Origin of the sequence: Streptomyces sp. NPDC048106 (assembly GCF_040706415.1) — a bacterium.
Taxonomy (GTDB): domain Bacteria; phylum Actinomycetota; class Actinomycetes; order Streptomycetales; family Streptomycetaceae; genus Streptomyces.
This window is the reverse complement of sequence record NZ_JBEZND010000056.1, coordinates 1-51006: the sequence shown is the minus strand read 5'-3', so window position 1 is coordinate 51006 and position 51006 is coordinate 1. Positions and strand designations below refer to the sequence as shown.

Annotated in this window: 52 protein-coding genes and 1 riboswitch; of the genes, 24 read left to right on the top strand and 28 right to left on the bottom strand. The window is 72.4% G+C overall.

Going from position 1 to position 51006, the window contains the following annotated elements:
• Positions 1–190 precede the first annotated feature (190 nt).
• Entirely contained in the window at positions 191–442 is a 252-nt protein-coding gene (locus AB0927_RS36975) for a hypothetical protein (protein ID WP_366672223.1), read from the top strand.
• A gap of 13 nt (positions 443–455) precedes the next feature.
• Positions 456–1640, top strand: a complete 1185-nt coding sequence (locus AB0927_RS36970; protein WP_366672222.1) for an SPFH domain-containing protein — start codon at positions 456–458, stop codon at positions 1638–1640.
• A gap of 100 nt (positions 1641–1740) precedes the next feature.
• Here AB0927_RS36970 and AB0927_RS36965 read toward each other — a convergent pair whose 3' ends face one another.
• Complete coding sequence (locus AB0927_RS36965) at positions 1741–2439, bottom strand: copper homeostasis protein CutC (protein WP_366672221.1); 699 nt, start codon at positions 2437–2439, stop codon at positions 1741–1743.
• Between the two features lie 182 nt (positions 2440–2621).
• Here AB0927_RS36965 and AB0927_RS36960 point away from each other — a divergent pair, with 182 nt between their 5' ends.
• Complete coding sequence (locus AB0927_RS36960) at positions 2622–3266, top strand: hypothetical protein (RefSeq protein ID WP_366672220.1); 645 nt, start codon at positions 2622–2624, stop codon at positions 3264–3266.
• A 26-nt stretch (positions 3267–3292) separates the two neighbouring features.
• On the top strand, positions 3293–4360 hold the full coding sequence (locus AB0927_RS36955; protein ID WP_366672219.1) for a GNAT family N-acetyltransferase: 1068 nt from the start codon (positions 3293–3295) through the stop codon (positions 4358–4360).
• A 73-nt stretch (positions 4361–4433) separates the two neighbouring features.
• Here AB0927_RS36955 and AB0927_RS36950 read toward each other — a convergent pair whose 3' ends face one another.
• Positions 4434–4712, bottom strand: a complete 279-nt coding sequence (locus tag AB0927_RS36950) for a DUF4031 domain-containing protein (protein WP_366672218.1) — start codon at positions 4710–4712, stop codon at positions 4434–4436.
• Positions 4713–4719: 7 nt separating this feature from the next.
• Complete coding sequence (locus AB0927_RS36945) at positions 4720–5103, bottom strand: hypothetical protein (RefSeq protein WP_366672217.1); 384 nt, start codon at positions 5101–5103, stop codon at positions 4720–4722.
• Positions 5104–5159: 56 nt separating this feature from the next.
• Between AB0927_RS36945 and AB0927_RS36940 the strand changes: the two genes are divergently transcribed.
• The 3 genes from AB0927_RS36940 to AB0927_RS36930 all read left to right on the top strand — a co-directional run bounded on the left by AB0927_RS36940 (position 5160) and on the right by AB0927_RS36930 (position 8651).
• On the top strand, positions 5160–6065 hold the full coding sequence (locus tag AB0927_RS36940) for a MurR/RpiR family transcriptional regulator (RefSeq protein ID WP_366672216.1): 906 nt from the start codon (positions 5160–5162) through the stop codon (positions 6063–6065).
• 77 nt (positions 6066–6142) lie between these two features.
• The gene (gene murQ, locus AB0927_RS36935) at positions 6143–7066 is read left to right on the top strand and encodes an N-acetylmuramic acid 6-phosphate etherase (RefSeq protein ID WP_366672215.1); all 924 of its coding nucleotides are present in this window, start codon (positions 6143–6145) and stop codon (positions 7064–7066) included.
• A gap of 16 nt (positions 7067–7082) precedes the next feature.
• Positions 7083–8651 carry a PTS transporter subunit EIIC gene (locus tag AB0927_RS36930; protein WP_366672214.1) on the top strand — a complete coding sequence of 523 codons (1569 nt, stop codon included), beginning with the start codon at positions 7083–7085 and terminating at the stop codon, positions 8649–8651.
• Here the strand turns inward: AB0927_RS36930 and AB0927_RS36925 are convergent.
• Positions 8556–9203 carry a class I SAM-dependent methyltransferase gene (locus AB0927_RS36925; protein WP_366672213.1) on the bottom strand — a complete coding sequence of 216 codons (648 nt, stop codon included), beginning with the start codon at positions 9201–9203 and terminating at the stop codon, positions 8556–8558. The genes AB0927_RS36930 and AB0927_RS36925 overlap by 96 nt on opposite strands.
• A 117-nt stretch (positions 9204–9320) precedes the next feature.
• On the opposite strand from AB0927_RS36925, the gene AB0927_RS36920 reads away from it, so the two are divergent.
• A complete protein-coding gene (locus AB0927_RS36920) occupies positions 9321–9902 on the top strand; it encodes a hypothetical protein (protein ID WP_366672212.1) in 582 nt (193 codons plus the stop codon).
• A gap of 51 nt (positions 9903–9953) precedes the next feature.
• Here AB0927_RS36920 and AB0927_RS36915 read toward each other — a convergent pair whose 3' ends face one another.
• The 5 genes from AB0927_RS36915 to thrC all read right to left on the bottom strand — a co-directional run bounded on the left by AB0927_RS36915 (position 9954) and on the right by thrC (position 15434).
• The gene (locus AB0927_RS36915; protein ID WP_366672211.1) at positions 9954–11078 is read right to left on the bottom strand and encodes an NADH:flavin oxidoreductase; all 1125 of its coding nucleotides are present in this window, start codon (positions 11076–11078) and stop codon (positions 9954–9956) included.
• Between the two features lie 227 nt (positions 11079–11305).
• A complete protein-coding gene (groL, locus tag AB0927_RS36910) occupies positions 11306–12931 on the bottom strand; it encodes a chaperonin GroEL (RefSeq protein WP_366672210.1) in 1626 nt (541 codons plus the stop codon).
• A 297-nt stretch (positions 12932–13228) separates the two neighbouring features.
• Positions 13229–13432 carry a cold-shock protein gene (locus AB0927_RS36905; RefSeq protein ID WP_037653356.1) on the bottom strand — a complete coding sequence of 68 codons (204 nt, stop codon included), beginning with the start codon at positions 13430–13432 and terminating at the stop codon, positions 13229–13231.
• Between the two features lie 443 nt (positions 13433–13875).
• A complete protein-coding gene (locus AB0927_RS36900; protein ID WP_366672209.1) occupies positions 13876–14154 on the bottom strand; it encodes a MoaD/ThiS family protein in 279 nt (92 codons plus the stop codon).
• Complete coding sequence (thrC, locus tag AB0927_RS36895) at positions 14151–15434, bottom strand: threonine synthase (RefSeq protein WP_366672208.1); 1284 nt, start codon at positions 15432–15434, stop codon at positions 14151–14153. The genes AB0927_RS36900 and thrC overlap by 4 nt, the downstream gene beginning before the upstream one ends.
• An 18-nt stretch (positions 15435–15452) precedes the next feature.
• A riboswitch (SAM riboswitch) is annotated at positions 15453–15622 on the bottom strand.
• 149 nt (positions 15623–15771) lie between these two features.
• On the opposite strand from thrC, the gene AB0927_RS36890 reads away from it, so the two are divergent.
• Together AB0927_RS36890 and AB0927_RS36885 are read left to right on the top strand one after the other, a co-directional pair.
• Complete coding sequence (locus tag AB0927_RS36890; RefSeq protein WP_366672207.1) at positions 15772–16716, top strand: glucosyl-3-phosphoglycerate synthase; 945 nt, start codon at positions 15772–15774, stop codon at positions 16714–16716.
• Positions 16717–16799: 83 nt separating this feature from the next.
• On the top strand, positions 16800–18227 hold the full coding sequence (locus AB0927_RS36885) for a trehalose-6-phosphate synthase (protein WP_366672206.1): 1428 nt from the start codon (positions 16800–16802) through the stop codon (positions 18225–18227).
• Here AB0927_RS36885 and otsB read toward each other — a convergent pair.
• Positions 18215–19048, bottom strand: coding sequence for a trehalose-phosphatase (gene otsB, locus AB0927_RS36880; protein ID WP_366672205.1), 834 nt, complete (start codon positions 19046–19048; stop codon positions 18215–18217). The two genes, AB0927_RS36885 and otsB, sit on opposite strands and share 13 nt — an antisense overlap.
• A gap of 46 nt (positions 19049–19094) precedes the next feature.
• Complete coding sequence (locus AB0927_RS36875; protein ID WP_366672204.1) at positions 19095–19319, bottom strand: DUF3263 domain-containing protein; 225 nt, start codon at positions 19317–19319, stop codon at positions 19095–19097.
• Positions 19320–19443: 124 nt separating this feature from the next.
• Between AB0927_RS36875 and AB0927_RS36870 the strand changes: the two genes are divergently transcribed.
• The 3 genes from AB0927_RS36870 to AB0927_RS36860 all read left to right on the top strand — a co-directional run bounded on the left by AB0927_RS36870 (position 19444) and on the right by AB0927_RS36860 (position 22866).
• Entirely contained in the window at positions 19444–20388 is a 945-nt protein-coding gene (locus AB0927_RS36870; RefSeq protein WP_366672203.1) for an ROK family protein, read from the top strand.
• The gene (gene nagA / locus AB0927_RS36865; RefSeq protein ID WP_366672202.1) at positions 20388–21566 is read left to right on the top strand and encodes an N-acetylglucosamine-6-phosphate deacetylase; all 1179 of its coding nucleotides are present in this window, start codon (positions 20388–20390) and stop codon (positions 21564–21566) included. Before AB0927_RS36870 ends, nagA begins: the two co-directional genes overlap by 1 nt.
• A gap of 379 nt (positions 21567–21945) precedes the next feature.
• Entirely contained in the window at positions 21946–22866 is a 921-nt protein-coding gene (locus tag AB0927_RS36860; protein WP_366672201.1) for a 1-phosphofructokinase family hexose kinase, read from the top strand.
• Between the two features lie 7 nt (positions 22867–22873).
• On the opposite strand, the gene AB0927_RS36855 is transcribed toward AB0927_RS36860, so the two are convergent.
• Positions 22874–23776: a CBM35 domain-containing protein gene (locus AB0927_RS36855; RefSeq protein WP_366672200.1), complete on the bottom strand. Its 903-nt coding sequence runs from the start codon at positions 23774–23776 to the stop codon at positions 22874–22876.
• Positions 23777–23893: 117 nt separating this feature from the next.
• The gene (gene cdgB, locus AB0927_RS36850; RefSeq protein ID WP_366672199.1) at positions 23894–25537 is read right to left on the bottom strand and encodes a diguanylate cyclase CdgB; all 1644 of its coding nucleotides are present in this window, start codon (positions 25535–25537) and stop codon (positions 23894–23896) included.
• A gap of 303 nt (positions 25538–25840) precedes the next feature.
• On the opposite strand from cdgB, the gene AB0927_RS36845 reads away from it, so the two are divergent.
• Both AB0927_RS36845 and AB0927_RS36840 read left to right on the top strand, forming a co-directional pair.
• On the top strand, positions 25841–26413 hold the full coding sequence (locus AB0927_RS36845; protein ID WP_366672198.1) for a flavin reductase family protein: 573 nt from the start codon (positions 25841–25843) through the stop codon (positions 26411–26413).
• 69 nt (positions 26414–26482) lie between these two features.
• Positions 26483–26950, top strand: coding sequence for a GNAT family N-acetyltransferase (locus AB0927_RS36840; RefSeq protein ID WP_366672197.1), 468 nt, complete (start codon positions 26483–26485; stop codon positions 26948–26950).
• Between the two features lie 27 nt (positions 26951–26977).
• On the opposite strand, the gene AB0927_RS36835 is transcribed toward AB0927_RS36840, so the two are convergent.
• Positions 26978–27832 (bottom strand): sigma-70 family RNA polymerase sigma factor, encoded by an 855-nt coding sequence (locus AB0927_RS36835; protein WP_366672196.1) that lies wholly within the window; start codon positions 27830–27832, stop codon positions 26978–26980.
• 69 nt (positions 27833–27901) lie between these two features.
• On the bottom strand, positions 27902–28330 hold the full coding sequence (arfB, locus tag AB0927_RS36830; protein ID WP_366672195.1) for an alternative ribosome rescue aminoacyl-tRNA hydrolase ArfB: 429 nt from the start codon (positions 28328–28330) through the stop codon (positions 27902–27904).
• A gap of 174 nt (positions 28331–28504) precedes the next feature.
• On the opposite strand from arfB, the gene AB0927_RS36825 reads away from it, so the two are divergent.
• Complete coding sequence (locus AB0927_RS36825) at positions 28505–29080, top strand: TerD family protein (RefSeq protein ID WP_366672194.1); 576 nt, start codon at positions 28505–28507, stop codon at positions 29078–29080.
• A 95-nt stretch (positions 29081–29175) separates the two neighbouring features.
• The gene (locus tag AB0927_RS36820; protein ID WP_366672193.1) at positions 29176–30126 is read left to right on the top strand and encodes a bifunctional GNAT family N-acetyltransferase/NUDIX hydrolase; all 951 of its coding nucleotides are present in this window, start codon (positions 29176–29178) and stop codon (positions 30124–30126) included.
• A 25-nt stretch (positions 30127–30151) separates the two neighbouring features.
• On the opposite strand, the gene AB0927_RS36815 is transcribed toward AB0927_RS36820, so the two are convergent.
• The gene (locus AB0927_RS36815) at positions 30152–31543 is read right to left on the bottom strand and encodes a M1 family metallopeptidase (RefSeq protein WP_366672192.1); all 1392 of its coding nucleotides are present in this window, start codon (positions 31541–31543) and stop codon (positions 30152–30154) included.
• Positions 31544–31603: 60 nt separating this feature from the next.
• Between AB0927_RS36815 and AB0927_RS36810 the strand changes: the two genes are divergently transcribed.
• Positions 31604–32409, top strand: a protein-coding gene (locus AB0927_RS36810) for an IS5 family transposase (protein WP_366672224.1) whose coding sequence is annotated in 2 segments (ribosomal slippage) — positions 31604–31940 and positions 31940–32409 — 807 coding nt in all. Because the reading frame shifts where the segments join, the coding sequence is not laid out codon by codon here.
• Here AB0927_RS36810 and AB0927_RS36805 read toward each other — a convergent pair.
• A complete protein-coding gene (locus AB0927_RS36805) occupies positions 32379–33176 on the bottom strand; it encodes a dienelactone hydrolase family protein (RefSeq protein ID WP_366672191.1) in 798 nt (265 codons plus the stop codon). The two genes, AB0927_RS36810 and AB0927_RS36805, sit on opposite strands and share 31 nt — an antisense overlap.
• Positions 33177–34068: 892 nt before the next feature.
• On the opposite strand from AB0927_RS36805, the gene AB0927_RS36800 reads away from it, so the two are divergent.
• Positions 34069–34569, top strand: a complete 501-nt coding sequence (locus AB0927_RS36800) for a hypothetical protein (RefSeq protein ID WP_366672190.1) — start codon at positions 34069–34071, stop codon at positions 34567–34569.
• Between the two features lie 227 nt (positions 34570–34796).
• Here the strand turns inward: AB0927_RS36800 and AB0927_RS36795 are convergent, their stop codons facing one another.
• Positions 34797–35483, bottom strand: a complete 687-nt coding sequence (locus tag AB0927_RS36795) for a pentapeptide repeat-containing protein (RefSeq protein ID WP_366672189.1) — start codon at positions 35481–35483, stop codon at positions 34797–34799.
• A 114-nt stretch (positions 35484–35597) separates the two neighbouring features.
• Between AB0927_RS36795 and AB0927_RS36790 the strand changes: the two genes are divergently transcribed.
• The gene (locus AB0927_RS36790) at positions 35598–37091 is read left to right on the top strand and encodes an MFS transporter (protein WP_366672188.1); all 1494 of its coding nucleotides are present in this window, start codon (positions 35598–35600) and stop codon (positions 37089–37091) included.
• 101 nt (positions 37092–37192) lie between these two features.
• Here AB0927_RS36790 and AB0927_RS36785 read toward each other — a convergent pair whose 3' ends face one another.
• The 3 genes from AB0927_RS36785 to AB0927_RS36775 form a co-directional block, all read right to left on the bottom strand.
• Positions 37193–37843 carry a hypothetical protein gene (locus tag AB0927_RS36785; protein ID WP_366672187.1) on the bottom strand — a complete coding sequence of 217 codons (651 nt, stop codon included), beginning with the start codon at positions 37841–37843 and terminating at the stop codon, positions 37193–37195.
• A 180-nt stretch (positions 37844–38023) separates the two neighbouring features.
• Positions 38024–39430 carry an FAD-binding oxidoreductase gene (locus AB0927_RS36780; protein WP_366672186.1) on the bottom strand — a complete coding sequence of 469 codons (1407 nt, stop codon included), beginning with the start codon at positions 39428–39430 and terminating at the stop codon, positions 38024–38026.
• A gap of 10 nt (positions 39431–39440) precedes the next feature.
• Positions 39441–40106, bottom strand: a complete 666-nt coding sequence (locus AB0927_RS36775; RefSeq protein ID WP_366672185.1) for a rhomboid-like protein — start codon at positions 40104–40106, stop codon at positions 39441–39443.
• An 87-nt stretch (positions 40107–40193) separates the two neighbouring features.
• Between AB0927_RS36775 and AB0927_RS36770 the strand changes: the two genes are divergently transcribed.
• Entirely contained in the window at positions 40194–41300 is a 1107-nt protein-coding gene (locus AB0927_RS36770) for a right-handed parallel beta-helix repeat-containing protein (RefSeq protein WP_366672184.1), read from the top strand.
• A 58-nt stretch (positions 41301–41358) separates the two neighbouring features.
• A complete protein-coding gene (locus AB0927_RS36765; RefSeq protein WP_366672183.1) occupies positions 41359–42423 on the top strand; it encodes a methyltransferase in 1065 nt (354 codons plus the stop codon).
• A 128-nt stretch (positions 42424–42551) separates the two neighbouring features.
• Here the strand turns inward: AB0927_RS36765 and AB0927_RS36760 are convergent, their stop codons facing one another.
• The 7 genes from AB0927_RS36760 to AB0927_RS36730 form a co-directional block, all read right to left on the bottom strand.
• Positions 42552–42875, bottom strand: a complete 324-nt coding sequence (locus AB0927_RS36760) for a TcmI family type II polyketide cyclase (protein ID WP_366672182.1) — start codon at positions 42873–42875, stop codon at positions 42552–42554.
• A 42-nt stretch (positions 42876–42917) separates the two neighbouring features.
• Positions 42918–43397: an SRPBCC family protein gene (locus AB0927_RS36755; RefSeq protein WP_366672181.1), complete on the bottom strand. Its 480-nt coding sequence runs from the start codon at positions 43395–43397 to the stop codon at positions 42918–42920.
• 1 nt (position 43398) lies between these two features.
• Positions 43399–43653, bottom strand: coding sequence for an acyl carrier protein (locus tag AB0927_RS36750; protein WP_111583914.1), 255 nt, complete (start codon positions 43651–43653; stop codon positions 43399–43401).
• Between the two features lie 21 nt (positions 43654–43674).
• The gene (locus AB0927_RS36745; RefSeq protein WP_366672180.1) at positions 43675–44919 is read right to left on the bottom strand and encodes a ketosynthase chain-length factor; all 1245 of its coding nucleotides are present in this window, start codon (positions 44917–44919) and stop codon (positions 43675–43677) included.
• Between the two features lie 7 nt (positions 44920–44926).
• The gene (locus tag AB0927_RS36740) at positions 44927–46186 is read right to left on the bottom strand and encodes a beta-ketoacyl-[acyl-carrier-protein] synthase family protein (protein ID WP_366672179.1); all 1260 of its coding nucleotides are present in this window, start codon (positions 46184–46186) and stop codon (positions 44927–44929) included.
• Positions 46183–46641: a cupin domain-containing protein gene (locus tag AB0927_RS36735; protein WP_366672178.1), complete on the bottom strand. Its 459-nt coding sequence runs from the start codon at positions 46639–46641 to the stop codon at positions 46183–46185. The genes AB0927_RS36740 and AB0927_RS36735 overlap by 4 nt, the downstream gene beginning before the upstream one ends.
• Before the next feature lie 75 nt (positions 46642–46716).
• Positions 46717–47805, bottom strand: coding sequence for a SchA/CurD-like domain-containing protein (locus tag AB0927_RS36730; RefSeq protein ID WP_366672177.1), 1089 nt, complete (start codon positions 47803–47805; stop codon positions 46717–46719).
• A 211-nt stretch (positions 47806–48016) separates the two neighbouring features.
• Here AB0927_RS36730 and AB0927_RS36725 point away from each other — a divergent pair, with 211 nt between their 5' ends.
• Positions 48017–49657 (top strand): FAD-dependent monooxygenase, encoded by a 1641-nt coding sequence (locus tag AB0927_RS36725; protein WP_366672176.1) that lies wholly within the window; start codon positions 48017–48019, stop codon positions 49655–49657.
• Between the two features lie 289 nt (positions 49658–49946).
• On the top strand, positions 49947–51006 hold a 1060-nt coding region (locus AB0927_RS36720), incomplete at its 3' end, for a chromosome condensation regulator RCC1 (protein ID WP_366672175.1).

The window sequence follows — 51006 nt, the reverse complement described above, 5'->3', positions numbered from 1 at the left end:
GGCTGCACACCTACAATCACCACCGCGGACACACCGCGCTGAAAGGCCAACCACCCGCCAGCCGCGTCCCCAACCTCACGGGTCAATACACCTAGGGCCTCGCCGGGATGTGACCTCCCGCCCGTTGGTCCCCGGCCCGACTGGGGTTATCGTCGGAATCCTGGGGCCAGGGCGAGGAGGACGGCCGGTGATGCCGCAGGACGAGGCCGTGATCGGCCGCACGGGGAAGGTGCTCATCGGAACGCGTGGATCCGCGGGACCCGGCGAGGTACTGGTCCGGGTCAGGGGCGGCTCCGAGACGTTTCTCGCCTGGTCGGAGGATCCCCTGCCGCCGGGAGCCACGGTCCTCGTGATCGAATCACGGGGATGCCGCGAGGTCGGCGTCATCGAGTGGGCAGATCCATTGGACGCGCTCGGCGGCGACGCCGTCGACGCCTGCTGAGGAGTACGAGAAAATGTTCGGATACCGCGTACCCGCGCCGGACGAGGCGATGTTGATCTCGGGCGGACGACGGGGACTGGGGGGCGCGCCGTTCCGAGTGGTGACGGGTCACGGCAAGTTCGTGGTCCCGTTCTTCCGCAAGACCCGCTTCCTCTCGCTGGCGATGTGCGAGTCGGAGGTCACCGAGACCTGTGTGACCAAGCAGGGCATCGCCCTGCACGTGCGGGCTGTCATCGCCTTCAAGGTCGGCAATGACAGCGAGAGCATCATCAACGCCGGTCAGCGCTTCCTCTCCGACCAGGACCAGATGTCGGTGCTCACCGGCCGGATCTTCGCCGGTCACCTGCGCGCCATCATCGGCTCGATGACCGTCGAGGAGATCGTCACCGAGCGGCAGAAGCTGGCCGCGGAGGTGCTGGACACCTCCAAGACGGAGATGGCCAAGATCGGCCTGATCGTGGACTCGTTGCAGATCCAGTCGATCGACGACGGCGACACCGGCTACATCGACGCGATGTCCGCCCCGCACAAGGCGGCCATCCAGCGCCAGGCGCAGATCGCCCAGGCGCAGGCCACGCAGGCCGCGGTGGAGGCGGAGCAGGAGGCGGCGCGCCAGCAGGCGGAGTACGCCCGGCAGACCGCCGTCGTCAAGGCCCAGTACTCGGCCGAGGTGGACCGGGCGCAGGCGCAGGCGGCGCAGGCCGGTCCGCTGGCGCACGCGCACGCGCAGCAGGAAGTGCTCGACGCGCAGACGGAGCTGGCCCAGCGCCAGGCCCTGCTGCGGCAGAAGCAGCTGGTGGCCGAGGTCGTCAAGCCGGCCGAGGCGGAGGCCGAGCGGGTGCGGATCCTCGCGGCGGCCGAGGCCCAGCGGATGAAGATCCAGGCGGAGGCGGCGGCGTCGTACGACCGGGTCGCGCTGGACCGGATGCTGATCGACCAGCTTCCGCAGATCGTGAAGGAGGCGGCCGGCGGTCTGGCCGGGGCCAACGTCAACGTCCTGAACGGCGCGGACGGCCTCGGCGAGATCGCGGCCGGCCTGGTCTCCCAGGGCCTGACCATCCTCGACTCGGTCCGCCAGAACCTCAGCGGCCAGGAGTCCGACGGGCACCGCTCCGAGGAGGCCCGGGACACCGGCCTGCTCCAGCTCAGCGCCCGCCGCGAGAAGAAGTCGGACGACGGCCCGGTGGACGTCGACTGACGATCACCCGGCGCGTTCCCGTGACCGCCCCGCTCCCGTACCGGTTCCCCGGCGGGGGGCGGGGCGGTCGGGCTCGTAGCCGTTACCCGGTACCCGTGACCTAGTCTTCCGCGCCGTCCAGCACCCTGCGCCACTCCTTGACCGCGGCTTCCGACACCGGCCCGTGCCAGCCCCGCGGGCGTGCCGCGCCGCCGATGTGGAAGGCGTCGAGACCGGCGGCGAGCAGGGGCGGGACATGGTCGAGGCGGAGGCCGCCGCCTACGAGGACGGTCTGCTCGTAGCCCGGTTCGCCGCGGCGGCCGTATTCGGCCAGCAGGGTCGGCAGGCCCTCGTCCACGCCGGTGGCGGCGCCCGCGGTGAGGTAGGTGTCGAGGCCGGGCAGGTCGGCGAGCTGCTTGCGCAGGGCGTCGCGGTCTGCGGCGCGGTCGATCGCGCGGTGGAAGGTCCACCGGCAGCCCTCCAGCGCCCCGGCCACCCGCTCCACGGCGGCCAGGTCCACGCCCCCGTCCGCGTCGAGGAACCCGAGGACGAACTGGTCGGCGCCGGCCGCCCGCATCTCCTCGGCCACCCCGAGCAGCCGCTCCAGGTCACCGGCCGCGAACCCGTCCGCCAGGCGGAGCATCACGCGCAGGTCGATGTCGACGGCGGCACGGATGCCGGCGACGGTGGCGGCGGACGGGGTGAGCCCGTCGGCGGCCATCTCGGTGACCAGCTCCAGGCGATCCGCGCCTCCGGCCTGGGCGGCGACCGCGTCCTCGATGTCGAGGGCGATCACCTCCAGGACTGCACGCTTGCTCATGGCACCCCATTCGTCACGGCCAAGGATCCAGTAAAGGTCTAGTCCAATTTAAGGGTACGCCGCCGAAGGCGCGCCAGTACGCCACCGGGCGCTCGCCCCGCACCGCCACCGGGCACTCACCTCACACCGCCACCGCGCGGACGCCACTGCGCCACGGGCGGGCGCCACGCGAGAATGGGCCCATGGCCGACCTCGACGCCCTCCGTCTCCGCTTCGCCCGCGCCCTGGACGCCGCCCGCGCCCCCGAGGGTGGCCCGGACCCCGCCCCCTACGCCGACAACCTCCTCGCCCGCTGGCAGGAGCCCCAGCGCCGCTACCACACGCTCGCTCACCTCACCGCCGTGCTCGACCACGTCGACGCGCTGGAGAGGTACGCCGCCGACCCCGACGTCGTCCGGCTGGCCGCCTGGTTCCACGACGCCGTGTACCACCCGGAGCGTTCCGAGAACGAGGAGCGCTCGGCGCGGCTGGCCGAGCGCGCGCTGCCGGAGGCCGGGGTGCCGGAGGCGAAGGCCGGGGAGGTGGCCCGGCTGGTCCGGCTGACCGTCACGCACGACCCGGCCGACGACGACCACGACGGCCAGGTGCTGTGCGACGCCGACCTCGCGATCCTGGCCGCGCCCCCGTCCGCGTACGCCGCCTACACCGCCGAGGTCCGCGAGGAGTACCACTTCGTCCCCAACGACGCCTTCCGGCAAGGGCGTTCCGATGTCCTGCGCCAACTCCTCGCACTGCCACGGCTGTTCCACACCCCCTACGGCCGGGAGCACTGGGAGTCCACCGCCCGCTACAACCTCGCCGCCGAACTGGAAATGCTGTCGCCGTGACGACGCCCCCCGCCTAGGGTGCGCCCATGCGAGCGATGAGCGGGGAACACGTGACCGAGGCCGTGGCCGGGTGCCTGGAGTTGCTGCGGGAGGCGGTGGACCGGGACTGGAGGAGCGTCCGCGCCGGGCGGGTCGAGTGGGACTGCCACACCACCGCCGTGCACGTGGCCGACGACCTCGTGGCCTATGCCGCCAATCTGGCCGGGCGGGCGCGGGACGCCTACGTCCCCTTCGACCTGACGCTGCACGAGGACACCGACAACGCGGGGCTGCTGCACGTCGTCGAGACCACCGGCGCGCTGCTCGCCGCCGCCGTGGCCACCGCCCCGCCCGGCGTCCGCGCCTTCCACCCCCACCCGTTCCGCAGCGCCGACCGCGAGGGCTTCGCCGCGATGGGCGTCGCCGAAGTCCTGCTGCACACCCACGACATGGCCGAGGGGCTCGGTCTCGCCTACGAGCCGCCCGCCGAACTCGCCGAGTCCGTCCTGACCTCGATCTTCCCGCACGTCCAGCCCGGCCCCGAGCCCTGGCCGACCCTGCTGTGGGCGACCGGCCGCGGCGAGCTGCCCGGCCGGGACCCGGTCACCGAGTGGCGCTGGTACAACAACCTCGTCCTGCCCACCGAACGCCTCACCCTCACCGGCATCCGCCCGGCCGCGGCCCGCGATCTCGCCCTCGGCGGCGACGGCGGCTTCGACTGGCTCGGGGGCGCCCCGGAGGACGGCACGCGGGACTCCGCCAGGATGCTGGTGAAAGCGTACGAAGCGGGCGTCCACCGGCCCGAGTTCACCTCGTTCGCCCTCGTGCGCACCGAGGACGGCCGCGCGGTCGGCGCCCTGGGCTTCCACGGCGCCCCGGACGAGGAGGGGCGCGTGGAGATCGGCTACAACCTCGGCGAGGCCGCCCGCGGCCAGGGGTACGCCACGGAGGCGCTGCGCGCGCTGTGCGGGTGGGCGCTGGCCCGCGACGACGTACGGACCGTGTACGCGCGGGCGCGGCAGGCCAACAGCCCCTCCCACGCCGTCCTGGTCCGCGCCGGCTTCACGCCGGCGGGCGCGATAGACGACCGGCTCGTGGCGTACGAGCTCCAGTGAAGCGGTAGCCCGAGGAACTGGCGCGAGAGCCCGAGGAACTGACGCCGAGGCCCCGGTAAATGACGCGGAAACCCTAGGAAATCCCCCGCCGCACCAGCCCCTTGGGCCGCCGCAGTCCCGACTCCCGCAGCCGCCGCACCAGTTCACGGCTGCGGACCTCCACCGCACCGGCCGCCACCGCGTCGGCGTACCGGTGCGCGGGGAGGTCGTAGTGATCGCGCTCGAAGGCCCGCCGGGGCACGCCGAGACCGTCGGCGAACAACCGCAGTTCGTCGTACGACACATCGCTCACCAGGTGCGACCACAGGCGGCCGTGCCCCGGCCAGGTGGGCGGGTCGATGTACACCGTCACGGGCGCCTCACGAGGACGGCGCCCCGCCGATGGCGGAGCCCAGCAGACCCACCGCGGCGACCTTCACGCCCGCCTGGTGGCACACCCAGTGCGGGTCGGGGCCCAGCTCCGGCTCCACGTCCAGCGCGTGCGGGTCGCCCGAGGCGCAGACCGGGCACAGCGGCCAGCGGCCGTACCGCTCCAGGAGCGCGTCCTGCACGTCCTGCGCCACCAGACCGGCCACGAAGTGCGCGCCGTCCGGCCACTGCTCGACCCACCAGCGCCGCTGCGCCACGGAGTCCTCGACCAGCGAGACCACGTCCGCCTCCGCGACCCGGCCCGCCACCAGATCGGCGAGAACCAGGGCACGGGCGGCGTGCAGGGCCTGTTCAAGGGGGGTAATGGGCTCCATGCAACCCATTGTGCGCACTCTTGACCCGGACGCCGAACCGAAAATATCTTTCAGAGGTGACCCAGGACGTGAAGGAAAGTTTCGGCAGTCCCGTGGGCTCGCTCGCCGCCAAGGTGCGCACCCTCGCCCCGTCGATGACCCGGTCCATGCAGCGCGTCGCCGAGGCCGTCGCGAACGACCCGGCCGGCTGCGCCGCCCTCACGGTCACCGGCCTCGCCGAACTGACCGGCACCAGCGAGGCCACCGTCGTACGCACCGCGCGGCTGCTCGGCTACCCCGGCTACCGGGACCTGCGGCTCGCCCTCGCGGGGCTGGCCGCCCAGCAGCAGTCCGGGCGGGCGCCCGCCATCACCACCGACATCGCCGTGGACGACCCGATCGCCGACGTCGTCACCAAACTGGCCTACGAGGAGCAGCAGACCCTCGCCGACACCGCCGCCGGACTCGACACCGGCCAGCTCGGCGCGGCCGTCACCGCGCTCGCCGGCGCCCGCCGCACCGACGTGTACGGCATAGGGGCGTCCGGGCTCGTCGCCCAGGACCTCACCCAGAAGCTGCTGCGCATAGGGCTCATAGCGCACGCGCCCAGCGATCCGCATCTCGCCGTGACCAACGCCGTCCAGCTCCGCTCGGGCGACGTGGCGATCGCGATCACCCACTCCGGCTCGACGGGGGACGTCATCGAGCCGCTGCGGGCCGCGTTCGAGCGCGGGGCGACCACCGTGGCCATCACCGGCCGCCCCGACTCACCGGTCACCCAGTACGCCGACCACGTACTGACCACGTCCACCTCACGGGAGACCGAGCTGCGGCCGGCCGCGATGTCCTCGCGGACCAGCCAACTGCTCGTGGTGGACTGTCTGTTCGTGGGAGTGGCCCAGCGCACGTACGAGACGGCGGCGCCCGCGCTGGCCGCGTCGTACGAGGCACTGGCGCACCGGCATCGCACCAGCGCGAGGTGAGCACCTGCGTCGACGGCGGGTGAGCACCGGCGCCGGGGGAACACCAACCGGCATTCGAGACCGAGAGAGCCGCTCCCATGACCTCCCATGACCTGCGCAGCCAGTTGGCCTCGCTGACCACCGAGGCCTTCCGACCCGAACTCGCCGACATCGACCGTCTGCCCACCCTCGACATCGCCCGGCTGATGAACGGCGAGGACGCCGGCGTGCCGGCCGCCGTCGCCGGACAGCTCCCCCGCATCTCCGCCGCCATCGACGCGGTGGCCGCGCGGATGACCCGGGGCGGGCGCCTGATCTACGCCGGCGCGGGGACCGCGGGGCGTCTCGGCGTCCTGGACGCCTCCGAGTGCCCGCCCACCTTCAACACCGATCCCGACCAGGTCGTCGGCCTGATCGCGGGCGGTCCGGGGGCGATGGTCAGCTCCGTGGAGGGCGCCGAGGACTCGGGCGAGCTGGCCCGCGCCGACCTCGACGCGCTCGAACTCACCCCTGCTGACAGCGTTGTCGGCGTCTCCGCCTCGGGCCGCACCCCGTACGCGATCGGCGCGGTCGAGCACGCCCGTGCGCGGGGCGCCCTGACCATCGGCCTGGCCTGCAACGAGCACAGCGCGCTGGCGGCCGCCGCCGAGCACGGCATCGAGATCGTCGTCGGGCCCGAGCTGATCACCGGCTCGACCCGGCTCAAGGCGGGCACCGCCCAGAAACTCGTCCTCAACATGCTGTCGACCATCACGATGATCCGGCTCGGCAAGACCTACGGGAACCTGATGGTCGACGTGCGCGCCTCCAACGCCAAGCTGCGGGCGCGCTCCCGCCGGATCGTCGCGCTGGCCACGGGCGCGGGCGACGCGGAGATCGAGCGGGCGCTGACCGAGTCCGGCGGCGAGGTGAAGACCGCGATCCTCGTCCTACTCGCCGGGGTCGACGGCCCGACGGCCGCCCGCCTTCTGGAGGACTCCGGCGGCCATCTGCGTGCCGCGCTGGCCCGCGCGACCGGCTGACGCGCACGCTCGGGGGGTGCACACGGACCCCGCCTCCACCGCGACCGCCGTCCTGACCCACGTCGGCGGCCCCGCCAACGTCACCGCCGTGACCCACTGCATGACCCGGCTGCGGCTCACCCTCGCGGACCCAGACGCGGCGGACGGGACGGGACTGCGGACGGTGCCGGGGGTGCTGGGGGTGGTGGAGGACGGGGCCGCGTGGCAGATCGTGCTGGGGCCGGGAGTGGTGGAGGCGGTGACGGCACAGGTGCGGGCGCGGACCGTACGGCGGCCCCCGGCGCCCGGCGCGGACACGGGCCTCCCGACCGCCGCCCCGCAACGCGACGACGCGGACACGAGCCTCCCAGCCGCCACCCCGCAGCGCGACGGCACGGACACGGGCCCCCCAGCCGCCACCCCGCAGCGCGGTGGCGCGGCCCGGCTCCCGGCCGCCCCGCGCCGCCGCGAGGCCACCCCGCTCAAGACCGCCCTGCGCCGGATCGCGAACGTCTTCGTCCCGCTCATCCCCGCCCTGATCGGCTGCGGCATCCTGGCGGGTCTCAACGGCCTGCTCAGGAACGCCGGCTGGCTGCCCGGTCTCACCCCCGCGCTCACCACGGTTGCCTCGGCCTTCATGGCGCTGCTTGCGGTGTTCGTCGGCTACCACACGGCGCGGGAGTTCGGCGGCACCCCGGTGCTGGGCGCGGCGGTGGCGGCGGTGGTCGTGTACCCGGGCGTGGCGGAGGTGACGGCGTTCGGGGCCCATCTCGCCCCCGGCCAGGGCGGGGTCCTCGGCGCGCTGGCGGCGGCCTTCCTCGCCACCCGGGTGGAACGGTTCTGCCGTGGCCGCGTCCCCGACCCCCTGGACGTCCTCCTCACCCCGACGGTGACGGTCCTCGTCCCCGGCCTGATCACGCTGTACGGCCTGATGTACACGGCGGGCACGGTGGCCTCGGCGATCGGCACGGCGGTGAACTGGCTCCTGACGGCAACGGGCGCGCTGGCCGGCCTCCTCCTGGGCGGCCTCTTCCTCCCCCTGGTCATGCTGGGCCTCCACCAGGCCCTGATCCCCATCCACGCCACCCTCATCCAGCAGCAGGGCTACACCGTCCTGCTGCCGCTGCTGTCCATGGCGGGCGCGGGCCAGGTGGGCGCGGCCCTGGCGGTGTACGTCCGGCTGCGCCACGACCTGTCCCTGCGTACGACGATCCGCTCGGCCCTGCCCGCCGGCCTCCTGGGCGTCGGGGAACCGCTGATCTACGGCGTCTCCCTCCCCCTCGGCCGCCCCTTCCTGACCGCCTGCGCGGGCGGCGCGGCGGGCGGCGCCTTCATCGGCTGCTTCGCGATGCTCGGCACGAAGGTCGGCGCGACGGCGATCGGCCCCTCGGGCTGGGCCCTCTTCCCCCTGCTGGCGGGCAACCGGGGCCCGGCGGCGACCGCCGCGGTCTACGCGGGCGGCCTGCTCACCGGCTACCTGGTCGGCTTCCTGGCGACGTACGTCACCCTCTCAGGGCGCGCGCCACACCAGGGTGTACCGCCAGAAGAACCCCCGCCGCAGCCGGGCGCCGGGCAACAGCCGGCGAGCCTGCCCGGCGATCTCTGAGAAGTCCATCTCCGGTTGCCGGGTGGGCGCGGTCATGGTCACGGGCCGCCGCACGGCGGCCCGCCCCCGGTTCTTCACCCACCCGAACAGCGGGTTGAGCGGCAAGGAGGCGGCCCCTCGGACGTCCTCGTCCCGCGCGCATCCCACGACGACCAGCGTCCCTCCGGGCGCCAGCTCCGCCCGGAACCGGGTGAGGGCCTCGGTGAAGGGGAGGTGGTGCAGGACGGCGACGCAGGTGATGACGTCGTAGGGGCCGGGCGGCAGCGCGTCGGGGGCGGCGCCGAGCGTGTGCCGGACGTTCTCGAAGGCCCCGCCCAGCTCCCGTGCCCGCTCCAGGATCTCCGCATCGGTGTCGACCGCCTCCACCCGCTCCGCCCGCGCGGCCAGCAGCCGGGCCAGCTCCCCGGCTCCGCACCCGACGTCCAGCGCCCGCCCGAAGCGCTTGGGCAACTGCCGCAGCAGCCAGGGGTGGTAATGGGCGTTGTGATCCCAGGGGTAGGCCGCGTTGAGCCGCTGAAGACCGCCTAAGAACCGCCCCGTCAGATTCGTCATGGCCCCACCCCATCACGGCCTCCCCTTGGGGAGCCACGGTGAAGCCCCGCCGTCCCGCCGTCGGGATCCTGGACACTGGGGGGACAAGGAACCCGCCTACCGACCGGAACCACCACCATGAATCACGCCCAGCTGACCGCCCTGGGCCGAGCGCTTCGGCTGCTCGGCGAGCACGGGGAGGCGTTGGCCGCCGACACACCGGACGGGCGGCTCCACGAGATCAGGACGGATCTGCGCAGGGCGCTGGACCTGCTGGAGGAGAGCGTCGGGACGAACGCGCCGGCCACGCGCTGCGCCGAGCATCCGCACGGCCCGGTGGACGAGAGCGCGCCGGACCTGTGTCTGCTGTGCGAGACGCGGCGCCGGGCCGCCCGCCGGTCGGAGTACCAGGGCAGGCCGGGCCCGGCGGAGCCGGTGGCCACCGCGCCGTCGCGGTACGGCGTCCGGGGCGACCGCCCACAGCCCCAGCAGCGCTGGCTGCCGGAGCTGTGGAACGGGCAGGAGTGGCAGCTTTGCGGCACCCCCCGGCGAGACCGCCAGGAGGCCGAGGCCTACCTCGCCGCCCAGCGGCGCGGCGCGCGGCCCGCGATGGCGTACCGGCTCGTGCACGAGTTCACCGACTACGAGGTGCTCCGCGTGTGGGGCACCCCGGTGCGCGTCGACATCGAGCCGCTGAACGGCAACATCGGCGGCGTCTGAGGCACGGCATCGGAGTCACGGGCCTCAGCGGCACGGCCTCGGAAGCACGCCTCAGCTCAGCGTCTTCAGCGACGCCGCGTCGTACGGCGCCAGCTCCGCCACCCGGCCGGCGAGCACCTTCGCCGCCCACTGCGGGTCCTGGAGCAGCGCGCGCCCGACCGCGACCATGTCGAACTCGTCGGCCTCCAGGCGGTCGAGCAGGTCGTCGATGCCCTGCACCGGGGAGCCCTCGCCGGCGAAGGCGCCGGTGAAGTCGCCGTCGAGGCCGACCGAGCCGACGGTGATGGTCTGCTTGCCGGTGAGCTTCTTCGTCCAGCCCGCGAGGTTGAGGTCGGAGTCGTCGAACTCGGGGAGCCAGTAGCGGCGGGTGGAGGCGTGGAAGACGTCGACGCCGGCCGCGGCGAGCGGGGTCAGGATCGCCTCCAGCTCCTGCGGGGTCTCGGCGAGCCGGGCGTCGTACGCCTCCTGCTTCCACTGCGAGTAGCGGAAGAGGATCGGGAAGTCGGGCGAGACCGCCTCGCGGACCGCCGCCACGATCTCCGCCGCGAACCGGGTGCGCGCGACCGGGTCGCCGCCGTAGGCGTCCGTGCGGCGGTTGGTGCCCTCCCACAGGAACTGGTCGAGGAGGTAGCCGTGGGCGCCGTGGATCTCCACGCCGTCGAAGCCGATGCGCTCGGCGGACGCCGCGGCCTCGGCGAAGGCGCCGATGACGGCGTCGATGTCGGCCTGCGTCATGGGCGTCGCGTCCGCGGTGCCGTTCAGGCGCAGACCGGAGGGACCGTGGGAGGGGGCGTCCGGGTAAGGGGCGTCGCCCTGGTTGCGCACGGTGCCGATGTGCCACAGCTGCGGGACGATGGTGCCGCCCGCCGCGTGCACGTCCTCGGCCACCTTCGCCCAGCCCGCGAGCTGCTCCTCGCCGTGGAAGCGGGGCACGCGGTCGCTCTGGCCGGCCGACTCGTGGCCGACGTAGGTGCCCTCGGTGACGATCAGGCCGACGCCCGCGGCGGCACGACGGGAGTAGTACGAGCGCACGTTCTCGCCGGGGACGCCGCCCGGGGAGAACATCCGGGTCATCGGCGCCATCACGATCCGGTTGGGGACGGTGAGGCCGTTGAGGGCGATGGGGCGGGAGAGTATCCGGGCCGCGCGGGAGGCGGCGGGCGTGTCGACGGTCACGGGTGGGGTCTCCTCGGAGGGGCTGTTGCTGACCATGCGGTATGTGAACGTGCATTGTTATAGACGCTTAAGTAAGCCGTCGTGCAAAGGCCAGCATTCCCGCACCCGGAATCGGCCGTCTGTGACACGGGCCACGCCGGCGGTACATGGGAAAGTCCGAGGGCGGCACCCCCTGCCTGTGACAGGGGGTGCCGCCCTCGGTACGGAAACCGATCGACCAGAGTCGATCAGAAGTCCATGTCACCGCCCGGCATGCCGCCGCCCGGAGCGGCCGCGGCGGCCTTCTCCGGCTTGTCGGCGATGACGGCCTCGGTGGTGAGGAACAGCGCGGCGATGGAGGCGGCGTTCTGCAGCGCGGAACGGGTCACCTTCGCCGGGTCGATGATGCCCTCGGCGACCAGGTCGACGTACTCGCCGGTCGCGGCGTTCAGGCCGTGGCCCGGGGTCAGGTTGCGCACCTTCTCCACGACGACACCGCCCTCGAGGCCGGCGTTGACGGCGATCTGCTTCAGCGGGGCCTCCAGGGCGATGCGCACGGCGTTGGCGCCGGTCGCCTCGTCACCCTCGAGCTCCAGCTTCTCGAAGACCTGGGAGGCCTGCAGCAGGGCCACGCCACCACCGGCGACGATGCCCTCCTCGACGGCCGCCTTGGCGTTGCGCACGGCGTCCTCGATGCGGTGCTTGCGCTCCTTGAGCTCCACCTCGGTGGCGGCACCGGCCTTGATGACCGCGACGCCGCCCGCGAGCTTGGCCAGGCGCTCCTGGAGCTTCTCGCGGTCGTAGTCCGAGTCGCTGTTCTCGATCTCGGCGCGGATCTGGTTGACACGGCCGTTGACCTGCTCGGAGGAGCCGGCACCGTCGACGATGGTGGTCTCGTCCTTGGTGATGACGACCTTGCGGGCGCGGCCCAGGAGGTCCAGGGTCGCGTTCTCCAGCTTGAGGCCGACCTCCTCGGAGATGACCTCGCCGCCCGTGAGGATGGCGATGTCGCCGAGCATGGCCTTGCGGCGGTCGCCGAAGCCCGGGGCCTTGACGGCGACGGACTTGAAGGTGCCGCGGATCTTGTTGACGACCAGGGTCGACAGGGCCTCGCCCTCGACGTCCTCGGCGATGATCAGCAGCGGCTTGCCCGACTGCATGACCTTCTCCAGGAGCGGGAGCAGGTCCTTGACGGAGCCGATCTTGGAGTTCGCGATGAGGATGTACGGGTCCTCAAGCGACGCCTCCATGCGCTCCATGTCGGTCGCGAAGTAGGCGGAGATGTAGCCCTTGTCGAAGCGCATGCCCTCGGTGAGCTCGAGCTCCAGGCCGAAGGTGTTGCTCTCCTCGACGGTGATGACGCCTTCCTTGCCGACCTTGTCCATGGCCTCGGCGATCAGCTCGCCGATCTGGGTGTCGGCGGCGGAGATGGACGCGGTGGAGGCGATCTGCTCCTTGGTCTCGACGTCCTTCGCCTGCTCCAGCAGGGCGGCGGAGACGGCCTCGACGGCCTTCTCGATACCGCGCTTCAGGGCCATCGGGTTGGCGCCGGCGGCGACGTTGCGCAGGCCTTCCTTGACCAGGGCCTGGGCGAGCACGGTCGCGGTGGTCGTACCGTCACCGGCGACGTCGTCCGTCTTCTTGGCGACTTCCTTGACCAGCTCGGCGCCGATCTTCTCGTACGGGTCCTCGAGCTCGATCTCCTTGGCGATGGAGACACCATCGTTGGTGATCGTGGGGGCGCCCCACTTCTTCTCGAGGACGACGTTGCGACCCTTGGGGCCGAGCGTCACCTTGACGGCGTCCGCGAGCTGGTTCATGCCGCGCTCGAGGCCGCGCCGCGCCTCCTCGTCGAACGCGATGATCTTGGCCATGTGAAGTGGTCCCTCCAGGACTGGGGGTGATTCCTTCGGACCGCGCCCGCGCCCGCGACGGACGGTTCGCCGGCCTGTGGTTCCTTGCCCCACACGGCCCGCGGACCTCACCGACCCGGTCCTTCGTTGTCACTCTCACCTTCAGAGTGCTAACGCAATGATTAGCACTCGGCATGGTCGAGTGCAAGCGCCTGCGGCGGGTACATCGGCCCCGTCAGCCGCGGGCGAACGCGCCGGGCGGGCACGCCGAAGGGCCCGCACCCCGTGTGAGGTGCGGGCCCTTCGGCAGAGAAACGTTCAGACGGCGACGCGAACCATGTCGGCCTGCGGACCCTTCTGGCCCTGCGAGATCTCGAACTCGACTCGCTGGCCCTCCTCCAGGGTGCGGTAGCCGTCCATCTGAATGGCGCTGTAATGGACGAAGACGTCCGCACCACCGTCGACCGCGATGAAGCCGTACCCCTTCTCCGCGTTGAACCACTTGACGGTGCCCTGAGCCATGCCTAACTCCCCTATTACTGGCCCTTGCACAGATCCGCACTTCGCGGACCCGGGTCAGACCTCACCCCCAATTCGGCGGGGGCGTGCGCCGGAACGCGTCGACCGCGGCTGAATGTATCTGTCCAACTGCCGTCTGCAACAGGTCAATTGGACGAGAATTCTGGACGCGAACGATCCGGAATGTGGGGAGAATTCATCTGAATTCAGGGCAAGTCGGGCCCCGTAAAAGACGCAAAAGCCGCGGAAAGCCCGTGCATTTTGGCTACTTCTTATCGGGCCCGCGGAAGGGAATCGAGGGGTCCCCCTCGATGGCTCGGGGGCGCGTTCCCCAACTCTACCGCGCTCAATCACACAGAATTGCCCCCTCCGCTTCTCTCACGGAGAGGGCAATCCTAGACACCTTCGGTGACCGTCATTACCCAAGGTAATGATCGATCATCCGGTCAGCAGCCGCCGGCCACCGCCGGGATGATGGAGACGCCCGCGCCGTCCGGAGTGACGGTCTCCAGGCCCTGCTCGAAACGGACGTCGTCGTCGTTGACGTAGACGTTCACGAACCGGCGCAGCTTGCCCTGGTCGTCCAGGACGCGGGCGGCGATGCCGGTGTGGTTCTTCTCCAGGTTCTCGATGACCTCGCCGAGGGTGGTGCCCTCGGCGGCGACCTCGGCCTGTCCGCCGGTGTAGGTACGCAGGATGGTGGGGATGCGAACGGTCACGCTCATGCGAGGCCAGCCTCTCGGAAGGAGTCCAGGGTCGGACGGATGGTGGCGGTCAGGCCGGTGCCGGCCACCGCGTCGAGGGTCTTCAGGCCGTCGCCGGTGTTGAGGACGACGGTGGTCTTCGCCGGGTCGAGCAGGCCGTTCTCGATGAGCTTCTTCGTCACGCCGACGGTCACGCCGCCCGCCGTCTCGGCGAAGATGCCCTCGGTGCGGGCCAGCAGCTTGATCGCGGCCACGACCTGCTCGTCCGTCACGTCCTCCACGGCGCCGCCGGTGCGCCGGGCGATGTCCAGGACGTAGGGGCCGTCGGCCGGGTTGCCGATGGCGAGGGACTTGGCGATGGTGTCCGGCTTCTGGGGCCGCACCACGTCGTGGCCCGCCTTGAAGGCCGTCGACACCGGCGAGCAGCCCTCGGCCTGGGCGCCGAAGATCTTGTACGGCCGGTCCTCGACCAGGCCCAGCTTGATCAGCTCCTGGAGCCCCTTGTCGATCTTGGTGAGCTGGGAGCCGGAGGCGATCGGCACCACGATCTGGTCGGGCAGCCGCCAGCCGAGCTGCTCGCAGATCTCGTACGCCAGGGTCTTGGAGCCCTCGGCGTAGTACGGCCGCAGGTTCACGTTGACGAAGCCCCAGCCCTCGCCGGCCGGGTCGCCGATCAGCTCGGAGCAGAAACGGTTCACGTCGTCGTAGTTGCCCTCGATGCCGACGAGTTCACCGCCGTAGACCGCGGCCATGACGATCTTGCCCTGCTCCAGGTCGTGCGGGATGAAGACGCAGGAGCGCAGGCCCGCGCGGGCGGCGGCGGCGCCGACGGCGCCGGCCAGGTTGCCGGTGGAGGAGCAGGACAGGGTGGTGAAGCCGAAGGCGCGCGCCGCCTCCAGGGCCTGGGCGACCACCCGGTCCTTGAAGGAGTGCGTCGGGTTGCCGGAGTCGTCCTTGACGTACAGACCGCCGGTGACGCCGAGTTCGCGGGCCAGGTTGTCGGCCTGGACGAGCTTGGTCCAGCCGGGGTTGATGTTCGGCTTCTTGGCCACGTCGGCCGGGACCGGCAGCAGCGGGGCGTAGCGCCAGATGTTGGCGGGGCCGCCCTCGATCAGCTTGCGCAGCTCTTCGGTGTCGTAGGCGGAGAAGTCATAGGCGATCTCCAGCGGGCCGAAACACTCCTCGCAGGCGAAGACCGGGCCGAGCGGCACGCGGTGGCCGCACTCGCGACAGCTCAGCGCCGCGGCGGGACCGAGATCGACGGTGGGAGTTTCGGAGGTTGCAACTGTCTGCACAGCCATGGGAGGCGAGGCCCTTTCTCCTCATCTTCCTCACGACGCACCTCGCCGTGAGACGGAATTGGCACCTTCCCTAGCCGGGAGCCTCGCTGCTCGAAGCGTCGAAAAGTCGAAACGTTCGAAGACGAGAACCGGCTGGAGGGTTGCCGGGGCTTCATCGGGCCGTGTCCCTCTGCCCCTCTGGATGAGCGGTATTCGATTGTGTCCGCCAGATGCGGCGGTGTCCGCGCGCGACCCCCGACATGCGATGGTCATCGGCGTTGCTCAAGACTGTAACCGAAGGCCTGGAGAGTTGAGATAGTCGTCCGTACCGCGAGACGAACGTGAGGAGCCGGGGACCGTGCTGGAAGAAGTCGAGCGCTGGATGGGCAACCGCTCCTGGTCCGTGCGCGACCGTCCCTTGCACCAGGTCCTGGCGGCCAAACAGCGCACCGGCCAGACCATCAGCGTGGTCCTGCCCGCGCTCGACGAGGAGGAGACCGTCGGCGAGATCGTCGCGGCGATCCGGCGCGATCTGGTGGAGCGGGTGCCGCTCGTCGACGAGGTGCTGGTGATCGACTCGGGCTCCACCGACCGCACCTCCGAGGTCGCCGCCGCGGCGGGCGCGCGGGTGGTGCACCGGGACGCGATCCTGCCCCGGATACCCGCGGTGCGGGGCAAGGGCGAGGTGCTGTGGCGCTCGCTGCTCGTCGCCACCGGGGACATCATCTGCTTCGTCGACGCGGACCTCAGGGAGTTCTCCTCCGACTTCGTCCTCGGCATCGTCGGCCCGCTGCTCACCGAGCCGGACGTGCAGCTCGTCAAGGCGATGTACGACCGCCCGCTCGCCGGGACGGCGGGACAGGGCGGCCGGGTCACCGAGCTGATGGCGCGTCCGCTGCTCAACATGCACTGGCCGCAACTGGCGGGCTTTGTGCAGCCGCTGGGCGGCGAGTACGCGGCCCGGCGCTCGCTCCTCGAACAGCTGCCGTTCCCGGTCGGGTACGGCGTGGAGCTGGGCATGCTGGTGGACGCCCTGCACCTGGTGGGCTTGGACGCGCTGGCCCAGGTGGACGTCGGCGTGCGCAGGCACCGGCACCAGGACGGGCAGGCGCTCGGCCGGATGGCGGCGGCCATCTACCGCACGGCCCAGCTACGACTGGCCCGCGGCCACCTGGTGCGCCCCGCGCTCACCCAGTTCGAGCGGGGCGTGTCCGGCTTCGAGCCGCGCACCTACACGGTGGACACCGAGGAGCGGCCGCCGATGACGGAGATCGCGGAGTACGCCCGGCGCCGGGTGGCGTGAAAGCTCGGGTGCGGCCCGTGGCGACCGGCTTCCGCAGTGGTCGGTGGGTTTGAGTGTTTCCGGGCCGGGCTAGGTTCTGGACCATGGCTTCCACGCACGACGCTGAGGTGCTGGTCGCGTCCAATCGCGGCCCGGTTTCGTACGAGGCGGGCGAGGACGGTTCGCTGCGCGCCAAGCGGGGCGGCGGCGGACTGGTCTCGGGCCTGTCGGCGATCGGTCCGGAGACGAACGCGGTATGGGTGTGCGCCGCGCTGGGCGACGGCGACCGGGAGGCGGCGCGGCGCGCCGGCGGCGGCCCGCTGCCGGCCGCGGACACCGGCGGGCAGCACGTGCGGATGCTCGGCATCGACGCGGACGTCTTCGCCGACGCGTACAACGGGATCGCCAACTCGGTGCTCTGGTTCGTGCACCACATGCTGTACCAGACACCGCTGGAGCCCGTCTTCGGCACGGAGTTCCGGCGGCAGTGGGCGGCGTACGAGGCCTACAACCAGGCGTTCGCCGAGGCGCTGGCCGAGGAGGCGGGCGAGGGGGCGGCGGTGCTGATCCAGGACTACCACCTGGCGCTCGCCCCGCGGCTGCTCCGCCGGCTCCGGCCCGACCTGCGCATCGGCCATTTCTCGCACACCCCGTGGGCGCCGGCGGAGTACTTCCGGCTGCTGCCGGACGACATCGCGGCGGAGCTGCTCACCGGGATCCTGGGCGCGGACCGGGCGGCGTTCCTCACGTCGCGCTGGGCGGACGCGTTCACCGAGTGCTGCCACGCGGTGCTGGGGCCCGGCATCCCCTCCGGCACCCGGATCGGGGTGCACGGGCTGGGCGCGGACGCCGACTTCCTGCGCGAGCGGTCCCACCGCGCCGACGTGGACGAGCGGATGGCGGCTCTGCGGGCGGAGATCGGCGAGGGCCGCCGGACCATCGTCCGGGTGGACCGCACCGAGCTGTCCAAGAACATCGTGCGCGGGCTGCTGGCGTACCGGGAGCTGCTGGACACGCACCCCGAGTGGCGGGAGCGGGTGGTCCACGTGGCGTTCGCGTATCCGTCGCGGCAGGACCTCGCGGTGTACCGGGACTACACGGCGCAGGTGCGGCGGGTGGCCGAGGAGATCAACGCGGCGTACGGGACCGCGGGCTGGACGCCGGTGGTGCTGCACGTGAAGGACGACTTCGCCCGGTCCCTGGCCGCGTACCGGCTCGCCGACGTGGCCCTGGTCAACCCGATCCGGGACGGCATGAACCTCGTCGCCAAGGAGGTGCCGGTGGTCTCCGACGAGGGGTGCGCGCTGGTGCTGTCGCGGGAGGCGGGGGCGCACGAGGAGATGGGCGAGGACGCCCTCACGGTGAACCCGTACGACATCACGGGCACGGCCGAGGCGCTGCACACCGCGCTGAGCATGCCGGCGGCGGAGCGCGCGGAGCGCTCGAAGAGGCTGGCCGCCGCGGGCACGGCGCTGCCGCCGGCCCGGTGGTTCCTGGACCAGCTTGACGCCCTGACCGCTCAGCCGAGCTGAGCCGCCAGCGCGGTGAGCAGCCGTACGACGCCCTCGGGGCCGTCGACCACCAGGTCCGCCCGCTCGGCCAGTTCGGTGACCTCCGTGCTGCCGCTGCACACGAGGAGGCCGGGGACGCCCTCGGAGCGGAGCTTGTCGACGGCGGCGTAGGCGGGGAGGTCGCCGAGGTCGTCGCCGGCGTAGAGGACGGACCCGGCGCCGGTCTCGCGGAGGTACTCGCTGAGGGCGACGCCCTTGTCCATGCCGGGCGGCCGCAGTTCGAGGACCATGCGGCCGGGTTCGACGATCAGCCCGTGGCGGGCGGCGAGGTCGGTGAGGGGGGCGCGCAGGGCCTCGTACGCCGCCGCCGGGTCCTGCGCGCGGCGCGTGTGCACGGCGACGGCGCGGCCCTTCTCCTCGACCCAGGTGCCCCGCCAGGCGCCGACCCGGTCCAGCAGGCCCGGCAGTTCGGCGCGGACGGCGGCGACGCCGGGGTGGGGGGCGGGGGCGGTGACGGTGCCGGTGGCGGCGTCCCAGCGTTCGGCGCCGTAGTGGCCGAGGACGGTGAGGTGGGCGAGGCCGGGGACACCGGCGAAGCCGCCGTAGCGGACCGCGACGCCGGCGGGCCGGCCGGTGATCACGGCCACGTGGGCGACCCTGGGCGCGAGGGCGGTGAGCGCGGGGACGGCGCCGGGGTGGGCGCGGGCCTGCTCGGGGTCGGCGACGATGGGGGCGAGGGTGCCGTCGAAGTCCAGGCCGACCACCGCGGCGGCGGGGTTGGCGACCAGCGCGGCGAGCCCGTCCCGGCCGGCCTGGGTGGCTGGGGTCGGCAGAGGATCCATGTACCGACACTATCCAGCGGGGGCCCGCGTCACGCCTGGCTCCGGCTCAGCGGTCCGATCTGCGGGTCTCCCGGACGCGGCGCAGGCGGTTGACCGTGACCGGGTCGTGGGAGAGGGCGCGCTCGTCGTCGAGGAGGGCGTTGAGGAGCTGGTAGTAGCGGACCGGGGAGAGGTGGAGGTCCTCCCGGATGGCGCGCTCTTTGGCGCCGGGGCCGGGGAAGGACCGGCGTTCCAGCGCGAGGATGGCCTTCTCTCGGTCGCCCAGTTCCATGGGGAAACCGTAGCGCCCGGTCCGTGCCGTGCGCGCCGGGCCGGTACGCCCCGGATGGCCGCCTGAGGTCTACACCACGCGAATGGACTAGACCTCTCGTGGGTCAGCGGGCCACACTGTCCCCGTGAGACATGTCATCGCCCTGGACGTGGGCGGTACGGGGATGAAGGCCGCCCTCGTCGGGGACGACGGCGCCCTGCTGCACCGTGCCCGCCGCGCCACCGGCCGCGAGCGCGGCCCCGACGCGGTGGTCGCGGGCATCCTCGACTTCGCCGCCGAGCTGTACGCGTACGGCGCCCGGCACCACGGCACCCCGGCCGCCGCCGGCATCGCGGTGCCCGGCATCGTCGACGAGGAGCACGGCATCGCCGTCTACGCCGCCAACCTCGGCTGGAAGGACGTGCCCCTGCGCGACCTGCTCGCCGAGCGGCTCGGCGTGCCCGTCGCGCTCGGCCACGACGTGCGCACCGGCGGCCTCGCCGAGGGCCGGATCGGCGCGGGCCGGGGCACCGACCGCTTCCTGTTCGTGCCGCTCGGCACCGGCATCGCGGGCGCGATCGGGATCGACGGGCGGGTGGAGTCCGGGGCGCACGGCTTCGCGGGCGAGATCGGCCATGTCGTCGTACGCCCCCAGGGCGCGCCCTGTCCGTGCGGGCAGCGCGGCTGTCTGGAGCGGTACGCCTCCGCGGCCGCCGTCAGCGAGGCCTGGGCGGCGGCCGGGGGGAACCCGGACGCGGACGCGGCCGACTGCGCGCGGGCCGTCGCGGCGGGCGACCCCGGGGCCCGCCGGGTCTGGCAGGAGGCGGTGGACGCGCTCGCCGACGGGCTGGTCACCGCGCTCACCCTGCTGGACCCGCGCACGCTGATCATCGGTGGCGGTCTCGCCGAGGCGGGGGAAGTGTTGTTCCGGCCCCTGCGGGAGGCCGTCCGGCGCCGGGTCACCTTCCAGAAACTGCCGTCCATCGTCCCCGCCGCCCTCGGCGACACCGCCGGCTGCCTGGGCGCGGGCCTGCTCGCGCGGGATCTGCTGGCCGGCGCCATCCCTACGACTCCGGAGGTAAGCACCTGATGGCCACAGAGCGGGACAGTCGGGCGCCGGGTGGAGGCAGCACCCCGCAGGTTCTCACCAGCGCGAACGTGGTGCTTCCCACCGGCACGATGCCGGGCGGCCAGGTAGCCGTGGACGGCGGGCGCATCACCGCCACCGCGCCGGCCGGCGCCCGGGTGGTGGACGTCAGCGGCCACTGGCTGGTCCCCGGCTTCGTCGACCTCCACAACCACGGCGGCGGCGGGGCCTCCTTCTCCGGCACCGCCGAACAGATCCTCACCGCCGTCCGCACCCACCGCGCGCACGGCACCACCACCCTCGTCGCCTCCACCGTCACCGACGAGATGGACCTGCTCGTCCGGCAGGCCGGAGTGCTCAGCGAGCTGGCCGAGCAGGGCGAGATCGCGGGGATCCACTTCGAGGGGCCGTTCATCTCGCCGTGCCGCAAGGGCGCCCACTCCGCGGCGCTGCTGCGCGACCCGGAGCCGGCCGAGGTGCGCAAGCTGATCGACGCGGCGCGCGGGCAGGCACGGATGCTCACGCTCGCCGCCGAGCTGCCCGGCGGCATCGACTCGGTACGGCTGCTCGCCGAGCACGGGGTGATCGCGGCGATCGGCCACACGGACGCGACGTACGAGCAGACGGTGGACGCCATCGAGGCGGGCGCCACCGTCGCCACGCACCTGTTCAACGCGATGCCCGGCCTCGGCCACCGCGCCCCGGGCCCGGTCGCCGCGCTGCTGGAGGACGAGCGGGTCACGGTCGAGCTGATCAACGACGGCACGCATCTGCATCCGGCCGCGCTGGAGCTGGCCTTCCACCACGCGGGCCCGGACCGGGTGGCGTTCATCACGGACGCGATGGACGCGGCCGGCAGCGGCGACGGCCGGTACCTGCTGGGCCCGCTGGAGGTGGAGGTCAGCGAGGGCGTGGCCCGGCTGGTGGAGGGCGGTTCGATCGCGGGCTCCACGCTGACGCTGGACCGGGCCTTCAAGCGGGCGGTGACCGTGGACCGGCTGCCGGTCGAGGACGTGGTCAAGGCCCTGTCCGCCAACCCGGCCCGGCTGCTGGGCCTCTCGGACCGGATCGGCTCCCTGGAGCCCGGCAAGGACGCGGACCTGGTACTGCTGGACGCGGACTTCGAGGTGCGGGGCGTGATGCGGCGGGGCGAGTGGGTGGTGGAGCCCCGACTGGGCTGATATGCCCGGCTGTTTCCCTAGGGCCTCTCTTTCGGATCTTGTCGGCGGTCGCGGGGTCTGGCACGCACTCCCCCACTGCCTGAAGGGCGTGGGGGGACCCCCAGCGGCGTTGTCGTCACTCGCCGACTCCCCCACGCTCGGCTTCGCTCGCGCGGGGGCACCCCCATCGCGTCGACTCGTTCCTCCGCCTTGCATCTGCACGCACCAGACCCCGCTCGGGTCGGTCACAAGGCGCCGTCGGCGCCGGAGCGACCTGATCCGAAAGAAAGGCCCGAGACGGCGGCCGCCCGCGACTGGGCCGGCCGCCGTCCGTTTGGCATGATCGGGGCCCGGCGACGCGGCGGCGGGCGGCGCCGGAACTTCGAGGGAGGCGGCCCGGTTGATCCTCACGGTCACGCTGAACACCGCTCTCGACATCACCTACCGGGTGCGGTCACTGCGCCCGCACGCCTCGCACCGGGTCTCGGAGGTCATCGAGCGTCCGGGCGGAAAGGGCGTGAACGTGGGCCGGGTGCTCGCCGCGCTCGGGCATGAGGTGACGGTCACCGGGTTCGCGGGCGGCGGCACGGGCCGGGCGGTCCGGGACCGGCTGGCCGGGACCGAGGGGCTGACGGACGCGCTGGTGCCGGTGGCGGGGGCGACCCGGCGCACGATCGCGGTGGTCGACGAACGCTCCGGCGACACCACGCAGTTGAACGAGCCGGGCCCGCAGATCGCGCCCGCCGAGTGGGGCGCCTTCCTGGACGCCTACGCCGGACTCCTGCCCGGCGCCGAGGCGGTGGCCCTGTGCGGCAGCCTGCCGCCGGGGGTGCCGGTGGGGGCGTACGCCGGGCTCATACGCGCCGCGCGGTCCGCCGGCGTGCCGGTCCTGCTGGACACCAGCGGCGAGCCGCTGCGGCGCGGGGTGGCGGCCCGCCCCGACGTCATCAAGCCCAACGCCGACGAGCTGGCCGAACTCACCGGCTCCCATGATCCGTTGCGCGCCACCGAGGCCGCCCGCCGCCGGGGTGCCCACGCGGTCGTGACCTCCCTGGGCCCGGACGGCCTGCTCGCCGCCACCCCCGAGGGCCGCTGGCGCGCCACCGCCCCGGCCCGCCTGCCGGGCAACCCGACCGGCGCGGGCGACTCGGCGGTCGCCGCCCTCCTGTCCGGGCTGGTGGCCGACGCGCCCTGGCCGGTCCGCCTCCGCCACGCGCTCGCCCTCTCGGCGGCCACCGTCCGGGCACCCGCCGCGGGCGAGTTCGACCGGGAGACGTACCGGGACCTGCTGGACCGGGTACGGCCGACCGCGGTGCCTTAACCCTGTCCTAGCCGCGCTTCTGCTGGCCGGGCTTCAGCCAGAGCTGGTCCAGCAGGACGTTGCACTTGTCACCCTGCTGGCAGGAGAGCGAGACGGTGTTCGCCCCCTTGTTGAGGGTCGGGTACGCGTAGGTCTCGGTCCATGCCTGCGCCGGGTCGGACTGGTGCGTGAAGTTGGACAGGTTGAACTTGTTGCCGAACTCCTTGCCGTTGACCGTGAGGGTCATCGACTGGTCGTCGCCGGGGTTGTTGTACCGGGCGAACAGCGTGTACGTGCCGTCCGAGGGGATGTCGACCGTCCAGGTCACCGAGGCGCCCACCGTGTTGAGGCCGCCGATGTAGGAGCCCGAGGTCGAGCCCTTGACGTCCGAGGCCGTGGTCGCGCCGCCCGCGAGCTGGAGCTTGCCGGGGTCCGCCTTCAGCTCGGGCGTCGCCGGGCTGCTGCCCGTCGGCGTCGGCGCCGTGGACTGCCCCTGGGTCGGGGTCCCGCCCGCCTGGTTGTCCTGGTTGTCGTCCGAGTTGCCGTTGATCATGGCGATGCCGATGCCGATGACCACCGCGGCGACCACCGCGATCGCGCCGATCAGGAGACCCTTGGTGTTGGGCCCGCGGCGGCCGGGGCCGGGCTGGGGGGCCGGGGGGCGGCCGGACGGCGGGGGGCCGCCGGGCAGCGTCTCCGGGGCCTGGTAGTGCGCGTTCGGCTGGCCGTAGGCGCCCTGCTGCTGCGGGACGTAGGGCGGCTGCTGCTGGCCGTACTGACGCTCGCCGACCGTGCGCACCCTGCTGACCGAGTTCGGGTAGCCGTAACCACCGGACGGCGGCTGGGCACCTCTGGCCTGGCCGTCTGCGTACAGATAGCCGAACGGGTCGTCTTCCTCGGGCGTGCTCGCGCCGTTGTCGCCGGGCGTCATCCCTTGGTACTCCTCAACAGGTGCGAACGGATGCGGTCATGGCTGGAAAGGCGAGCCTACCCGCTCCAGCCCCGCCAAACAGGTGACGCAGACCGCATCAACTCGCTGACCTGGGATTCACCCCGCGCGTCGATGTTGTTTGGGACGAGATCGTTTCTCTACGTACATCCGCTCGTCGGCCGACTTCAGCACTTCGTCCGCGGTCATGCCGCAGTGGGCCCAGCCGATGCCGAAGCTGGCCCCCACCCGGACCGCCCGCCCCTCGGCCCGGATCGGCTGGATGATCTCGTTGCGCAGCCGTACGGCCAGGTCCTGGGCGTCCGCGCGGCCGAGGCCGTCGGCGAGGATCACGAACTCGTCGCCGCCGAGCCGGGCCACCGTGTCGCCGTCGCGCACCCCCTGGGACAGCCGCCGCGCCACCTCGATCAGGACGGCGTCGCCCGCGTTGTGCCCGAACCGGTCGTTGATCGACTTGAAGCCGTCCAGGTCGCAGAAGAGCACCGCGAGGCCCTTGGTGCCGTCGTCCTGCTCACCCTCGGGGGCGACGGTGTGCACATGGTGGTCGTAGCCCTCGTACGGCTCCGCGCCCGGCGCGAACTCGAATCCGTGCCCGGTGGGGCCCTCGAAGGCCGGGGGGTGGCCGTAGGCCGCGTCCAGGGCGTGCGCCGGGCGGCGGCACAGCCTGGCGGAGAGCCGGGAGCGCAGCTCGGCGGAGTTCGGCAGGCCGGTCAGCGAGTCGTGCGAGGCGCGGTGGGCGAGCTGGAGCTCGCGGCGCTTGCGCTCCTCTATGTCCTCGACGTGCGTGAGCAGGAAGCGGGGCCCGTCGGCCGCGTCCGCGACCACGCTGTTGCGCAGCGACACCCAGACGTAGCTGCCGTCGCGGCGGCCGAGGCGCAGCTCGGCCCTTCCGCCCTCCGCCGAGGTGCGCAGCAGGGTGCCGATGTCCTCGGGGTGCACGAGGTCGGAGAAGGAGTAGCGGCGCATCGCGGAGGCCGGCCGGCCCAGCAGCCGGCACAGGGCGTCGTTGGTGCGCAGGATGCGGCCGTGCTGTTCGCCGCCCATCTCGGCGATGGCCATGCCGGACGGCGCGTACTCGAACGCCTGCCGGAAGCTCTCCTCGCTCGCCCGCAGCGCCTGCTGCTCGCGCTCCAGGCGGACCAGGGCGCGCTGCATGTTGGAGCGCAGCCGGGCGTTGCTGATCGCGATGGCGGCCTGGAAGGCGTACATCTGGAGGGCCTCGCGGCCCCAGGCGCCGGGCAGCCTGCCGTTGCGCGGGCGGTCCACGGATATGACGCCGAGCAGTTCCCCGCAGGCGCCGCCCGGCACGCCCGGGGTGTACATGGGGGCGAACAGGCGGTCGGCGGGGTGCCACTCGTCCTCGAAGCGGGGCGCGGGCCCGTCCGTGAACCACTGGGGCACGTCGTCGTCGTCCAGCACCCAGCCCTCGGTGTGCGGTATGAAGACGAGGTCGCCCCAGTGTTCGCCCATGGTCAGGCGCCGCTCCCAGGCGTCGCGGGAGCCGACCCGGCCGGTGATCAGGGACTCGGCGGCGGAGTTCCCGGAGAACGCGGCGACGACGAGGTCGCCGTCGGGTCGTACGAGGTTCACGCCCGCCATCTCGTACCCGAGTGCGTTGACCGCGCCGTCGGCGACGGTCTGGAGGGTGTCCGCGAGGCTGCGGGCCGTGTTCATGTCGGCCATGACCTGGTGCAGCTGACGCAGGGACGCAAGACGGACGTACGGCTCCGACTCGGTCTCCATGCTCGCCCTCCCCCCGAGACCTCGTAGCGAATCAAGGGTCGTCGTCTTCGGCGCCTCGTGGTTGCTCCAGCAGTTCCACGGCCACTGAATCACAGCGCGCTGCCCACTCGGTACACAGGGTCAACAATTCCTGCCCCTTGTGACTCAAGTCACAGCAAAACATGAACAATTGGGCGGGCTTTCCGCGTTTTTCCGTGTTCGCCGGATGCCGGGCTTTCCAGTCGGCTCCGCCGCTGGTCCTAGGACCCGGCTCGGGCGGAGGCCCGATGCGGGGCGCACGGGACGCAGACTAGCGTTTCCGGCGTGCTGAAGACGCCTTCCCCCACCACCCTCGCAGCTTCCGGGCATGCTGAGGGGGTGAGCAACGACGAGTTCCGGGCCGCGATGTCCCGGCTGGCCGCGGGTGTGGTCCTGGTCACCGCGCAGGAACCGCCGCTCGACCCGGACGACCCGCACGCGCCGGGCGCGGAGGACGTCGGCATGACCGCGACGGCCTTCATGTCGGTCTCCCTCGACCCGCCGCTGGTGCTGGTCAGCCTGCGGGAGGGCTCGCGCATGGACGACCTGCTCGCCGAACAGCCGCTGTGGGCGGTGTCGGTGCTCGCCGAGAGCCAGCGGCACGTCGCGGGCCGCTTCGCCATGAAGGGCCGCATCAGCGACCGGCTCCTCTTCGAGGACCTCGTGTACGCGCGCGGCGAGGTGACGAACGCCCCGCTGGTGGCCGGCGCGCTCGCGACCCTGGAGTGCCGGACCGAGCAGCGGGTGGCGGCCGGGGATCACACGCTGGTCATCGGGCGGGTGCTGACGGCTCGGGCGCCGAGCGCGGAGGGCGGACCGCTGACGTATTTCCGGGGCCGCTACCGGCAGTTGGGCTGAGGCCCCTCGTGCCTCGGTGGCACGGGAACTCGCTGGTGGCGGGGTGAACTCGCCGCCTAGGGTGCGCGGATGACACTGCACCTGGAAGAGATCACGCCCCGCACCTTCGAGGCGGCGATCGGCATCCGCGTCCGGCCCGACCAGGAACACGCGGTCGAGTCGGTGGAGCGCTCGCTCGCCGAGGCGTGCGTCCACCCGGCGGGGGTGGCCTGGCCCCGGCTGATCCTCGACGGCTCGCGGCCGGTCGGGTTCCTCATGGCCTTCCTCGACATCGACTGGTACGGCGACGGGAGCGTGCGCCGGTCCGGGCTGTGGCGGCTGAACATCGCGGCGGACGAGCAGGGGCGGGGGTACGGACGCTTCGCGGTGTCCGCCGTGGGCGAGGAGATCCGGCGCCGGGGCGGCTCCGAGCTGTACGTCACGTGGCATCCCGGTACGGACGGTCCCGAGGACTTCTATCTCCGGCTGGGTTTCCGGAAGAACGGGGAGACCAGCGGGGGGCAGACGGTGGGGGTGCTGGCGCTGGGGGACGCGTAAGCGGCCGAGGGGGGCGGGGCCGGCGGCTCACACCGGCTCCTCCAGGTCCAGGTCGGCCAACCGGGCCGCGCCGGAGAGGACGTCGATCGCCAGGATGCGTCCCGCCGCCGAGAAGGTGAAGGCGAGGACCCGCTCCGCCGCACCGTCCGGCCCCCGCACCACCAACCCGGTGGCCCCGTCGACCAGTACCGGGCGCGCCACCCTCGCCAGCGCCGCGAACCGCGCCGCGTTGGACGCCACTTCCGCCGCCCCGACCGTCGTACCGGTCTCCCCCCGCGCCACCACCTCGGGGTCCAGCACGGCCAGCAGGCCCTCGAAGTCCCCCTCGCGCGCCGCCGCGAGGAACGCGTCGACCACCGCCCGCTGCCGCGCGAGGTCCGCCTCCGGCGCGGCAGCGCCCCGCACCCGGCGCCGCGCCCGGCTGGCCAGTTGCCGTGCGGCGGCCGGGCTGCGCCCGAGGATCCCGCCGACCTCCTCGAACGGCACCCCGAACAGATCGTGCAGCACGAACGCCAGCCGCTCCGCGGGCCCGAGCGTGTCGAGGACGACGAGCAGCGCCACCCCCACCGAGTCGGCGAGCAGCGCGTCCTGCGCGGGATCCGGTGCGCCCGACGGCCCCGGCTGCCAGCTCTCCAGCGGCTGCTCGCCCCGCGCCCGGCGGGACCGGAGCAGGTCGAGACAGATCCGGCCGACCACGGTCGTCAGCCAGCCCGCGAGGTTCTCCACCTCGCTGGTGTCGGACCGGCTCAGCCGCAGCCACGCCTCCTGCACCGCGTCCTCGGCCTCCGCGGCCGAGCCCAGCATCCGGTAGGCGACGGCGCGCAGATGGCCCCGGTGCGCCTCGAAACGGCGGGCCAGGAAGTCGTTGTCGTGAGCGTCCATACCCGGCTGACGGCTCCCGGACCGAAGATGTGACAAGCGGCGAACAAAGATGGCGCGGGGGCGGACCCGCTATCCCCAGTCCCGCCCCGAACGCCCGCGCTTGGTGTCGGCGCGCTGCTTCTTCTCCCGCAGCCGGCGCTCGTTGATGCCGCGCGGTATCCGCGTGGGCTTGCGGGGCTTGGGCGGGGGCGCGCTGGCCTCCGCGAGGAGCGCGGCGAGGCGGACGGCGGCGGCCTCGCGGTTGCGCCACTGGGAGCGGTGCTCGGACGCGCGTACGGTCACCACCCCGTCGACGAGCCGGGCGGCCAGCCGCTCAAGGGCCCGCTCCTTCCACACCGGCGGCAGCGCCTCGGTGGCCGCCAGGTCGAAGCGCAGCTCCACCTGGGAGTCACTGGTGTTGACATGCTGTCCGCCGGGCCCGGACGACCTGGAGAAACGCCACATCAGCTCGGCCTCGGGAAGTGAGACGGAGCCGCGGATGACGTGAGGACCGGACATGCCTTCCATGTTCCCGGCCCGGCCCGTCCGCGTCACCTGGATTTCCGAAACCGTGGGGAAGCCCGGGTAAAAAAGGTAAAGGGAGTCCGGAACCACCGGGACGCCCCCGGCGTTCTCCCGGGTGACGGTAGCTTCGTCGGCACGCACAGGGAAATCTAGGAAGGGACTCCCAACATGGCTGTAAGCCTGTCCAAGGGTGGCAACGTCTCGCTCTCCAAGGAGGCTCCGGGCCTGACGGCCGTCACCGTGGGCCTCGGCTGGGACGTCCGCACCACCACGGGCACCGACTTCGACCTGGACGCCTCCGCCATCGCGGTCAACACGCAGGGCAAGGTCTACTCGGACGCCCACTTCGTCTTCTTCAACAACAAGCAGACCCCGGACAACACCATCGTGCACACCGGCGACAACCGCACGGGCGAGGGCGCGGGCGACGACGAGGCGATCAACGTCAACCTGGCCGGCCTCCCGGCCGACATCGACAAGGTCGTCTTCCCGGTCTCCATCTACGACGCCGAGAACCGCGGCCAGAACTTCGGCCAGGTGCGCAACGCCTACATCCGCGTCGTCAACCAGGCCGGCGGCGCGGAGATCGCCCGCTACGACCTGTCCGAGGACGCCGCCACCGAGACGGCCATGGTCTTCGGCGAGCTGTACCGCAACGGCGCGGAGTGGAAGTTCCGCGCGGTGGGCCAGGGTTACGCCTCGGGCCTGGTCGGCATCGCCCAGGACTTCGGCGTCAACGTCTGACGGACCGCCGTCGCCGCCCTTCCCCGCCGAGCGCCCGGCAGGGAAGGGCGGGAATCCCGGAGAGCGCGGCCGGTCACCGGGGTAGCTTCCACCCCGTGATCCTCGATCCCCTCGCCCCCGGCCGGACCATCCAAGGCCCCCTGCTGACCGAACTCACCGCGCTGTACGCCTCCAACCGCGCCTTCCACCGGCTCAGCGGCGACTTCCCCGACCCGGACGACATACGGCCGGAGCAGGTCGCGCGGGCACTGGCCGGGGACCTGGCCGTGCCGGGCGCCGAAGTGCTCCTCGCCCGCACCGGCGAGGGCCGGCTCGTCGGCCTCGCGATCACCCTCGACCGGCATCCCGACCCCGCCGATCCGGACCCCTGGATCGGCCTGCTGATGGTGCACGCGGGCGAACAGCAACGCGGCTACGGCCGCGCCCTCGCCGAACGCGTCGAGGACCGGCTCCGCGCCCGGGGCCATGCCGCCGCCCGCCTCGCCGTACTCGACGGCAACCACGCGGGCCTGGCCTTCTGGACCGCTCTCGGCTACGAGGTCCTCGACCAGCGCGTGGACCGTGCCCTCGGCCGCCCCTGCGCCGTCCTGCGCAAACCGCTGCGCACGCCCCGCCCGGCGGCCCGGATCGCGGTCGTGGACCCGGAGGGTTCGGTCCTGCTGTTCCGGTACGACAATCCCGAGGTCGGCGTCCACTGGGCCCTGCCCGGCGGCGGGCTGGAGGCGGGCGAGGGCCCGCGCGAGGGCGCTGTGCGGGAGCTGGCCGAGGAGACGGGCTGGACGGATCTGACGCCGGGCCCGCTGCTGTGCACCTGGGAACACGACTTCACGCGCGCGGGGGTGCCGGTGCGCCAGTACGAGCACGTCTACGTCACCCGGGGACCCCGCCGGGAGCCGGCCGGCCCCGGCGTCGCCGCCGCGCACGCCGCCGACTCCATCCTGACGTGGCGCTGGTGGACCCGGCGGGAACTGACCGAGGAGCGCGAGCCGGTGTGGCCGCCGGGGCTGGGCCGGATGCTGGACGCCTGGCCGCCGGAGGGCGACTGACGCCACCGGGACCGGCACCGCGGGCTCACGGGTGGGCCGGTCTGCCCTCGCCGTACAGCCAGTCCTTCCAGATCTCGCCGAAGTCCTCGCGGGGGAAGCGGTGCTGGACGTACGCCGTGAAGTCGGAGGTGCTCGCGTTGCCGTAGCGGTGGGCGGCCGGCCAGGCGCGCAGGAGGGCGAAGAAGGCCTTGTCGCCGACCTTCTGGCGGATCTTGTGGAGGACCATCGCGCCGCGTTCGTAGACGGGGGACGCGGAGATGTGGTCGGCACCCGAGGGGGTGGCGGGCGGGAAGGCCCAGAGGGCGCTGTCGCGGGCGTGGTAGTACGACAGGAAGGTCTGCTCGGCCGTGTCGCCGCCGTGGTCCTCGTCCCACAGCCACTGGGCGTACGTGGCGAAGCCCTCGTTGAGCCACATGTCGCGCCAGGACCTGGGGGTGACGCAGTCGCCGTACCACTGGTGGGCGAGTTCGTGGACGAGGGTGCCGATCTCGGGGGTGCCGGGGAAGACGGGGCGGTTCTGGGTCTCCAGGGCGTAACCGGCGTCGTCCGGGCGGTCGATGACGGCGCCGACGGAGGAGAAGGGGTACGGCCCGAACGTGTCCTGTTCCCACTTCACGATCTCGGGGAGTCTCGCGAGGACCCGCGCGCTCGACTTCACCTGCGTGGGGTCGACCGCGGTGAGGACGGGCAGCCCGCCGGGGCCCTTCGAGCGGGTGATGTCGAAGTGGCCGATCGCGACGGTGGCGAGGTAGCCGGCCATCGGTTGAGCGGTGTGCCAGTGGTAGGCCGTACGGCCGGCGCGGGTGGACTGGTCGGCCAACTCGCCGTTGGAGACGGCCTGGAGACCCTGCGGGACGGTGACGGTGATGTCGTAGGAGGCCTTGTCGGAGGGGTGGTCGTTGCCGGGGAACCACGCCATGGATCCGACCGGCTCGCCGAGGCCGAGCGCGCCGTCGGCCGTGGGCAGCCAGCCCTCCGCGGAGCCGTCGGGGTCGGTGAGGGTCTCCGGGACGCCGGAGTAGCGGACGGTCGTACGGAAGGTATGGCCGCCGCGCAGGTCGTCGTGCGGCCGGACGGTGAGCTCCTGCCCGGCCCGGTTGTAGCGGGCGTCCCGGCCGTCGACACCGACCGAGTCCACGTGCAGCCCGGCGAGGTCGAGGTCGAAGGCGGACAGGTCCTTGGTGGCGCGGGCGGTGATGACCGCCGTGCCGGTGAGGCGGCGGGTGGCCGGGGTGTAGTCCAGGGTGAGGGCGTAGTGGTCCACGTCGTACCCGCCGTTCCCCGCCTTCGGGAAGTACGGGTCCCGCACGCCCGGACCGCCCGGCGTGCCGTGCACCCCGCGCCCGCACCCGGCGCCGGTGAGGGCGATCGCCATCGCGACCGCGGCGGCCTGCACCAGGCGTACGGATCTGGACATGTCAGCGATCTTAGAAGCCATCTCATTTGGTTCGGTAGGCTGTCGGTCGTGGTTTCGATTGTGGAGCGGCTGGTGCCGGCTGAGTTGTGGGAGCTGTTCCAGCGGGTGGTTCCGGAGGCGCCATCGCGACCTCAGGGCGGTGGCCGACGTCGGCACGGTGACCGGGAGGTGCTGGCTGCGATCGTGTTCGTGGCCACGTCGGGCTGCACGTGGCAGCAGTTGCCGTCCGCGTCGTTCGGACCGTCGGGAGCGACCGCGCACCGGCGTTTTACCGAGTGGACAAAGGCCAGGGTGTGGGCCAAACTCCACCGCCTCGTCCTCGACGAACTCGGCTCCCGCGGCGAGCTGGACTGGTCCCGCTGTGCCATCGATTCCGTGAACATGAGGGCCCTGAAAAAGGGGACCTGACGGGTCCGAATCCTGTGGACCGGGGCAAGTACGGCTCGAAGATCCACTTGATCACCGAGCGGACCGGTCTGCCCCTGTCCGTCGGAATCTCGGGTGCGAACCTGCATGACAGCCAGGCGCTGATCCCTCTGGTGAAGGGGATCCCGCCGATCCGCTCCCGGCGTGGACGCCGGCGACGCAGGCCAGGAAAGCTCCACGCCGACAAGGGGTACGACTATGACCACCTGCGACGATGGTTACGCGGGCGCGGCATCAGGCACCGCATTGCACGCAAGGGCATCGAGTCCTCGACCCGCCTGGGCCGCCACCGCTGGACTGTAGAGCGCACGATGGCCTGGCTCGCCGGATGCCGCCGCCTGCACCGCCGCTACGAGCGCAAAGCTGAGCACTTCCTCGCCTTCACCAGCATCGCCTGCACCCTCATCTGCTACCGCCGACTCACAGCCCTACTGGCGTGAGCTGCCAGGTGGCGGGAAACGAAGTCGCGCCAGAGGGTCACGGCGACGGGCTTTGTTTCGGCGTGCTGACCGGTGTGGCCAACCAGTTGCTTGTCCTGTGACCCGAGGGTGTCGAAGAGGGCCAGTTGACCGTCCTTGGGGAAGATCTCGTCGTGCCATTGGACGTGAAACAGTGCTGGGGCGCTGATCCGTCGGGCGTCCGCCGCGATGCGTTCCGGCGCTTCGAGGCCTTTGTGCAGGGCTGGTCCTTGCCAGAGGCCGAACTTGCCGAGGACGACACATCGGAGTTGGTCGCCCATGGCGGCCGCCAAGGGGATGCCGAACCGTGTTCCCATGGACATTCCCAGGTAGGCGAGGTTATCGGTGTCCGCGATGCCCAAGGCGCCGAGGGCGTCCACAGCCGCCTGCCAGTCGTCGGCCATTCGATCGAGGACGACATCGATCCCCTCTTCGGCGATGCGGGCCTGATACTCCGCGGCTGGTAGTGGGTTGGGGACTCGCTCGCCGTGGTAAGGCCCGTCGATCGCGAGTGCGGCAAGGCCGACATGGGACGCGAACCAGCGAGCCAGACTACCGATTCGCTCACTGCTCTTGTGCCCGCTGCCTCCGTGTCCTAGCAGGACCAGAGCAGGCGGTGACGAGATAGGCGAAGGCGGTAGCCAGAGCATCCCCGGGACGACGCTGGCTTCTCGGGCCAAACGAAACCCCTGCTCAACGGCACCGTCGTCCACAATGCGACGGTCGGTCCACTCGATTACCGTGTCCACGTAACCATCCAACCAGGCGCCTGTCATGACGGACGGGCAGCCGATGCGCCCGTACAGCCCGCCGTCGCCCCTGCATCACTCAACCTTTTCGCCACCACAGTCCGACCAAATGAGATGGCTTCTTAGGCGGAAGCGGATCACGGCCCGAGGCGGATCCGGGGCCGCCGGTCCGGGCCGGGCCGGACCCCGAGACGAGGCGGACCCCGATCCGGGCCGGACCGCAGGCCGGGCGGAGCCGGGCCAGACCCCGGGCCGGGCCGGGCCCCCTACCGAGCCGGCCGGACCGCAGGCCGGGCGTAACCGGCCCAGACCCCCGAGCCGGGCCCCGGGCGGGCCGGACCGCAGGCCTGACCGAGCCGGGCCGGACCCTGGGGCAGAGCCGGGGCGAGCCGAGCCGGACCCCGGACCAAGCCGAGCCAAACCCCGAACCGAGCCGGACCCCGGACGGACCCAGAGCCGGGCCGGACCCTGGGGCCGAGCCAGACCCCGGACCGAGCCGGGCCGGATCCCGGGGCTGAGCCGGGCCGGGCACCGGGCCGAGCCGGGCCGGACCCCGAGCCGAGGCGGAACCCGATCCGGGGCCGGACCACAGGCCGGGCCGATCCGGGCCGGACCCCGGACCAAGCCGAGCCAAACCCCGAGCCGAGCCGGACCCCGGACGGACCCTGGGGCCGAGCCAGACCCCGGACGGGCCCTGGGGCCGAGCCGGACCCCGAGCCGAGGCGGATCCCGAATCCGGGCCCGGACCACAGGCCGGGCCGATCCGGGCCGGACCCCGGACCGAGCCGAGCCAGACCCCGAGCCCAACCAGACCCTCGACCGAGCCGAGCAGACCCCGAGCCGGGCCCCGGGCCGCGGCCAGGCGTGCCCGGTGTCGTGACACCATCGGCAGGTGCTCGATATCGGCTACGCCCTCTCCAACCGGTTCCCGGACCCCCCGCAGACCGACTACCGCCGCGCGGACGTCCACGCGCTGCGGCACGACCTGTTCTGCGGGGACGTGTACCTCGCGGACACCAAAACGGACCGGGAGTTGTCCACAGCCTGGGGATGGGTTCCGGTGCTGGACTTCGCGTGGGCGCTGTGCGACATCACGGAACGGCTCGACCGGGACCCGATGGGCTCCCGTGCCGCCCGGCCGCAGCACGCGGAGCTGGACTTCACCGAGTCCAGTGACCGGCTGCTCTTCGAGCGCCGCTTCGGCTGGGTCGACATCACCGCCGACTGGCAGCCGTCGGACGAGGCGCCGCTCGCCTTCTCGCACGCCGAACTCCGCCGGGAGGCACGGGACTTCCTCCAGGACCTGATCGCCGACCTGGTCGACCTCCACGAGGACCTGGGCGAGAACCCGGCGATCTGGACCCTCCAGGCCCGCTTCCCCCGCGTCTCCTAGGGGTGTCCGGCGGATCTTGGTGGAGGGAAGTCACGGCACGGTTCTGACCCAGGTGAGCGGGGTCTGGTGCGTCGAGATGCAAGGCGGAGGAGGGAGTCGACGCATGGGGGTGCCCCCGCGCGAGCGAAGCCGAGCGTGGGGGAGTCGGCGACCGACGACAACGCCGCAGATCGGCGTGCCGGACCCCGCGTCTGCGCCAAGATCCGCCGGACACCCCCTAGCCGCCCCTACTCCACGCGGATCCCGACCGCCGCCGCCAACGCCGGGGCCAGGTCCAGCAGTTGAGCCGTGCTGATCAGCGCGCCGGACAACCGGTCGAGGCCCCGGGCGATCTCCAGCGGCGCGGCACCGCGCAGGTCGACGTCCCGCAGGGTCGCCCCGCTGAAGTCCGCCCCCTTCAGCGCGCAGTCCACGAACTCCACCCGCTCCAGGCGGGCGTTCGCGAAGTCCGGCTCGACCAGGACGCAGGACTCGAAGACCACGTCCCGCAGCCGGGCCATGCGCAGGTTCAGGTAGTCGATCTTGCCGCCGCGCACGACGACCCGCTCCAGCACGGCGCCGTGCAACTGGGTGCCGCCGAGGCGCGGGTCGGTCAGCTCGACGTCGCGCAGGGTGGCCTCGGAGAGGTCGGTGCCGACCCCGCGCGGGGCGGTGAGCGCGGAGTCGAGGACGCGGGCGTGGCGAAGCCGCAGCTCGTCGACCGCGCAGCCCCGCAGCGCGCAGTCCATGAACCGGGCGCCCGCCGCGTCCTGCCCGCTCAGGTCCGCGTCCCGGAACTCCAGCCCGTCGTAGTCACCGTCGGGCGCCAGCGCTCCGCCGTCCCACGGCTCCAGCGGCGGCAGCCTCAGCTCCGGCCGCCGCGCGCCCCGTGCCACCCGGCTCCCGCCGGTCGTTCCCCTCGCCATGGGTCCCATGCTGCACCCCGCCACCGACAATCGTCCCCATCCGCACGCGGGCGGGCCGCGGAACCCCGACCGGGGTCGCGGCACCCGGATGCGGTACGTCCCGATCCATGCTCTTCTGGCCAGATGAGCATCGGCCGAACGGGTGAGTCCCGGGCCGCCGCGGAGGCAACGGATCCGCACCGCTGGTGGGGGCTGGTCGTCATAGCCCTGGCCCAGCTGATGGTGGTCCTGGACGCCACGATCGTGAACATCGCGCTTCCCTCCGCGCAGCGCGCCCTGCACATGTCCGATGGCAACCGGCAGTGGGTGATCACCGCGTACACCCTCGCCTTCGGCGGGCTGCTCCTGCTGGGCGGCCGGATCGCCGATCTCGTGGGGCGAAAACGCACCTTCGTGACCGGGCTGGTCGGCTTCGCGGCCGCCTCCGCGCTCGGCGGGGCCGCGACCGGCTCCGGCATGCTCTTCGGCGCCCGCGCACTCCAGGGCGTCTTCGCCGCCTTGCTCGCGCCCTCCGCGTTGTCCCTGCTGACCACGACGTTCACCGACCCGCGCGAGCGGGGCAGGGCCTTCGGGGTCTACAGCGCACTGGCCGGCAGCGGTTCCGCGATCGGGCTGGTCGTCGGCGGGATGCTCACCGAGTACCTGACCTGGCGCTGGTGTCTGTACGTGAACGTGCCCATCGCGGCGCTCGCCGTCTTCGGCGCGTTCACGCTGCTGCACGACCGGCCGGGGCACACGGACGTCCGGCTCGACGTTCCCGGCGTGCTGCTGGGCTGCGGGGGCCTGGTCGCGATCGTCTACGGCGTCAGCGCGGCCGAGCCGCGCGGCTGGGCCGATCCACTGGTGCTCGCGCTGCTCGCGGCCGGGGCGCTGCTGCTCGTGGCGTTCGTGTGGTGGCAGGCGCGGGCGCCGAGCCCGCTGCTGCCGCTGCGGATCCTGCGCAGCCGGGACCGGGCGGGGTGTCTGCTGACGATGACGTTCGCGGTGATCGGCATGTTCGGGCTGTTCCTCTTCATGACCTACTACCTCCAGGTCATCCTCGGCTACTCGCCGGTCCGGACGGGCCTGGCCTTCCTGCCGATGACCGCCGCGATCGCCGTCGGGGCGACGCAGATCTCCGCGCGGCTGCTGCCGCGGGTGCCGCCGCGGCGGCTGCTGGTGCCGGGCATGCTGCTGGCGGCGAGCGGGCTGGCGCTGCTCACCCGGCTGACCGTGCGCTCCTCCTACGCCGGGGAGATCCTGCCCAGCCTGCTGCTGCTGGGGCTCGGCATGGGGCTGACCTTCATGCCGGTGTTCGCCACGGCCACGGCGGGGGTCGCGCCGCGTGACTCCGGGGTCACCTCGGCGACCGTCAACACCGCCCAGCAGGTCGGCGGTTCGATCGGCACGGCCCTGCTGAACACGATCGCCACCACCAGCACCGCGGCCTACGTCGCCGCCCGCCCGCACCGGCCCGGCACGGTCCCGGCGGGCGTGGTCCACGGCTACACCGTCGCCATCGCCTGGGCCGCCGTGATCATGCTCGTCTCCGCCCTGACCGCCGGCCTCCTGGTGACCGCCCCGGCCCCGGAACACGGCGCCCCGGCCGGAACCCCGGTGCGGGAGTCGGTGGGCTAGGGTCTTTCGTTTGGATCAGGCCGGATCAGGGAGCGGCGCCAGACCCCGCGAGCCCGGCATGATCCAAACGAGAGGCCCTAGGCCGGGGCGGCCGAGCGCGATCAGCCGAGCGGGACGTCGAAGTTCTTCGCGGCGATGTCGGTCCCGTCGGAGCCCTTGGCCGCCAGCCGCTTGTAGCGCAGGACGAGCTTGTCCGCGTCCTTGGTCGGCGTGAAGACGATCCAGCCCGTCGACGTCTTGCCGGTCTCGGCGTCCTTCAGCGGCGGGTAGCCGGCCGCCTTGATCTCGTCGTCGAGGATGGTGGTGCTCGCCTGGTCGATGCCGTTGGGCATGCCGGTGAGGTAGAAGGACGTGGCGCCGAAGCTGTCGTAGTACTTCGAGCTCGCGGTGACCGTGACGTCCACCAGGACGACGTTCTCGTCCGCCAGCGCCGAGAACTTGGCCTTCGCCGCCGCCGACGGCTGGAAGTCCTTGACGTACTTGACGATGGTGGCCTTCTCGCCCATCACGTCGTCGTTGATCGTCTTGTTCACCGGCACGGCGGTGCCGGCGGCCGCGCCCCCGTCACCGGCGGCCGACTGCGACGGCGACGCCGCGGGCGAGGAGCCGTCGGACGTCGCGGACGCGGACGGCGTGGCCGAGGACACGACGTCGGCGCCCGCGCCGGAATCGTCGTTGCAGCCGGTGAGCAGCACGCCGCACACGGCCATCGTGGCGACGGCGGAAACACAGGTGGCGACCCGGATAGGCATGAAAAGGACCTCTCCCCGTTATGGAACGCGAGCCCACCGCGCGACGGACGCGACCAGGCGGAATCGATCATTCCTTCATTGACGACAACGCGGACCATGCTCCTCGGCCCATGTCGCGTTTTTGTCATGCATCGGTCGCGCTCTCGTCAAGAGATCATGACGCGGCCAACCCGAGCGGCCTCAGTTCCGTCCCGCCACCCAGTCCGCCGCCCTCGCCAGGCGCGACGACTCCGTTCCCGGGTGGAGGCGTTCGCGGTGGTCGGCCGTGTGGTAGGTGGCGTACATGCCGTGGACGCCGAGCCAGCGCAAGGGCTCGGGCTCCCACTTGCGGACCTTGTGGCCGACCCAGGGCAGGTCGGTGAGTTCGGTGCGGCCGCCCTGGCCGGAGTCCCGCTGGACGAGGTCGCGCAGGGTGCGGGCGGCGAGGTTGGTGGTGGCGACGCCGGAGCCGACGTAGCCGCCGGCCCAGCCGAGGCCGGTGGAGCGGTCGAGGGTGACCGTGGCGCACCAGTCGCGGGGCACGCCGAGGACGCCGGACCAGGCGTGGGTCACCGCGGTCCCGGCCAGGGACGGGAAGAAGCGCACCAGGATGTCCCGCAGCGCCTCGACGGTCGCCCGCTGGGTGCGGCCGTCGTTGTCCGTGCGGGAGCCGAAGCGGTACGGCACCCCGCGTCCGCCCAGCGCGATCCGGTCGTCGGCGGTGCGCTGCGCGTACATGTAGGCGTGCGCCATGTCGCCCAGCGTCTCCCGGCCGTCCCAGCCGATCGCCGCCCACTGCTCCTCGGTCAGCGGCTCGGTGGCGATCATCGAGGAGTTCATCGGCAGCCAGGTCCGCTTCTGCCCCTTGAGGGAGGCGGTGAAGCCCTCGGTGCAGCGCAGCACATAGGGGGCGCGGACGGTGCCGTAGGGGGTGACGGCGTGCTTGGGGCGGATCTCGGTCACCGGGGTCATCTCGTGGATCACCACGCCCAGCGCCTCGACCGCCGCCGCCAGGCCCTTCACCAGCTTCACGGGGTTCAGCCGGGCGCCGTGCGGGGTCCAGGTGGAGCCGACGGCGTCCGCGACCCGGATCCGCTCGGCCGTCTCCCGGGCGCCGTACAGCTCCCGGTCCTTCTCGCCGTACGACAGCTCGTGCTCGTGGAACGCCTTCAGCCGGGCAAGCTGGGCCGGGGTGGTGGCCACCTCCAGGACGCCGCCCTTGTGCAGGTCGGCGTCGATGCCCTCCGCCCCGGCGACCGCGATCACCTCGTCGACGGTGTCGTTCATCGCCCGCTGGAGCCGCATCGCGGCCTCGCGGCCGTGCAGCCTGGCGTAGCGGTCGCGGCCCGCGATGCCGTTGTACAGCCAGCCGCCGTTGCGGCCGGAGGCGCCGTATCCGCAGAACTTCTGCTCCAGGACGGTGATCCGCAGGAAGGGCGCGGCCTTCTTCAGGTAGTACGCGGTCCACAGGCCGGTGTATCCGCCGCCGACGATCACCACGTCGGCCGTGGCGTCCCCGGGCAGCGGTTCGCGGGCCGGCGGGAGACCGTCGTCCGCGTACCAGAAGGAGATGCCACCGTTCACGACACTGTTCGCCGAGCTGCTCATGGCCGGGAACCTAACCCTTGAGCGCGGTCAGTGTCTCCTTCGGATTCCATGCTTTTCCGCGGCCTCTGGTCAGCGGATAGCAGGCCAGGCCGATCAGCATCCCGAGGAAATGCCCGATGTCGGTGAAGGTGGGCGACTGCGCCAGCGGGAGGGCGAAGACGACGAGGACGACGGCGAGGTAGGCGTAGCGCCAGGGGGTCGCGATGCGGTAGACGAGGACCGCGACGACCCCGGCCAGGGCGTAACTGACGCCGATGTCCAGGGTGTTGACCGCCGAGTGCGGGGCGATGCCGTCCCGGATCGCCTTCAGCAGCAGCCCCTCGCTGACCAGGGACGCCAGCACGTGGGCCGCCGCGCACACCACGAGCCAGCGGGCGGTGCCGAGCCAGCGCTCGGCCGGGGCGTGGAAGACCGTGTACAGGAACGCGTACGGCAGCCAGCGCCCGCCGTCGATCCACATCGCGCTGGAGACCAGCACCCGCAGCGGGGTGCGGGACAGCTCGTGGATGTTGGTCGACCTGCGGCGCAGGAAGTGCTGCTCGAACCCGGGCGACATGTGGTGCACCGCGACGGTGGTGACGAACAGGACCGCCAGCCAGACGTAGGCGCCCGGGGCACCGCGGACGTAGCCCGCGACCGCCCCGAGTCCACGGCGGAGGTGGCCGGCCCGGGTCACCTCGCCAGTATGCGTTCCCCCGCGCTGACACGCCGCCGGATGGCCTATCCGTACAAGTACGGATTATTCGGTCATAACGTACCCGATATGAAGAGATGTCACATGGCTTATGCCGCCAGCGCCGTCGCGGCACTCGTCGGCACGGGAATCGGACTGGGCGCCTCCCCCGCGGCGGCCCTCCACCAGACCCTCTTGGTCCGCCAGGGTGAATCGATCCAGAACGCCGTGAACAGGGCGCAGCCGGGCGACACCGTACTCGTGCTCCCCGGCACCTACCGGGAGAGCGTCACCATCAGCACGCCCGGGATCACCCTGCGCGGGCTGGGCGCGAGCACGGTGATCGAGCCCGCCGCGAAGACGGCGGCGCCGGGCACGGCGTCGAAGACGGACACCAAGGCCACCAAGAGCTGCGCCGAGGGCGGCAACGGCATCTGCGTGATCGGCACCAAGACGAAGAACGTCGAGGGCGTCACCGTCGCCGACCTGAAGGTGACCGGCTTCAGCCGCGCCGGGGTGTTCGGCATGGCGACGGACACCATGACGGTGCGCCGCGTGCAGGCCGTGGAGAACGCCGTGTGGGGCATCGCCCAGGAGCGGTCCGTGCGCGGTCACATCACGGACAACTACGCCCGGGGCAACGGCGACGCGGGCGTCTTCCTCGCCAACACCATCACCGAGGAGGCCGGCTCCCTCGACACCGAGCGCGCGGTGATCGACCACAACCGGCTGGAGGACAACCGCATCGGCGTCACCGTACGGCGCCTGCGCAACCTCACGGTGGCCGAGAACTACATCGTCGGCAACTGCGCCGGTGTGTTCGTCGTCGGCGACGAGAACAAGCCCAAGGCCGGTGCCCTGGAGGTCGCCTTCAACGACGTCACGGCGAACAACAAGTACTGCCCCAAGACCGAGCGGCTGCCCGCCCTCCAGGGCTCCGGCATCGTGCTGACCGGCACCGAGAAGACCCTGGTGGACGGCAACCGGGTCACCGGCAACGCGGGCGACTCCCCGCTGTCCGGCGGCATCGTGCTGTTCAAGAGCTTCGTCGGCGTCACCAACGACCAGAACCGCGTCAGCGGCAACGCGCTGGCCGGCAACGCCCCCGCGGACCTGGTCGACACGGAGACCAAGAGCCTCGGCAACACCTTCGACCACAACGCCTGCCGGGTCTCCAAGCCCTCAGGCCTGTGCTGACCGCCCGACCACTTCCCCTGCTGGACCGACGCAGGCCGAGAACGAAGGAAGCCGGCAGATGACCACCGCTGAGACGGCACCGCCGAACCGGGCCACCTCCCAGGCCCCGCCCGCCCCGCCCCCGCCGATGCGGCTGCGCGAACTCGTCTTCGGCGCGGCCCTGTCCGCCGCCGTACGGGCCGCCGCCCGCCTCGGCGTGCCCGACGCCCTCGGGGACACCCCGCAGAGCGCCGAGGCCCTCGCGGCCGCGGTCCACACCGAGGCCAAGCCGCTGCGCCGCATGTTGCGGGCCCTGGCCTGCTACGGCGTCTTCACCGAGCGGCCCGACGGCACCTTCGCGCACACCGACATGTCCCGGCTGCTGCGCGAGGACGCCCCCGACAGCCTGCGCGCCATCGCGCTGTGGTGCACCGAACCGTGGACCTGGGCCGCCTGGCCCAAGCTGGACGAGGCGGTGCGCACCGGCCGCAACGTGGTGGAGGGCCTGTACGGCAAGGAGTTCTTCACCTACCTGAACGAGGACGCGCCCGAGTCCGCGGACGTCTTCAACCGGGCGATGACCCGTTCCAGCGAGCAGTCGGCACGGGAGGTCGCGGCCCTGCTCGACCTGTCCGGCGCCGCGTCCGTCGCCGACCTCGGCGGCGGCCAGGGGCATGTGGTGGCCTGCCTGCTGGACAAGTACCCGGCGATGCACGGCAGTCTGCTGGACCTGCCCCGGGTGGTGGAGAACGCGCTGCCGAGGCTGCGCGAGGGCGGCGACCTGGCCGGCCGCGCGCAGATCGTGCCGGGCGACATCCGGGAGGCGATCCCGGTCAAGGCGGACGTCTACGTCATCAAGAACATCCTGGAGTGGGACGACGAGAGCACGGCCCGGCTGCTGCACAACGTCGTCCGGGCGGGCGGGCCCGGCACCCGGGTCGTCGTCATCGAGAACCTGGTCGACGACACCCCGTCGATGCGGTTCAGCACCGCGATGGACCTGCTCCTCCTCCTCAACGTCGGCGGGGCCAAGCACACCACGGACAGCATGGTGAGCCGGCTCACCGCGGCGGGGCTCGCCGTGGACACCGTCCGGCCGGTCAACCCGTACCTGCACGCGTTCGAGTGCCATGTGATCGGCTGAGCGCGGCCGTACACGGGCCGTCGGCCGCCGGATCCGCGGTGCAGCGGATCCGGCGGCCGACGGCCGTCCGGCGGGGCTCAGGGCCCGGTGGGGCTCAGGGCCCGGTGGGGCTCAGGGCCCGGTATGGCTCAGGGGCGCTCCCACAGGTAGAAGCGGCGCGCCATCGCGTCCTTGGGAGACCGCCAGGTCTCCGGGTCGTACGCGCTGACGTATGCCGTCAGCCGCTCGCTGACGTCCCTGAACTCGGGGTGCTCGGTGACCTTGGCGATGGCCGGGCCCGGTTCGCGCTCGGACTCGATGAGGTGCATGTACACATCGCCGAACTGGAAGAGGCTGCGCCGGGTGACGCCCACGAGGTGCGGCAGCTCCCCCCGGTCGGACTCCTCGAAGATCTTCGCGATGTCGGGGGCGGAACCCGGGGCCATCCGGGCGACGATCAGGGCCTGGTGCACGGTGTTCGTCCTCTCCTCGTTCCCTTCCGTCCCGATGGCCGCTCAGTCGGCGAGCGCCGGGGCCGGCCGCTGTCCGGCGGCGGCCTTCTCGATCTTGTCGCGGATCAGGGCGAGCTGGACCTTGGAGTTCTTGTTGATGTTGTCGGTCATCCACTCGTCGTCGACGGGGGCCTCGGGCTTCATCGCGAAGTCCTGCGTCCACACCATGCGGGTGCCGGCCGGGACCTCCTCGTAGGCCCAGTGGATGTCCATGTGGGCGAACGGCCCGGTCTCCACCCGGCGGGCCCGGACGGTGCGGGTGGCGCGGTCGGGCTCGCGCTCGGAGACCCAGCTCCAGACGGTGCCGTTCTCGTCCGGGTGCATGGTGAGCCGGAAGGTGGTCTTCTCGCCCTCCCGCTTGAGCACCTCGACGGCCGCGTACTCGCTGAAGAGCTGGGGCCAGCGCTCCAGGTCGTTGGTCATGTCCCAGACCAGGTCGAGGGGGGCCGCGATGGTGATCTCGTTCCGGGTGTGTCCTGCCATGTCAGGCTCCTGCCATCAGCGTGTTGTTGACGAGGTTGAGGAACTGCTGGGGGGTCTTGCAGCGCTCGGCGTCCACCGGCATCGGGGTGCCGTGCTCGTTCTCCAGCTCGCCGACGATGCCGAGCAGGCCGAGCGAGTCGACGCCGAGGACGTCGAAGCCGGTGTCCGGCTTGTCGTTGAGCTGCTCGGGGCTGACGGTGACACCGGCCGCCTTCTTCATGAGGGCTGCGAGTTCTTCGACGGTGATCTTGGACATTGCTCTCCTCCTTCGCTGTGTTCACCGCGCGCTGGGGTGCCGCAGCACCAGCGCCGAGTTCGACCCCATGAGGCCGCGGCTGAGGACCAGCGCCGTGCGCGTCTCGGCGACGCGGGCGCGGCCCGTGACGAGGTCGAGGTCGTGGCAGACGTCGTGGACGTTCGGGGTCGGCGGGATCAGTCCGTGCTCCATCGCGAGCACGGCCGCGGCGGTGTCCAGCACCGGGGCCGCGCAGTAGCCGCGGCCGGTGCCGGTCTTGGGGGCGGTGACCGGCACCCGTGCGGCGCCCGCGCCGAGGACGTCGGCGATGGCCAGCGCCTCGGCCCGGTCGGCGGCCGGCACCCCGAGGGCGTCGGCGAAGACGACGTCGACCTCCTCGGGCGCGCACCCGGCCTCGGCCAGCGCCTGCCGGATCGCCTGGGCGAGGCCCGCGCGGGACTCCGCCCAGCGGGAGGCGCCGGTGAAGGTGGCCGCGTGCCCGGCGACGTAGGCCCGGATGTCGGCACCGCGCTCGCGGGCGGCGCCGGCGGCCTCCACCACGAGCATCGCGCCGCCCTCGGCGGGCACGAACCCGCACGCCTCCTTCGTGAACGGCCGGTAGGCGCGCCCCGGTTCGCTCTCCCGGCTCAGCTCCTCGTAGCCGAGCTGGCAGACCACCGAATACGGCGCGAGCGGCGCCTCGGTGGAGCCGGCCACGATCACATCGGTGCCTCGCCGTACCGCCCGCGCCGCGTGCGCGAGGGCATCCAGGCCGCCGGCCTCGTCGGAGGCGACGACCGAGCAGGGGCCCTTGAAGCCGCGGCGGATGGAGACCTGGCCGGTGCTCGCGGCGTAGAACCAGGCGATGGACTGGTACGGCCCCACGAACCGGCTGCCCTTGCCCCACAGCCGCTGGAGCTCGCGCTGGCCGAACTCGCCGCCGCCGGAGCCCGCGGCGGTGACCACGCCGATGGAGTACGGCGACTCGGCGGTGTCGGCCGGGCCGAGCCGGGCGTCGGTGAGCGCGAAGTCCGCCGCGGCCATGGCGTAGTGGGTGAACCGGTCGGTCTGGACGAGGAAGCGCTCCTCGATGGTGTCCGCCGCGTCGAAGGCGCGGACCTCGCCGGCCACCTTCAGCGGCAGCCGCTCACAGCCCTCGCGGGTCACCCGGTCCAGGACGCTGAGGCCCTCGTGGGTGGCCTTCCAGAAGGTGTCGGTGCTGATGCCGTTGGGCGCGACCACGCCGATGCCGGTGACGGCCGCGCGCCGGTCCTGGGGTTCGCTCATCGTGTCCTCACTCCCTCGGCCGGGTCAGGATCACCGCGGACTGGAAGCCGCCGAACCCGCTGCCCACGGAGAGCACGCTGGTCAGCTTCCGCTCGCGGGCGGTACGCGGCACGTAGTCGAGGTCGCACTCGGGGTCGGGTGTCTCGTAGTTCGCGGTCGGCGGTACGGCCTGCTTGGCCAGGGCCAGGACACAGGCGACCAGTTCGATGGCGCCGATCGCCCCGAGGGAGTGGCCCACCATGGACTTGATGGAGCTCATCGGGGTGTCGTAGGCGTGCTGCCCGAGGGCCCGCTTGACGGCCGCCGTCTCGTGACGGTCGTTCTGCCGGGTGCCGGAGCCGTGCGCGTTGACGTAGTCGATCGCCGTGGGGTCCAGCCGGGCCTGGTCGAGGGCGGTCGAGATGGCCCGCGCCATCTCCAGGCCCTCCTTGGTCAGGCCGGTCATGTGGTAGGCGTTGCCGAAGGTCGCGTAGCCGCCGAACTCGCAGTAGACGTGCGCGCCGCGGGCCCGTGCGTGCTCCAGTTCCTCCAGGACGAGCACCGCGCCGCCCTCGCCCATGACGAAGCCGTCACGGTTGTTGTCGAAGGGCCTGGAGGCGTGCGCGGGGTCGTCGTTGTTCGGTGACGTGGCCTTGATCGCGTCGAAGCACGCCATGGTGATGGGGGATATCGGGGAGTCCGACGCACCGGCTATGCAGATGTCGGCCCGGCCCTCCTGGACGGTGTGGAAGGCGTATCCGACGGCGTCGAGGCCGGAGGTGCAGCCGGTGGAGACGGTCTGCACCGGGCCCTGGGCGCCGAAGCGTTCCGCCACCGCGGAGGCCGCGGTGCTCGGGGAGAACGCCCGGTGCAACTGGGGCTCCGCCCGCTCGTGGTCCACGTCCCAGCGCTCGCCGCCGTGGCTGACCAGCACGTAGTCGTGCTCCAGGCGGGTGGTGCCGCCGACCGCGGTGCCCACCGACACCGCGATGCGCCACGGGTCCTCCCGCTGGAGGTCGAGGCCCGAGTCGCGGACCGCCTCGTCGCCCGCGACCAGGGCGAACTGGATGTAGCGGTCCGCCCGCTCGGTCTGCCCGGCGTCCAGGCCGTGCGCCACCGGGTCGAAGTCGCACTCGGCCGCTATCCGCGACCGCAGCTGTGAGGGGTCGAAGAAGGTGATGCCCCGCGTCGCGGTCCGGCCGTGCGCGAGCAGGTCCCAGAACGCGGGGGCGCCGATGCCGCCCGGGGCGACGATGCCTATGCCGGTGACCGCCACGCGCCGGGTCATGACCGGACCCCTCCGCGGTCGGCGCCCGCCCCGGCCGGCTCGGTCGCCACCGTGGCCGCGCCGGCCACCGGGGTCTCCTCGGTGTCGACGTGCCCGAGCTGCGGACGCGGCGCCAGCGGGCCGAGGTGGAAGACCAGCCGCGCCTCCACGTTGCCGACGTTGCGGAACCGGTGGCGCATGTCGATGGGGATCATCAGCCCCTGCTCCGGGCGAAGCACGTGCGGCTCGCCGTCCAGGTCGACCTCCAGCTCGCCGCAGACGACGTAGACGAACTCCTCGGAGTAGGGGTGGTAGTGCTCACCGATGCGGTCGCCGGGCTGCACGATGGCCACACCCATGAAGCCGCTGGTGGAACCGACCGTGGCCGGGGTGAGCATGGCGCGCAGATCACCGCCGCGCCGCGTGTTGGGCTCGACCTCGCTGAGGTCCACGATTCTCGGACGGGGTTTGATCACGACGTTCCTCCGGTGGGTGTGATCGGGCTTCGGTGGGTGTGATCGGCTTCGTGGCGGCGGCCGGCGGGCCGGTGCTCAGACCGCGGGCGAACGGCGGTCGGTGACCAGCTCCATGCGGGCGGGCTCGCCGGCCAGCAGCTCGCGCATCTCCGCGGCCCGCGCCGCGTCCCCGGGCAGCGGTGCCACGTCCGCGCCCTCCTCGGCGAGGTCCACCAGCCGCACCACGACGTCCTCGCGCTCGAAGACCGTGCTGCGCAGCACCCGGCCCGCCGGCTCGTCGGTGGCCGCCGAGTCCAGCTCGGCGAGCAGCTCCGCGAGCTTCATCCCACGCCCCGGCCGGGCCGGGTAGTACAGGGCCCGCCGGGTGCCCTCGGGCCGGTCGTCCGCCATCACGTGGTGCACGGCGGGCAGCGCCGCACGGGTGAAGAACAGCCGGGCCGACTCCTGGTCGTCCAGGTCGCGGTCCTGCTCCAGGTAGGGGTTGATCGCCTCCTCGACGGCCCGCACCTCGGGCGAGCGCGCCACATGGCGCAGGGCGGCCAGCAGGTCACCGCGCACCTCGATGGCGCGCACCACCCGGTTGCCGTGCATGAACAGCGAGGTACGCAGAAGCCGCGTGGAGTCGTCCACCCGCGGATCGGGGGCGGCGTAGTCGGCGAGCAGCCCCGCGACCTTGTCCTCGGTGCCCGGCTTGACGGTGAAGGTCAGCGCGTGCCGGATCACGCCGTCACCGATGCGCACCTCCGTCTGGAGCCGGCCACGGGCGACCGCGTCGGTCTCGTAGGCGCGGCCGGTCTCGCGGACGATGTGGAAACGCAGCGAGCGGGTGTTGCGCACGCAGGAGTGCAGCGGCTCCACCATCCGCACGTGCTCCTCGCTGTTCACCCAGGTGAGGAACGGCGGGGCACTCTCCCACTCGCTGGTGATGAGCCATTGGGATGGATTCTCGATGGACTGGCAGAGTTGGTCGCTGACATGGCCGGGCACCGACGCAACCTGGTTGCACAGCTGCTCGTACGCCTCCAGGAACTGCTGCTGCGCGCCGTCGTAGACGTCGACCAGCAGGACGACCCGAAGCCGCGAGCCGTCGAACACGGACTGGGAGACACGCTTCGACGCCTCGCGTGCCGGTGCTTCTGACAGACGTTCAGAGGTGGTGGTCATGGTGCGGACATCTCCTTGGCGGGGGATCTCGGGTGCGCCGGTCACCGCCGTGACGCGACGTCAGCGCTTCTTGATCCTGTGCCGGTGGGCGTAAGCCCGCGACTCGTAGGAACCACGCGGGTGATCCCGCGCGCAAATGGCCCCAATAACGGCGATAGCGGGCATGAGACTCACAGGCGCCCCGCACGCACCCCTGCCTCTGGAGGCCTCGATGCACCACACAGCCGACCACCGGGTTCCCGTCCTCATCGTGGGCGGCTCTCTGGTGGGCCTGTCCACATCCCTCTTCCTCGGCCGCCTCGGCGTACGCCATCTGCTCGTGGAGCGGCACTCCGGGACCTCGCACCACCCGCGCGGACGCGGCAACAACGTCCGGACGATGGAACTCTTCCGGGTGGCCGGCATCGAGCCGGACATCAAGGCGGCGGCCTCACTGCTCGCCGACAACCACGGCATCCTGCAGACCCCGTCCCTGGCCGGCGACGCCGGCGAGTGGCTGTTCAAGGAGATCGACCCCGGCGGCGGCCTGAAGAAGTTCAGCCCCACCGCCTGGTGCCTGTGCAGCCAGAACGACCTCGAACCCGTCCTCGTGGACAGCGCCCGCGAACTCGGCGGCGACCTGCGCTACCACCACGAGCTGGAGTCCTTCGAGCAGGACGCCGACGGGGTGACCGCCCTCGTCCGCGACCGGTCCACCGGCGAGCGCTACACCGTCCGGGCCGACTACCTCGTCGCCGCCGACGGCCCCCGCAGCCCCGTCCGCCGCGCCCTCGGCATCGGCCACAGCGGCCCCGGCGACCTGTTCGCCAACGTCAGCGTCACCTTCCGCTCCACCCGGCTGGCCGAGGTCGTCGGCGACCGCCGCTTCATCTGCTGCTACCTCACCCACCCCGACGCCGACGGCGCCCTGCTCCCCATCGACAACAAGGAGCACTGGGTCTTCCACGCCCCCTGGCACCCGGAACTCGGCGAGTCCCTGGAGGAGTTCACCGAGGAACGCCTCCAGCGGCACATCACGGCCGCGGTCGGCGCGCCCGGCCTCGATGTGCGGATCACCGGAACGGCCTCCTGGCGCGCCGCCGAACGGGTCGCCGACTCCTATTCGGCGGGCCGGGTCTTCCTCGCCGGCGACTCCGCCCACGAGATGTCCCCCACCGGCGCGTTCGGCTCCAACACCGGCATCCAGGACGCCCACAACCTCGCCTGGAAGCTCGCCGCCGTCCTCGACGGCTGGGCCGGTCCCGCGCTCCTCGACACCTACGGCGCCGAGCGCCGCCCGGTCGCCGTCGCCACCAGCGCCCGCGCCTCCGCCCGCTCCGTCGAGCACAGCCACCCCGGCTTCGCCCCCGCCCCCGGCGTCGGCGGCGCCAAGCGCGGCGGCATCCTCAACATCGTCCTCGGCTACCACTACCCCCAGGGCGCCGCCCTCGGCACCGACCCCGAGGCGCCGGTCGTCCCCGACACCCTCTCCCTCACCGGCCGCCCCGGCACCCGCGCACCCCACCTGTGGCTGCGCCAGGCCGCCCGCCGCCTGTCCACCCTCGACCTCTACGAACGCTCCATGGTGCTGCTCACCGACGCCCCGGACGACGCGGGCTGGCACGACGCCGCCCGGCGCGTCGCCGCCACGGACGGGGTACGGCTCGACGCCTACCGGATCGGCCCCGGCGGCGACGCCGACCTGATGTACGACACCGAGGGCGACGACTGGGCCGAGCTGCACGGCGTCGGCACCGACGGCGCGGTCCTCGTCCGCCCCGACGGCTTCGTCGCCTGGCGCGCCCAGAGCGCCTCCCCCGACCCCCAGTCGACCCTCAGAGACGCCCTGAAAGCCGTACTGCGCACGACCTGACCTGCGCAGGCGCTCGGCGCCGACTGCGTGCGCCACGTACGGGGCCGCCGTTGGAGGGAACGACCGTCAACGCCCTCACGATCATGGACCGTGAGGGCGTTGACCCAGGTAGAACCCCGCGGTGGCCAAGTAGCGGTATGGGGGCCTCCGACCGGGGGGTCTCGGGTTGCGGACCGGGGTGTCGTCCGGTAGAGGCCGTGGGCAACCCGTAGATACGAGGATCGTGAAAGCTTCTTCGTATCCCATGGGATCGCGGCTGGGAGGCCGTGCGCACGCCGCCCTGACGGCTGTGCTCGCCACGCTAATCGCCGCACTGTGCCTGACCGGACTCGCGGCCCCGCCCGCGAGCGCGCAACCGTCCCCGCCGACCGGCACCGCGCTGGCCTGGGGGTGGAACAGCGTCGGTGAGTTGGGGAACGGCACCAACACCACCAGCAGCACGCCGGTCCAGGTGCACCTTCCCGCCGGCACTCAGGCCACCGCCGTCGCCACCCGCGACTTGCACAGTCTGGCGTTGACATCCGACGGCCGCGTCCTCGCCTGGGGCCTCAACAACAGCGGGCAGCTGGGGGACGGGACCACCACCGACCGCAACACGCCCGTCTTCACGGATCTCCCCGCCGGCACCACGGTCACCGCCATCGCCGCCGGCAGCGAGCACAGTCTGGCGCTGACGTCGGACGGCCGCGTCCTCGCCTGGGGGAGCAACTACTACGGGCAGCTGGGGGACGGGACCACCACCGACCGCAGCACGCCGGTCGAGGTACACCTCCCCGCCGGTGCTCAGGTCACCGCCATCACCGCAGGCTATTACCACAGTCTGGCGCTGACGTCGGACGGCCGCGTCCTCGCCTGGGGCCGCAACAACGACGGGCAGCTGGGGGATGAGACCACCACCGACCGCAGCACGCCGGTCGAGGTACACCTTCCCCCCGATGCGCAGGTCACCACCATCGCCGCAGGCGGTTTCCACAATCTGGCGCTGACGCCCGACGGCCGCCTCCTCGCCTGGGGATACAACCGCGACGGGGAACTGGGGGACGGGACCACCACCAACCGCACCACGCCCGTCTACACGGATCTCCCCACCGCCACCACGGTCACCGCCATGGCCGGCGGCGGCCAGCACAGTCTGGCGCTGACGTCCGACGGCCGTGTCCTCGCCTGGGGCCTCAACCTCAACGGAGCCTTGGGGGACGGGACCACCACCAACCGCAGTACGCCGGTCGAGGTGCACCTTCCCGCCGGTGCTCAGGTCACCGCCCTCGCCGGCGGTGGTTACCACAGTCTGGCGCTGACGTCCGAGGGCCGCGTCCTCGCCTGGGGGTACAACGTCTTCGGGCAGTTGG

Coding starts and splice junctions, on each gene's coding strand:
- AB0927_RS36975 (WP_366672223.1), top strand. CDS start 191: ATGCCGCAGGACGAGGCCGTGATCGGCCGCACGGGGAAGGTGCTCATC.
- AB0927_RS36970 (WP_366672222.1), top strand. CDS start 456: ATGTTCGGATACCGCGTACCCGCGCCGGACGAGGCGATGTTGATCTCG.
- AB0927_RS36965 (WP_366672221.1), bottom strand. CDS start 2,439: ATGAGCAAGCGTGCAGTCCTGGAGGTGATCGCCCTCGACATCGAGGAC.
- AB0927_RS36960 (WP_366672220.1), top strand. CDS start 2,622: ATGGCCGACCTCGACGCCCTCCGTCTCCGCTTCGCCCGCGCCCTGGAC.
- AB0927_RS36955 (WP_366672219.1), top strand. CDS start 3,293: ATGCGAGCGATGAGCGGGGAACACGTGACCGAGGCCGTGGCCGGGTGC.
- AB0927_RS36945 (WP_366672217.1), bottom strand. CDS start 5,103: ATGGAGCCCATTACCCCCCTTGAACAGGCCCTGCACGCCGCCCGTGCC.
- murQ (WP_366672215.1), top strand. CDS start 6,143: ATGACCTCCCATGACCTGCGCAGCCAGTTGGCCTCGCTGACCACCGAG.
- AB0927_RS36925 (WP_366672213.1), bottom strand. CDS start 9,203: ATGACGAATCTGACGGGGCGGTTCTTAGGCGGTCTTCAGCGGCTCAAC.
- AB0927_RS36920 (WP_366672212.1), top strand. CDS start 9,321: ATGAATCACGCCCAGCTGACCGCCCTGGGCCGAGCGCTTCGGCTGCTC.
- groL (WP_366672210.1), bottom strand. CDS start 12,931: ATGGCCAAGATCATCGCGTTCGACGAGGAGGCGCGGCGCGGCCTCGAG.
- AB0927_RS36905 (WP_037653356.1), bottom strand. CDS start 13,432: ATGGCTCAGGGCACCGTCAAGTGGTTCAACGCGGAGAAGGGGTACGGC.
- AB0927_RS36900 (WP_366672209.1), bottom strand. CDS start 14,154: ATGAGCGTGACCGTTCGCATCCCCACCATCCTGCGTACCTACACCGGC.
- thrC (WP_366672208.1), bottom strand. CDS start 15,434: ATGGCTGTGCAGACAGTTGCAACCTCCGAAACTCCCACCGTCGATCTC.
- AB0927_RS36885 (WP_366672206.1), top strand. CDS start 16,800: ATGGCTTCCACGCACGACGCTGAGGTGCTGGTCGCGTCCAATCGCGGC.
- otsB (WP_366672205.1), bottom strand. CDS start 19,048: ATGGATCCTCTGCCGACCCCAGCCACCCAGGCCGGCCGGGACGGGCTC.
- AB0927_RS36875 (WP_366672204.1), bottom strand. CDS start 19,319: ATGGAACTGGGCGACCGAGAGAAGGCCATCCTCGCGCTGGAACGCCGG.
- nagA (WP_366672202.1), top strand. CDS start 20,388: ATGGCCACAGAGCGGGACAGTCGGGCGCCGGGTGGAGGCAGCACCCCG.
- AB0927_RS36855 (WP_366672200.1), bottom strand. CDS start 23,776: ATGACGCCCGGCGACAACGGCGCGAGCACGCCCGAGGAAGACGACCCG.
- cdgB (WP_366672199.1), bottom strand. CDS start 25,537: ATGGAGACCGAGTCGGAGCCGTACGTCCGTCTTGCGTCCCTGCGTCAG.
- AB0927_RS36840 (WP_366672197.1), top strand. CDS start 26,483: ATGACACTGCACCTGGAAGAGATCACGCCCCGCACCTTCGAGGCGGCG.
- AB0927_RS36835 (WP_366672196.1), bottom strand. CDS start 27,832: ATGGACGCTCACGACAACGACTTCCTGGCCCGCCGTTTCGAGGCGCAC.
- arfB (WP_366672195.1), bottom strand. CDS start 28,330: ATGTCCGGTCCTCACGTCATCCGCGGCTCCGTCTCACTTCCCGAGGCC.
- AB0927_RS36825 (WP_366672194.1), top strand. CDS start 28,505: ATGGCTGTAAGCCTGTCCAAGGGTGGCAACGTCTCGCTCTCCAAGGAG.
- AB0927_RS36815 (WP_366672192.1), bottom strand. CDS start 31,543: ATGTCCAGATCCGTACGCCTGGTGCAGGCCGCCGCGGTCGCGATGGCG.
- AB0927_RS36795 (WP_366672189.1), bottom strand. CDS start 35,483: ATGGGACCCATGGCGAGGGGAACGACCGGCGGGAGCCGGGTGGCACGG.
- AB0927_RS36790 (WP_366672188.1), top strand. CDS start 35,598: ATGAGCATCGGCCGAACGGGTGAGTCCCGGGCCGCCGCGGAGGCAACG.
- AB0927_RS36785 (WP_366672187.1), bottom strand. CDS start 37,843: ATGCCTATCCGGGTCGCCACCTGTGTTTCCGCCGTCGCCACGATGGCC.
- AB0927_RS36780 (WP_366672186.1), bottom strand. CDS start 39,430: ATGAGCAGCTCGGCGAACAGTGTCGTGAACGGTGGCATCTCCTTCTGG.
- AB0927_RS36770 (WP_366672184.1), top strand. CDS start 40,194: ATGAAGAGATGTCACATGGCTTATGCCGCCAGCGCCGTCGCGGCACTC.
- AB0927_RS36765 (WP_366672183.1), top strand. CDS start 41,359: ATGACCACCGCTGAGACGGCACCGCCGAACCGGGCCACCTCCCAGGCC.
- AB0927_RS36755 (WP_366672181.1), bottom strand. CDS start 43,397: ATGGCAGGACACACCCGGAACGAGATCACCATCGCGGCCCCCCTCGAC.
- AB0927_RS36750 (WP_111583914.1), bottom strand. CDS start 43,653: ATGTCCAAGATCACCGTCGAAGAACTCGCAGCCCTCATGAAGAAGGCG.
- AB0927_RS36745 (WP_366672180.1), bottom strand. CDS start 44,919: ATGAGCGAACCCCAGGACCGGCGCGCGGCCGTCACCGGCATCGGCGTG.
- AB0927_RS36740 (WP_366672179.1), bottom strand. CDS start 46,186: ATGACCCGGCGCGTGGCGGTCACCGGCATAGGCATCGTCGCCCCGGGC.
- AB0927_RS36730 (WP_366672177.1), bottom strand. CDS start 47,805: ATGACCACCACCTCTGAACGTCTGTCAGAAGCACCGGCACGCGAGGCG.
- AB0927_RS36725 (WP_366672176.1), top strand. CDS start 48,017: ATGCACCACACAGCCGACCACCGGGTTCCCGTCCTCATCGTGGGCGGC.